This is a genomic window from uncultured Tateyamaria sp. (assembly GCF_947503385.1).
GTDB lineage: Bacteria > Pseudomonadota > Alphaproteobacteria > Rhodobacterales > Rhodobacteraceae > Tateyamaria.
Genome location: NZ_CANNDO010000004.1, coordinates 55,733 through 109,608, shown reverse-complemented (window position 1 = coordinate 109,608; position 53,876 = coordinate 55,733). Strand labels below are relative to the sequence as shown.

Genomic DNA, 53,876 nt, shown 5'->3' with positions numbered 1-53,876 from the left:
CCGCCTTCGATATCCATCACCAGCACGTCAGGACGAAACGCATCCACAACGTCGTCATAGGATTTTGTGGGCACATCGACCCCGGTCGTGCGCCGTTTGTCCTGATCAATCAGGGATGAGCCCAAAAACGAGGTGCGCAGGTGGAACGTCACATGGTCTGGCGGTTCCGGGGCCGCCATGACCACCTGATGCCGGACCTCGATCCGGTCCTGCAAGCCGTTCAGTTCGTACAAGGCGTTGATATGCGGGATCAGGTTCGGGTTCGCCTCAAAGGACAGGACCGCCTCTGGTTTCGCGTTCTTTGCGATCACCGCGCCAACAACCCCAAGGCCAGAGCCCATCTCAAGCACGCGATCTCCGGGGCGGATCACCTCCAGCGCGCCGCGGATTTCCTCGCCCTCGTATTTGCCCTCGCCCATGCGGCGAATCCGGGTCTCGTTCAGAAAAGGCGAATGGGGCACTTTGACCCCGTGGCACAGGGCGGCGTGTGGTTTTGTCTTTTTTGCCATGATCTGCGCCTCAGGCTTTTGCATTTTTGGACATAATAGGCGGTGCGGTGCTGTGCGGCCAACAAAAACTGGCGATTGCACAGCCTTGCGCGCACATGCGTCACCCGGGCCACTGGACGGCTGGCGCGGAGTTCTCCATATACAAGGACAAGAGCAAGGAGGCGCGGATGGGCATTCTCAATACACTTTTGCGGGCGGTCACATGGTGGAACAGCCAGACCATCGGCACGCAGGTCTTTACCTGGCGCAAGGGCGAGCGTGTGGGCGAAGACAGCCAAGGCAACGTGTTCTACCGCACGCGCGACGATGCCAAGCGCTGGGTGATTTTCAACGGAGAGGCCGAGGCCAGCCGGGTGGATCCCGAATGGCACGGTTGGCTGCACCGCACGTGGGACGAACCGCCCACCGAAAAGCCGCTCAAGCGCAAGGATTGGGAAAAGCCGCACCAGCCGAACCTGACCGGCACCGCCATGGCTTATGCGCCAGCGGGCTCGATCCGGCAGGCCAAGCCCGCCGACCGTTCCGATTACGAAGCGTGGAGCCCCGAGTAGGGGCGGCAGGACATGGCTGAAAACACAACCGAAGTGCTGGTGGGCGGCGCCGTTCTGGCGGCGGCGATTGCTTTTGGCGTCTATGGCGCGCAAATCGCGGGGCTGGGCGACAGGGGCGGCGATGACTATGACCTCACCGCCAGCTTTCGCAGCGTCGAGGGCGTGAACATTGGCACCGACGTCCGCCTTGCCGGGGTCAAGGTCGGCACCGTCACGGATGTTGTTCTGAACCCCGACACGTTCCGCGCCGACACGACCGTATCGCTGAATGCAGCGACACAGGTGCCTGATGACAGTGCCATCGTGATCAGTTCCGAAGGATTGCTTGGCGGGAATTTCGTTGAGATCGTACCGGGGGGATCGCCGTTCTACTTTGCCGAAGGCGATGAAATTACGGATACCCAAGGGTCGGTCAGCCTGATCTCGCTCCTTCTCAAATTCGTGTCGGGCGGGGGCGAGAGCTGATGCGTGCCGTTTTGGCGTGTCTGGTTTTTGTGGCTGGCACGGCAGGCGCGCAGGTGCAGACGGAAAATGCCACCGGTGCGATCCTGCGTGGGCTGGACAAGTTCAGTGGCGAGGTTGTGGACATCGCTCTGCCCGCCGGGCGCACGGTACAATTCGAGCGGTTGAACATCACGCTGACCGAATGCCGCTATCCGGCGGGGAACCCGTCCGGCAATGCCTATGCCGGCCTTCAGATCACCGAGATCGGGCGCGAAGGCGCGTTGTTTTCCGGGTGGATGATTGCCTCGGCTCCTGCGCTCAACCCGATGGAACACGCGCGCTACGACATCTGGGTCATGCGCTGCACCACGTCCTGAAGCGTGGGTGGCGTGGGCAAGAACTGTCCGGGGCGCTCCAAGGCGTCGGCCAGCTGACGGCGATATTCGGCACGTGAGATTTCGATGCCGCCAAGGCTTGCCAGATGAGCGGTCAGAAACTGCGTGTCAAACAGGGCAAAACCGCCGCGGCGCAAATGGTCCACCGCCCCGGCCAGCGCCATTTTCGAGGCGTTCGTGCGGCGCGAAAACATGCTTTCCCCGAAAAACGCCGCCCCCATCGCGACGCCGTACACGCCACCAATCAATGCAGCGCCGTCCCAGATTTCGAAAGAATGGGCATGTCCGCGCAGGTGCAGGGCAAAGTAGAGGCGTCGGATTTCCGGATTGATCCACGTGTCTGTGCGGTCGGCGCAACCGTCTACGACCGCTTCAAAGTCGCGGTCCAGTTGCAGCGTCCATGTGCTGCGCCGCATCGCCCGCGCCAGCGACCGGGACATATGAAATCCGTCCAGCGGCAGTACGCCGCGCCGTTTCGGGTCGACCCAGAACACCTCCGGGTCGTCGCGCGTTTCGGCCATGGGAAAGATGCCGTTGGCATAGCCGCGCAGCAGCATCGCAGGTGTCAGCGCGGGATCGTTCATGTTCTTGGGTCCAGCCTGCTGAATTGCCACGCACATAGCGACAGGGTACTGCGAAGTGCAGGAACGTTAAAGGCGAGGGAACGTGGGCTTTTTTGACTTTCTCGGGGAATTGCCCGGCTACGGCGAGGACGACATGGCCGTGTTGCGCCTGAACAAGCGGCACGCGATGCTCATTTCGCCCTTTGTCGCGCAGCTGAACGGGGCACGGGTTTTGGATCTGGGCGCGCATGATGGGCGGTGGGCCTATGCGCTTGCCGCTGCGGGTGCGGCCGAAGTCGTCGCAGTGGAAGGGCGCCAAGCGGCAGTCGACCAATTTGCGCGCTTTCCAGATACGCCATTCAAGTCGCGGGTCCAGATGCGCTGCGCCGATCTGTGGCAGGCCTTGGAAGCAGAAGTTGCCGCGGGCGCACAATACGATGTCGTCGCGCTGTTCGGGATATTTTACCACGTCATGGACCACGTTCGATTGCTGCAATTGATCAAGCGTCTGGGTGCGCCTCTGGTCCTGATTGACAGTGAATTTGCGTTGGCCAAAGGGTCGAACATCACGCTGGTGATGGAAGACACCGCCAAACCGACCAACGCCACGCCTCAGGTCGCCGGGCAGGCGCGCGCCATTGTCGGCATTCCAAGCTTTTTGGCGATGGAACGCATGGCGCAGGCGCTGGGTTACGACTGTCACTGGTACGACGACAATCAGCTTGCCATCAATGACATGAAGGGTCTGGGCGACTATTTCAGGACTGAGCGCAAGCGCCGGGCATTCTGCCACCTCGTCGCAAGAGACTAGGCCTCCTGCGCCTCCAGCCATTTTTCCAGCCAGTGGATGTTGTAATCACCGGTGTGGATGTCCTTTTCCGCCAACAAGGCGTGGAACAGCGGCACCGTTGTGTCGATCCCGTCAATGATTAGCTCGCCCAAGGCCCGGTTGAGCCGCGACAGGGCTTCGGCGCGGTCGCGACCATGCACGATCAGCTTGCCGATCAGGCTGTCGTAGTAAGGTGGGATGCGGTAGCCGTCATAAAGCGCGGAATCGATCCGAACACCCAAGCCCCCGGGCGCGTGATATTGCGTGATCGTGCCGGGAGAGGGGGAAAAGTTGGGCAGCTTTTCCGCGTTCAGCCGCACCTCGATGGAGTGGCCGTTGATCTCGAGATCGTCCTGATGGAACGACATGTCGAGCCCTGCGGCCACGCGAATCTGCTCACGCACGAGGTCGACACCAAAGATGGCCTCTGTGACCGGGTGTTCGACCTGTAGGCGGGTGTTCATCTCGATGAAGTAGAATTCACCGTTTTCATAGAGGAACTCGATGGTGCCTGCGCCGATATAATTGATCTTGGCCACGGCCTCGGCACAAACGCGACCGATCTCTGCGCGCTCTTCAGGGCTGATGCTGGGGCCGGGGGCCTCCTCGAACACCTTTTGGTGGCGGCGTTGCAGCGAACAATCCCGTTCGCCCAGATGCACGGCGCGTCCTTTGCCGTCACCAAAGACCTGAATTTCGATATGGCGCGGCGTTGTCAGGTACTTTTCGATATAGACTTCGTCATTTCCAAACGCCGCTTTGCCTTCGGCGCGGGCCGTCATGAACGCGCTTTCCATGTCGGCGGCTGTTTGTGCCACTTTCATGCCGCGTCCGCCGCCACCTGCGGTGGCTTTGATGATGACGGGGTAGCCCATCTCCTCGCCAAGCGCCTTGGCTTCTTCGAGGGTTGCGACACCGCCGTCCGATCCGGGCACACAAGGTACGCCAAGCGCCTTCATCGTGTCTTTGGCGGTGATCTTGTCGCCCATGACACGGATATGCTCGGCTGTGGGGCCGATGAATGTCAGGTCGTGATCTTCGACGATTTGAACGAATTGTGCGTTCTCCGACAGAAAGCCGTATCCGGGGTGGATGGCCTCGGCGCCCGTGATTTCGCAGGCGGAAATGATGGCCGGAAAGCTAAGGTAGGATTGCGGCGATGCGGGCGGGCCAATGCAGACGGATTCGTCGGCCATACGCACGTGCATGGCATCCGCATCCGCAGTCGAATGCACCGCTACGGTGGCGATGCCCATCTCGCGGGCGGCACGGATGACGCGCAGGGCAATCTCGCCCCGGTTCGCCACTAGGATTTTGCTGAACATCGTGGCCGCCCCCTTATTCGAGGATCACAAGCGGCGCGCCAAACTCGACCGCGGCGCCGTCGTCAACGAGGATGCGCTTGACGGTGCCCGCGCGCGGTGCGGGGATGTGGTTCATGGTTTTCATCGCCTCGACGATCATCAGCGTGTCGCCTTCGTTCACTTGCGCGCCGACGCTGACAAAAGCGGGCGCACCGGGCTCAGCCTGTAGATAGACCGTGCCCACCATGGGGGAGGTCACCGCACCGGGGTCATTGACCGGATCGGCAGCAGGTTCCGCCGCTGCGGGTGCTGGGGCACCTGCGGGGGCCTCTGCGACAGGGGCCGCGACGGCAACGGGTGCCGGGGCTGCGGCCTGTATCTTTTGGCGGGAGACCCGCACATTCAGGCTGTCATCTTCGCCATACTCACGTTTGACCTGTAGTTCGGTCAGGTCGTTCTCGCGCAGCAGTTCCGCCAGTGCCTGGATAAAGGCGACGTCCGCGTCATGGGTGCTTTTTGTCATTGAAGTCCTCAACCTGTTGGCACTGGGCACTGGATGCCACATCTTGCTCGCCCGTGCTTATAGCGGGCGATGCGGAGGGAGGAAAGCGCCCTGACGGTGTGATGTGGGGCAGGGGCTTTTGGCGGTGGCATCTGTGCCAGATGCGCAAGGTTCAGGTCACGAGCGGAGGGGCAAGGGCGACGATGACCGGCCATCTGAGCCGCCATGGCGTCCTGACCCCTGTGGCCTGTTCCACGCCTCACGCTGACCACGACGCGGCTGCGCCACTGATGATCGCGCCGGTCACGATTGGCACTTTGGCCCCCAAGACGCCCGCCCAACGCACAAAAGACCGTCAGCAGTCCCTGCGCAATGCCAAGGGCCGCAAAAACGCCGCCCATCACCCTGTACACGACGCCCGTCGCAATGACGCCGACGGAGACCATCAGGTGAGGACCATGCTCAATGGCCGGGTAGCGCCGTCCTTTAATGCGGGCCGCGCATGATCGAAAAATCAGATCGCAAGGTATTCGGAGCGCAGTTCCTCATTCTCAAGAACTTCGGCGGCGCTGCCGTCAAAGACGATGCCACCTGTGTCGAGGATGATGGCGCGGTCGGCCAGTTGCAGCGCGCGCACGGCATTCTGTTCCACAAGGATCGTGGTGATCCCCTGTTCCTTGATGATGGTCAGGGTTTTTTCGATCTCATCCACGATCACGGGTGCCAGCCCCTCATAGGGCTCATCCAGCAGCAGCACCTTGATGTCACGGGCCAGCGCGCGAGCAATGGACAGCATCTGCTGTTCACCCCCTGACAATGTCGTGCCTTCTTGGGTGCGGCGTTCGCCAAGACGCGGGAACAGGTCATAAAGCCGTTCGATTGACCACCCGATGGGCGGGGCGATTTGCGCCAGCTTGAGGTTCTCTTCGACGGTGAGGCCGGGGATGATGCGCCGGTCTTCGGGCACAAGGCCAAGCCCGGCCTGACTGGCCTCATGGCTCGACATTTTGTGCAGGGGCTGGTGGTCCAGCCAAATCTCGCCATGGGTCACTTGTGGGTCGCCAATGCGCGCAATGGACCGCAGGGTCGAGGTTTTGCCCGCACCGTTGCGGCCCAGAAGGGCGAGGATTTCGCCCTCGTGGACGTTAAAGCTGATGCCCTGAACGATGTAGCTTTCGCCGTAATAGGCGTGCATGTCCCACACGCTGAGAAAGGCCGGGGCGGTCTGGGCGTGGCTCACGCCCTTGGAGAAATCAGGTTTGACGTTCATGTGTCAGTCCTCGTGATGTGACGCGCGATGGGCAGATTGCCCATGCTACGCGGCGTCCTGCGTTTCGCCCAGATACGCTTCGCGCACTTTGGGGTGACCCTTGATATTGTCGGGCGTGTCTTCGACCAGCGGGGTGCCCTGTGCCAGCACCGTGATCCGTTCGGCCAGCGAAAACACCACATGCATGTCGTGTTCGATGATCGAAATGGTGATGTCACGCTCTTCCTTGATCTGCTTGAGCAGATCGATGGTGTTGTTGGTGTCGGCCCGCGCCATACCGGCGGTGGGTTCGTCCAGCAGCAACAGGCGCGGTTCCTGCGCCAGACACATGCCAATCTCGAGCCGCCGTTTGTTGCCGCGCGACATGGTGGCGGCATTGTCGTTGCGGGCGTCGGCCATGTTCATCTCTTCGAGCATCTGTTCGGCCCGTTCGACGATTTCGCGGTCTTTGAACATATCCATAAAAGCGTTTGGCCTGAATGAACCGTCCCGCTTGGCAAAGCAGGGGATCATCATGTTTTCCATCACGCTCAGATCGCCAAAGATTTCCGGTGTCTGGAACACACGGGAAATGCCCATCTGGTTGATTTCGTAGGGCTTGCGGCCCAGCACCGACTGCCCGTCGAACATGACAGAGCCGGTGTCGGGGATCAGCTTGCCCACCAGACAGTTCAGCAGGGTCGATTTGCCCGCGCCATTTGGCCCGATGATGGCGTGCACCGTGTTCTCGGTTACGCTGAGGTTCACGTCCCCCAGCGCTTGCAGACCACCGAACCGTTTGCCCACGTTTTTGACTTCAAGGATACCCATGAGTTCTCTCCTTATTCCGCAGGCGTGGTTTTGCCGTCAGGCGTGTCAGTCGACTTTTTCTTGCGGCCAAAGAGGCGCGCAATCCGCTGGCCGCCTTCGACAAGGCCGCCGGGCAGGAAGATCACCACAGCCATGAAGATCAGGCCGAGGGTGAGGTGCCAGCCCTTGCCGATAAAGGGGTAGATCAGTGTGACCACGAAGTCTTCGAGCCCGTCAGGCAGAAAGGCAAACCACGTGTGCAGGATGTCGCTGTTGATCTTGGACAGGATGTTTTCCATGTACTTGATCGCACCGGCCCCCAGAACAGGGCCGATCAGCGTGCCGACACCGCCCAGAATGGACATCAGGACAACTTCGCCCGAGGCGGTCCAGAACATACGCTCCGCGCCCACTTGTGTGTCCATGGCGACCATCAGACCGCCAGCCAGACCGGCATACATGCCCGAGATCACGAACGCGGCCAGCGTGTAGGGTTTGGCGTTGAGGCCGGTATAGTTCAGGCGCTGCTGGTTCGATTTGACAGCCCGCAGCATCATGCCAAAGGGCGAGCGGAAGATGCGGATCGACAGATAGAACGCGGCAAGCATCACGATTGCGGCAACGTAGTAGCCTGCGTTGAAAGTGAACAGCCAGTTGCCCACACCCCATTCGATGCTCGACCCCATCTCAAGGCCAAAGAGGTTGGCTTTGGGCGTTCCGCCTTCGGTCAGTGCTCCGTCCAGAATGCGCGGATCATTCACCTTGGGTTGGAGGCCCGTTTCACCGCCCGTGATCGGTGTGAGCACCGAATAGGCCAGCGAATAGGACATCTGAGCAAAGGCCAGTGTCAGGATCGAAAAGTAGATGCCAGACCGCCGGAGCGAGATCCACCCCACCGCGAGTGAAAAGATACCGGCAACGATGACCGACACGATGATCGCAGGGATCACGTTCATGGTCAGCAGCTTCATCATCCAGATCGCGGCATAGGACCCGACACCCAGAAACGCGGCGTGCCCAAAGCTGAGGTAGCCGGTCAGGCCGAAGAGGATGTTGAACCCAATCGCAAAAATCCCAAAGATCACAAAGCGCTGCATCAGGTCGGGGTAGCCCGCGTTGAACTGCGCAAGGCCGGAGCCTTCGGGGAAAGGGTTGAGCAGGAAAGGCGCTGCCATCGTCAGGATCGCGACGAGGATCAGCAGGCGGAAGTCTTTGGCTTCAAGTCCGAGCATGGCTTAGTCCTCCATCACGCCCTTGCGGCCCATAAGGCCCCGAGGACGGGTCAGCAGAATGATGATTGCGACAAGGTAGATGATGATCTGGTTCAGGCCCGGCAGGATCGCCAGCACCTCGCGCATCGACGCAAAGCTTTCCAGAATGCCCAGAACAAACCCCGCCAGAACAGCACCGGGAAGGGACCCCATGCCGCCCACAACCACCACCACAAAGCTCAGCACGAGGAAGTCCATGCCCATGTGGTAGTTGGGTGAGTTGATCGGCGTGTACATCACACCCGCCAGCCCCGCGACCGCAGCCGCGATGCCGAACATGAGCGTGAATCGCTTGTCAATGTTGATGCCCAACAGTTGCACGGTCTCGCGGTCCGCCATGCCAGCGCGGACCACCATCCCGAAGGTGGTGAACTGCAAGAACGCAAAGACGGCACCGATGATGATCGCGGCAAAGGCAAAGTAGATGATACGCCAGTAGGGGTAGATGATCTGGTTGGCTTCAAAGCCCAGCATGGTTCCAAAATCGAACGATCCGACAAATGCCGACGGCGCAGGCGTCGGGATCGGATTGGCGCCATAGTAATACTTGATGATTTCCTGAAGCACGATCGCGAGGCCAAAGGTCACAAGGATTTGGTCCGCGTGGGGGCGCTTGTAAAAATGCTTGATCAGCCCGCGCTCCATCAGCACGCCGATGGCCACCATGACCGGGATGGCGAACAGGATCGATAGCGGGACGGCCCAATCTATGATCACATCGCCCGTGGCCTGTCCGAACCAGTCGTAGACATAAGGCACTTCGACCTTGAGCGGGTTGCCGAGAAAGTCCTTTTGCGTCTCATCCACGATGGTGTGGCTGAGGGTGAGGATGCGGCTGAGGGTGACAGCACAGAACGCACCGATCATGAACAGCGCCCCGTGGGCGAAATTGACGACGCCCAACGTGCCGAAGATCAGGGTCAGGCCCAACGCGATCAGCGCGTAGGCCGAGCCTTTGTCGAGGCCGTTCAAGACTTGCAGGATGATGGCTTCCATCGGTCGGACCTTTGGTTGGAATGAGAGAGAGCAGGCCGGTTGTCACAGCCTGTGGGTAGGGTGGGCAATCTGCCCACCCTGATCTTGTCCAAGAGCCTTAGGCGCCGGGGTTGCAGGTGCCCAGCTCGCCGCCAAAGATGGAGGCGTCGTAGGTGACCTGGCTTGTCGGCGTGACTTCCACGATCTCGAGAAGGTCGAAATCCGAAGTCGGGTTCTCTTTCCCTTTCACGACCAGCACGTCCTTAAAGCACTGGTGGTCTTCGGCGCGGTAGAGGGTCGGGCCATTGCCCATGCCGTCGAATTCGAAGTCCTCAAGGGCTTCGGCCACCGCGCAAGGGTTGAACGACCCGGCGCGTTCCACGGCGTCCGCGTACAGCATCGCCTGAACGTAGCAGGTGTGTGCCGCCTGGCTGGGCGGGAAGCCGTATTTGGTGCCGAAGGATTGCACGAACGCTTTGGAGCCTTCGTCTTGCAGCGACCAGTGCCAGTTGGTGGACCCAAAGATGCCCTTCACGTTGGCACCCGCACCCTTCGCCATCAGGCGCGAGTAGAGCGGAACAACGATTTCGAAGTTCTTGTTGTTCACCAGCTTGTCGCGCAGGCCGAACTGAACCGCGTTGGTCAGCGAGTTCACCATGTTGCCGCCGTAGTGGTTCAGAACCAGCACGTCCGCACCCGATTGCAGAACCGGCGCGATATAGGACGAGAAGTCGGTCTGTGTCAGCGGTGTTTTCACCGCGGCCACGGTTTCCCAGCCAATCGCTTCGGTCGAGGTCCGCACCGCTTCTTCTGTGGTGTAGCCCCAGTTGTAGTCAGCGGTCAGGTGGTACGCCTTGCGGTCGGTGCCGTAGTTTGCACCAAGGATCGGCGCGAGCGCCGCACCGGACATGTAGGAGTTGAAGAAGTGGCGGAAGCCATTGGCCTTCTTGTCCTTGCCCGTGGTGTCGTTGGAGTGGGTCAGACCCGCCATGAAGATAACGCCAGCCTCTTGGCAGAGCGCCTGCACGGCCACAGCCACACCCGAGGACGAACCGCCCGTGATCATCACGGCGCCGTCTTTTTCGATCATCGACCGGGCCGATGCGCGTGCCGCGTCCGATTTGGTCTGTGTATCACCTGTGACGTATTCGACTTTCTTGCCCAGGATGCCGTTGCCTTGCAGGGCTTTGGACGAGAACGTGTTCATCAGGCCGCCGTCGCCACCACCGTTCAGGTGCTCGACCGCCAGTTCATAGGCGCGCAGTTCGTCCGCACCTTCGTCAGCGTAGGGACCGGTCTGGGGTACGTTGAAGCCCAGTGTCACTGTGCTCCCGGTGGGTGCGTTGGTAAATCCTGCGTGGCTTGCCGCCGGCAGATAAGTCGGCAGAGCGAGGCCCGCACCGGCAGCTGCGCCGGTTGTGAGCACGCCGCGACGCGACAGAGTCATTTTGGACATGAAAATCCTCCCGTTTCGTTTGAACGGTGCGGCGCGGGCTCCTCCACCCACGACGCACGGCACACATTGGTGCAAAGACGTTATGGCGCGAAGACAGAAAACTGCGCAATAAACCCCTCGTATGGCATGATTATTTTGTAAACATTTGCACAATGCGATGGTATGCATTGTAAAGTTTCTTACGTTGCAGCGCAGAAAGCCACTGAATTGCAACGCAAATCCTTGGGGCAGCACCGGAGGGGCACATGGCGCGCGAGGCACTGGCAGGCACGCGGATCCGCGAGCGTCGCATCATGACCGGACTCAAACAGGCGGATCTGGCGCGCAATTTGGGCATTTCCGCCTCCTACCTCAACCTGATCGAGCACAACCGGCGCAGAATCGGCGGCAAGCTGCTGCTCGACATCGCATCTGCGTTAAGCGTTGACCCATCCGTATTGACCGAAGGAGCCGAAGCCGCGTTGATCGCCACGTTGCGTGAGGCGGCTGCATCCCAGAACATGGGCACATCCGAGGCCGAACGGGTGGATGAATTTGCAGGCCGCTTTCCCGGCTGGGCCGAAGCGCTGGCCGCAGCACACCGCCGTATTGGCACGCTGGAACGCACGGTCGAGACGTTGAGCGACCGATTGGCCTATGACCCAAACCTTGCCGCATCCGTGCATGAGGTCCTGTCGACCGCCGCGTCGATCCGCGCCACCGCGTCGATTTTGGCCGAGGATCCGGATTTGAGCCTTGAATGGCGCGGCAGATTCCACGCCAACCTCGACACTGACAGCCAGCGACTGGCCGACAGTTCCAAGGCGCTGGTGGGCTTTCTCGATGCTGAAACGGGCGAGGCGGCATCGGGCCTGTCCATTCAGGAAGAGGTGGAGGCCTTTTTGGGGGCCAATGATTACCGGTTCGACGGGCTGGACGCGCAGGCCAGTACCGCATCCGACGTGCTGGCCGCCGCACCCGAATTGACCACCGATGCCGCGCGCCGCGTGGCGCGCACCGTGCTCCGCCGCATTGCGGGCGATCAGGCCGCGCTGTCCGACGCGGTTCTGGGTGACGCGGTGGCGCAACATGGTCTTGACCCGATCCGCATTGCCAATGCGTGCGGCGTGCCGGTGGCGCAGGCCATGCGCCGGCTTGCGTTGTTGCAGGACCAAAGTCTGGGTCTGATCGTGGCTGACCGTTCGGGCAGTCTGATCTTTCGCAAGGCGGTGTCAGGCTTTGCGATCCCCCGCCACGGGGCCACGTGCCCACTTTGGCCGGTGTTCGAGGCGCAGGCGCGCCCGGGGGTCGCCATTTGCACACGAGTCGAGATGCTGGGCCGCGGCACCGCTTTGTTCGACTGCTATGCCATTGCCGATGTGGTGGGGCCCGCAACGGCCAATGTGGCACCGCTGACCGAAGCCACGATGCTGATGGTGCCGGTCAGCGCGGATGACCGGACCACGGCGCCGGATCCGCTTCCGCTTGGCCCGTCCTGTCGTATCTGCCCACGGCGCGACTGCCCCGGCCGCCGCGAGCCGTCGATTCTGAGCGAGGGTTTTTGACAGCAGGCGGAAATACGCACATAGTTTCAAAGCGTCACAAGAGGTCAAAGACCCCACGGCGCCATTCGGGGAGGAGGTGCAGGCATGGGCAAGCATGTTCTGCTGGTTGAGGACGAGACCAACATCATCGAAGCGATCCGCTTCCTGCTCAGCCGTGAAGGCTGGCAGGTGGACACGCATAGTGACGGCGCAACGGCCGTCGAGGCGGTGCGGGCCGTGCAGCCCGACCTGTTGATGCTCGACTATATGCTGCCGGGCAAGAGCGGGATGGAGATCCTCAAGGAACTGCGCGCAGACCCGGCATTCACCAAGATGCCGATCCTGATGCTGACCGCGCGCGGTCAGTCACGCGACCGGGACGAGGCCGAGCGGGCGGGTGTCAGCCGGTTCATGACCAAGCCGTTTTCGAATGTCGAGGTGCTGACGGCTGTGCGCGACCTTGTCCAATTGGCCCGATGAAACGTCCGCTGCCGTCGTCTGTCTTTCTTGAAAGGCGCAGCTACCGCCGTCGGCGGATGATGGATGCGGTGCGGCTGTTGCCGATCTTTGCCGCACTCTTGTTTATGCTCCCGCTGTTCTGGCCCACGGCGCCGGATACGCCGGAGGTTCCGGTGTCCATGTCGACCGCCGTGATCTATGTGTTTCTCGTCTGGCTGATGCTGATCTGCGCGGCCTACGGGTTGTGGAGCATCCTGTGGTCGGCGCGCCCGGTTGATGTTCCTGACCCGGACGACAGCGACGACGGAGAGGTCGCGTGACCTCGGTCAACCAACTGGTTGCGGTCAGCCTCGCCTATGTGGCGTTTCTCTTTGCGATTGCGTTTTTTGCGGAGCGTGCGGCGGCACGGGGCCAGGGCGGTTGGTTGCGGTCCCCTTGGGTCTACACGCTGTCGCTGTCGATCTATTGCACCGCTTGGACGTTCTATGGTGCCGTGGGGTATGCGGCGCGGTCCGGGATGGAATTCGTCACGATCTATTTGGGACCGACATTGGTGATGCTGGGCTGGTGGTGGATTCTGCGCAAACTTGTCCGCATCGGACGGGCGCAGCGCGCGACCTCCATCGCAGACCTGATTTCGGCGCGCTACGGGAAATCGAACCTGCTGGCCATTGTTGTGACGCTGATGGCTGTCGTCGGTGTGACACCCTATATTGCGCTGCAATTGCAGTCGGTCACCCTGTCGCTGGGGGCCTTTGCCGGGCCGTCGGACACCGGCGCGCTGACCAATCCGGCCTCCGCGTTCTGGGTCGCGGGGGGGCTGGCGCTGTTCACCGTCCTGTTCGGCACCCGCAAGCTGGATGCAAACGAACGCCACAGCGGCGTGGTGATGGCCATCGCGGTCGAGGCCGTGGTCAAGCTGGTCGCACTGATTGCTGTCGGCGTCTTTGTGGTGTGGGGGATTGCGGGCGGCGTGCAGCCAATGTTGGCAAAGATCGACGCGTCGCCCATTGGTACGTGGCAGATTGACAAGTCGCGCTGGGTTGCCCTGACAGCACTGTCCGCCGTGGCCTTTTTGTGCCTGCCGCGCATGTTTCAGGTACTTGTGGTCGAGAATGATGACGAACGTCACCTGCAAATCGCGGCGTGGGCGTTTCCGGTCTACCTGATGCTGATGAGCCTCTTTGTCGTGCCGATCGCGGTTGTGGGGCTCGATATTTTGCCCGCAGGGTCCAACCCCGATCTGTTCGTTCTGACCATACCGCTGGCCGAGGGGCGCGCAGGGCTGGCCGGTCTCAGCTTTCTCGGCGGGTTTTCATCGGCCACTTCCATGGTGATCGTGGCCACGCTGGCGCTGGCGACGATGGTGTCCAACCATGTGGTCATGCCGGTCTGGCTGAACGCGCAGGGGCGCGAGGGCGCACTGGTGTCGGGGGACGTGCGGAACGTGGTCCTGCTGGCGCGGCGCGCATCCATTCTGATGATCCTCGGGCTGGGCTATCTTTACTATCGATTTTCCGGCGGCGGTGCCGCACTTGCTGCCATTGGGCTGATTTCGTTCACCGGTGTGGCGCAGTTTTTGCCTGCGCTTCTGGGCGGCATCTTTTGGCGCGGAGCGTCGCGTTGGGGGGCGCTGGCCGGTCTGATCATCGGCTTTGTCGTCTGGATATATGCGTCGCTTTTGCCCAGTTTTGGCCCGGATGCAGCGATGTCCGCGCGGCTGCTGGCCGAAGGCCCTTGGGGCGTTGGCTGGCTGCGCCCGCAGGCGCTCTTTGGGATCGAAGGGCTGGACCCGACCGTGCACGCGGTGGTCTGGTCACTGACCCTGAACACCTTTGCGTTTATCATCGGGTCGCTGGTCACGTTTCCGACACCTCTGGAGCGTCTTCAGGGCGCGCAATTTGTCAACGTGTTCGAATTGTCCGGCCAGCCGCGCGAATGGCACGCGGCCATGGCCACGTCTGAGGATCTGATGATCATGGCGCAGCGCATTCTGGGCGCGGACGAGGCGCGCAAGCTCTTTCGAGAAGAGGCGGACCGTCAGGGCATCGCTGGTCACTTGCCCGAACCAAGCCAAGCGTTTCTTCAGCGTCTTGAACGGGAATTGGCAGGTTCGGTCGGGGCGGCCACGGCCCACGCCATGATCTCGCAGCTGGTGGGGGGCGCTTCGGTGTCGGTCGAGGATCTGATGGCGGTGGCCGACGAATCCGCGCAAATCCTCGAATATTCCAGCCAGCTCGAAGCCAAAAGCGCGGAACTGACCCGCACGGCGGGCCAATTGCGCACCGCAAATGACAAGCTGACGGCTCTGTCGGTGCAAAAAGACGCCTTCCTGAGCCAGATCAGCCATGAATTGCGCACCCCGATGACCTCCATCCGCTCATTCTCCGAAATCCTGCGGGACACCGAAGGGATGGGGCAGGTGGAAAAGACCAAATACGCCTCGATCATCCACGGCGAGGCGATTCGCCTGACGCGGCTGCTGGATGATCTGCTGGACCTCAGCGTTTTGGAGAACGGGCAGGTCAACCTGAACGTCGAAACGGGCCGCCTTGAGGATGTGCTGGAAAAGGCGGTGATCACCGCGCAGGCCAGCGGTTCCGGCGCGTTGGCGATCAAGCGGCGGCGGTTGAACGAAGCGGTGTCGCTTAGCACGGATCTGGACCGGCTGGCCCAGGTGTTCATCAATCTGATGACGAACGCAGACAAATATTGTGATGCCGAACACCCGCAGTTGGACGTGTCGGTGGAAAACCGCGACGGAGCCGTGTGCGTCGTGTTTTTTGATAACGGGACGCCAATTGCGACCTCGGAACGCGACCTGATTTTTGAAAAATTCGCGCGCATCGACGGAACGCCCGGTGCAGGCGCTGGCCTGGGTCTTGCCATCTGCCGCGAGATCATGACGCGTTTGGGCGGCGATATCGTGCTGGACCCGACGCAGGACGGCAACCGCTTTGTCGTGATCCTGCCCGCGCAGGCCGCGTTGGCCGCGCAGTAGGTTGCGCCGCTTTTCCGCGCGCCTAAAGCCCTTGGTAACCAATCGGCATTAATCCTGCTCCCACGGACCGGGCCATTCGTAAGAGAGTGTATGGACGATCAAACGCCATCCAATGCGCTGCAACGGCTTGCAAGCGCAGGGCGCGCGCATCATCAGGCGCGTTCAGTCACCTTGCAAAAGGGGATGCGACTTGCGCTTGGGCGGGTCGCAGATTCCGTTCTGGACTTGCCCATGGCGATGATCGGGGCGGTGGTGCAGAACGTGGACGCAGACGCGCTGGGGGATGTGTTCAACGATGACGCGCTGCTGATGCTGCTGGACGGGCCGGCACGTGCCCGCGGGGCGGCGATGTTTGATCAGGCGCTTGTGGGCGGCATCATTCAGCAACAGACCTTGGGGCAGGTGCGTGCCGATGATGGCACCGCACGCCGGATGACGCGCACCGATGCCGCAATGTGCGCCCCGCTGATCGACAATCTGCTGGATGCCGTGGCCCCCACACTGGACGTTGCAGAAGAGCGGATGTTGATCGAAGGGTTCCGGTTCGGAACGCGGGCCGAGGATACGCGCGGCATGATGCTGGCGCTCGAGGCGACGGAATATTGCGTGCTGCGCCTGACCGTGGATGTGGCGCAGGGCACGCGGCAGGGGGAGATAGTCCTTGTCTTTCCACGGCCCGATGTTGACGCGCATGGCCATGACGATGATCTGCTTGACCCGGATGAGGCGGCTCCGCCTGCGCCGCAGATGGCGGACGCGATCATGGGGGTTGAGACCCGGCTTGAAATGGTGGTGTGCGAGATCGAGATGTCGCTGGAGGCTGTGCGCGGGATGCGACCGGGTGACGTGCTGCCGATGCCGCCGCGTTCTTTCCCGCAGGTGAAAATGACAACGGCAACCGGGCGCGTTGTGGGACGGGGCACCGTGGGGCATGTGGACGGCGTGCGGGCGGTCAAACCAATACGCAAACCGAACTACGCGTCGCAGCCGATGCGACGGGAATCCGACGCCAAGGAATTGGACCTGCCCAAGGTGGAACTGCCTGAACGCTCGGCGGCGCCTGTGCCCGACCTGCCCGCGGTTGTGGGGACGGCCATCCCGGAACCGGATGCGTTGATGGACCTGTCAGATGCACCGGAAGTGTCGGCGTCTTTGGGGGCTGACGCGCAGGTTCTCGACATTGGTGATGCTGCGGCCAGCCCGGCGGGACCCGTGGATATTGACCTGCCGGACCTCGACGACCTGCCCGATCTGGCGGACTTGCCGGACCTTGCCGATTTGCCGGAACTGGCGCCGATCAAGGCAGCGGGGTAGGGGCCTTAGCTGGCCGCGATGGCATCCAGCGTCGGACGGATATTGTCAAGGTTGTAGCCCCCCGCACGCGCGGCGTTCAGAACTGCGTCCACGCCCATTTCCTTGGCATGACCCAGCGTCCAAACCACGGTTGACCGGGTCCCGGACGCACAATAGGCAAGCACCGGACCCGCCGACGCCGCGATCAGCGCGGCTTGCTGCTGGGCGACGTCCGGTGTCATGGTTGCGTGGGTCAGCGGCAACCTGTGAAACGTCAGGCCCGCCGCCAGTGCGGCGGCCTCCAATGCGTCGGCCTGAAAGGCCGGCGGCACCTCGATATCGGGGCGATTGCAGATGACGGTTGTGATTCCCGCGGCAGCGACCTCGGGCAGGTCTGCCGGGTCAAGCTGCGGGGCTACGAAATAGTCGGGTGTGATCTGGCGGATATCCATGGCACCGGGTTTATGTCCCGGCGGCGCGCCTGTCCAGCGCACGGCGCAACGGCGGTGTGGCCCCCATGCCCGCGAGCATCGCAGCCAGAAACACCAGACCGGGCCAGCCCCCATAGCTGAGCGAGGCCAGCGCAGGACCGGGGCAGAGCCCCACTAGCCCCCATCCCACACCAAACAGAACCGATCCCGCAATCAGCGGTCGCGAGATCTCGCTGCTGGGCGGCGGCGGAAAGGCCGGACCGGCCACCGGCGTGCCCCGACGGGCAAAACGCCATGCGACAAACATAGGCAGCATTGCTCCACCCATGACAAAGGCCAGCGTCGGGTCCCACGCCCCTGCAAAATCCAGAAATCCACGCACGCGCGCCGTGTTGGTCATGCCCGACACATGCAGGCCCGCGCCAAACAGCGCACCGCTCAGCACGGCGAATACTGCGCGCATCACAGGCCCAGCCCCACGCGCAGCGCGGTTACAGTCAGCGCGCCTGCGCCGATATAGGCCAGCGTGGCGGCAAAGCCACGCACGGACAGACGCGACATGCCGCACACCCCATGGCCAGAGGTGCAGCCATTTGCAAATCGCGTGCCGATCCCGACCGCCAGACCACCAAGAACCAACAGCCAAAGCTGGGTGGTTGCCTGCGTATAAACCGCCCAGCCCAGACCCGTCAGCATGGCAGGCGTCCCGATCAGACCGATCAAAAAGGCTATCGTTGTGCCACGGTCCTGGCCGGTGCCGTCGATCAGGCCGCCGACGATGCCGCTGGCCCCCATGATCCGACCTGTGCCCAGCAACAGAACCGCCCCGGCGCAGCCAATCATCAGCCCGCCAATCAATCCGTAAACCCAGGACATCTCCATCACGTCACCCCATGAACACGCCAAGCACAACCAGCATAAGCCCCAGCACCGATATGAATAGCGCCCCAAGGTTGCGGGGCAGGACGCTGGCCATGACGGCACGCATCTCTTCGTCGGGCAACTTGGCACGGCGCGCGCGCCACACGGTGCTGATACACCAAATCAGGCCAAGCAGACCCAGAACGGCAAAGCCTGCTCCGGACCAGATCAGGATCTCGAAAACGGGGGCGCGGGTTGTCTGTTCCATGACCCGAGGGCTAGCGCAGCGCAGGACGGGATACAAGCCGCACGCCCCCTTGCACGGGCGCGGCCCCCCCGCTATCCAGCGGTTTCAGTCAGGACACGAGGCCCACATGACCGACACCGCCACCAATGCCGAAAGCTACCGCGTCACCGCAGATGAACTGCGCCAGTTCATCGAACGTCTTGAGCGTCTGGAGGCGGAGAAAAAGGACATCGCTGACCAACAAAAAGAGGTGATGGCCGAGGCCAAGGGGCGGGGCTATGACACCAAAGTCATGCGCAAGGTCATTGCCCTGCGCAAGCGCGACAGCGACGACATCGCCGAAGAAGAAGCCGTGCTGGAAATGTACAAAGAAGCGCTGGGAATGCGCTAGGCACCGGTCAGCCGGTGCGACCTTGCACCGGCCTGTAGCGCAGGCGTCGTAGCGGCAGCGCGGCATCCTCTGGCGTCAGCGCCACGCGCAACGGTGCGCCGGTGCGCCTGTCAGTCAGCGCCAATGCGCTTTCACCGTCTTTCAGATGTGTGTCCCCCCAATGCATCAGGGCAAGGATGACGGGCACCAGCCCGCGCCCCTTGCGCGTCAAAACATAGGCGTGGCGTGTTCGCGCCGTGCCATCCCGGTAGGGCTGCTTGTCCGCGAGGCCTTGATCCACCAGCGCCGCGAGCCGCGCAGACAGGACCGATTTTGGAATGCCGATGTCGTCCTGAATGTCAGCAAACCGCCCAACGCCATACATCAGGTGTCGCAGGATCAACCAAGTCCACCGGTCTGGCACCACATCGAGCGCGCGCGCCGCGCCGCAATCCTCCAGAGCGACCGGCGCTTTGCGCGGCAGATTATCAGGGTTTGACAAATGAACTCAGCCTTGATTATGTGTTGGTACGTTTTCCGAACCTAGATCAAGATGATGTCTGAAACCACCAAGAATCTCGCTGCTGGCGGATGCTATTGCGGTGCCCTGCGCTACACGGCGCAATTGGACGGGCCCGTGGCCGGTCAGTGCCATTGTCGTGCGTGTCAACACATCGCGGGCGGAGGCCCGCAATACTTCCATCTCGTCTCTCCCACAGGGTTCCAATGGCACCGGGGGCAACCGGCGCAGTTCCGGCACCCGTTGCCAGACACGCCGGTGACACGCTCTTTTTGTGGCACATGCGGCACCCATATCCTGACGCAGCGCAGCGATCAGACGGCGTTGGTTCTCAAGGTGGGGACGCTTGACGACCCGTCAGGTTTTGTGCCGCGCGTGGCGATCTGTTTTGACGAAGCGCAGCCCTTTCATACAATCGCAGACGGTCTGCCGACCTTTGACGGGATTCCTAGGGCGAAATGACCGTCACACCCGGGATGCGCGACACCGCCAGTACATCCTCTTCATAGATGTCGGTCATGGTGTCGATCACCTCTTCGGTCCAGCCGGGGGCATTCAATTCTTCCTCGATCTCTTCCTCGATCGCAAATTTGTCGAGGAACGCCGCAATCACGCGCCGTTTTTGCACCTCGCTCATGCCCGCGTGCGATTTGAGGTAGGTGCGGAACCGTTGCATCCCTTCGGCAGTCATGATGTCGGCCAGCAAGTCAAAACCGCCGATGATCTTTTCGCCATGTTCCAGCCCGCCCATTTCGCGGATGATTTGCGCCCAGATCAGCGGCATATCCTCAAAGCACCACGTGGTGATCGGGATGTCGGGGGCTGCGGCGCGGATCTCGGAAAACGTCTCGGACCAGCGAATGCTGTAGGGGTCGCGTGCCCGCAGAAAGGTATGCATGTCCTCCTGCGGCGCCTGAGTGAACAGGGCAGGCAGGAACGTGGCCGGGTTCCGCATGGCAAAGAAGAGCTCAATGTCGTCATGCGGAAACAGCGACGCGATCTGCACCATGCGTTCCGGGGCAAGACAATACATCAACCCATCGCGGACAATGGCGCGGGGCGCGCCAAAGAGAAACATGTGGCTTAGGATCACCCGGTCGGCCGATTCGTCGTCGAGGATCACATCCAGCAGAACATCCCGCGCATCCGCAGAAGGTGGCGCATCAATCATTGCGGCAAGCGTGTCACGCAACAACGCCCGATATTTGCCCGGACCGGGCACCGCGACCCCCCGTTTGGAGAAGTCACCCTTGTTGTTGAGAAGGCACCGCAACAGGCGATCTTCTTCGGTGAAATGGGCGCCTGCGTGTATGACCAGTTGCATCGGGGCGGTTGTGCCTTGCCGTCAAGTGTTGGCCTGAACGTATAGCCGAAAATTCACCGGATAAAACCTCTGAACCGGTGCGAAATCCATCTTGCACCCGGTGACAACTACAATTAAACGTCACCGCCGACGCCCCTATAGCTCAGCTGGTAGAGCAACTGATTTGTAATCAGTAGGTCCGCGGTTCGAGTCCGTGTGGGGGCACCATTTCATCCCATTTGTATCTGGTTTCCAACGAACGCCCAGACCCATGGGACGTTTGTCCGAACTCTGGGTCTGCGCAGACAGCGTGACACAAAGCGCCGGCATGGTCAGTCTCATTTCGGCTCCAAACCGTCCAGACGCGCGTTCCCACTAGGGGTTTGCACCCCTTTGACACCGCGACACTATTCCCGTGTGGAGATTTACTGATCCTCGGATCGCAACCACACGCGCGCACCACTTTGGTTGGGTTGGATCAGTCTCTGCTGGGTTCTCAACGCGTTCTTTTGGGATAGCGCTTGCCTCAGTGCTGAAATTCGTACACATTCGTATATGAGAATTTAAGGGGGCGTGCCATGGACTTCAGCCGACGATCTTTCCTTGCGCGGGGTGGGGCGTTTTCCGCGGCGGCCACGGCACTGGCCCCACGCGTTTTGCAGGCCAGTGTCGGGTCCGGGACACTGACGACGGTCAGCGATGGCAGCCTGTTGCTGCCGGGCAGTTTCATCTTTGAACCCATGCCCGCCGGGGAGCTCCAGCCGATCCTCACCGAATTCGGGTTGTCGTGGGACCGGCTGACACCGGAATGCAATCTCGCGCTTTATCAGGACGGCGACCGGACGGTGCTGTTCGACGTGGGGTCCGGGCCGGATTTCATGCCATCGGCGGGCACAATTGTCGACAGCCTCGCGGCGGTCGGACTGGCACCCGAGGATATCACCCATGTCGTGTTCACCCATGCCCATCCCGATCACATATGGGGTTTGCTGGACGACTTTGACGAGCCGCTGTTTTACGAGGCGACGTATATGATGGGCCGAGCCGAATGGGACTATTGGTGGGACCCGGACACCGTGAATACCATTGGTGAGGCGCGCGCTGCCTTTGCCGTCGGGGCCAAACGCCGGATGGAGGCGATTGCGGACAGCGTTGTGCTGTTTGAGGACGGACAAGAGGTCCTGCCGGGCATTGCAGCGGTTTCCACGCCCGGACACACACCGGGACATATGAGTTTCGAAATCCGCGACGGATCGCAAAGCGCGCTGGTGCTTGGGGACGCCATTGGCAATCATCATGTGGCGTTCCGCAAGCCGGAGTGGATCAGCGGGTCAGATCAGGACGGCGGGATGGCCGCCGATACCCGCAGAATGCTGTTTGACCGGATCACCTCCGAACAGATGCAGATTGTGGGCTTTCACCTGCCGGGCGGGGGCATGGGCCGGGTTGACCGGGCAGCGGAGGGGTTCGTGTTTGTACCGGGTGCGGCATGAGGCGGCTGCTGGCCGTCTTGGCGCTGTGTGCGGCCCCTGCGGGGGCCAGTGAGGACATTGCGGACCAGTATCCGGGTTCGGTGCTCTATTCCAAACCGGTGGAGGTGATCCCGCATGTCTGGTCCGCTATCGGGGCCACAGCACCGCCCACCTATGAAAACAGCGGCCACAACAACAACCTCAGCTTTATCGTCACAGGCGACGGTGTGATCGTCATCAACGGCGGTGCCGCCTACCTGCTGGCCAAGGCGCTGCATGACGAAATCAAGGCCATCACCGACCAGCCCGTCCGGCTCGTGATCGACGAAAACGGGCAGGGGCACGCGATGCTTGGCAATTCCTATTGGGCCGAACAGGGCGTGCCGATCCTTGCCCATGTGGACGCCGCCCATGAGATAGAGGAACGCGGCAACCGCATTCTGGAGAACATGAAGCGCTACAACCGGGACAAGGCAGAAGGCACGTTTGTCGCGCCGCCGACGCGCACCTTCGAAGACAAGGAAATCATCGAGATGGGCGATTTCCGGATAGAGGTGCTGCACCTTGGCCCGGCGCACGGTCCCGGCGACACGCAGGTCTGGCTGCCCGAGCAGGGCATGGTGATTGCGGGCGACATGGCGTTTCACGAACGGATGCTGCCGATATTCGAGGACACGATCGTGTTCGACTGGATCGAGACGTGGGACTGTTGCTTTGAGCCGCTGGGTGCCACTTACGTCATTCCCGGTCACGGTCATCCGACCAACATGGCACAGGTGCGCCGCTACACGCGCGACTACCTGATGCACCTGCGGACAGTGGTGGGCGCGCATCTGGACGCGGGCGGTGATCTGGCGGACGCCTACTATGTCGACCAGAGCGCCTTTGCACATCTCGACACGTTCGAAGAACTGGCCACCCGCAACGCGGGCCGCGTCTACGAACAGATGGAGTTCGAATAACCAATCCCGGTTTGCGCTGGGTCAAGGTTCCGGGCAGCGGAACGGTGCAGAACGTGCCCACATGACCAATCATGCGGGCGCGGACGATGGAAACCCTGATAGATCGCTTTGGTGAACTGGCCTTGATGTGCGCTGTTGGCGTGTTGGTTGGGCTGCTCTTTGGGGGTGCTGCACTGCAATCGCGGTTTTGCTTGCGCGCTGCAACGGTCGAACTGGCCGAAGGCCGACCCGGACCGCGCATCGCGGTTTGGCTCGTTGCGTTTTGCGCGGCGCTGCTGGCGGTGCAGGGCGCGGGCCTGCTGGGGGTGCTGGACACAAGTGGGGCGCGACAGCTTGCTGCCACGGGCAGCCTGTCGGGGGCCATTATCGGCGGGATGATGTTCGGGGTGGGTATGATCCTCGCGCGTGGATGCGTCAGCCGTTTGCTGGTGTTGTCGGCGACGGGCAACCTGCGCGCCATCATCACCGGGTTGGTCGTCACCATCGTGGCTCAAGCGTCGCTGAGCGGCGCGCTGGCTCCGGCGCGCGAGGCGCTGGCGCTGCTGTGGACCGTGCCGGGCGGAGACGGGCGCAGCCTGCTCGCGGTACTGAACATCCGGGCGTCCCTTGTCGCGGGTACCGCCGCTGTTGTGCTGCTCGGGGCACTGGCCTTTGGCATAAAGCAGCGTGTGCCGGTTGCGGATCTCGTGGCTGCGGCGCTGGTCGGCCTTGCGGTCTTTGCCGGGTGGTACGGGACCTTTGCCGTTGCGCAGGCGTCTTTCGAGGTTGTGCCGGTGCAATCCGTCACCTTCACAGGCCCTTCAACCGACACGCTTATGGCGCTGGTCAGTGCACCGAACCTCGTGGCCGGTTTTGGATTGGGCCTTGTTGCCGGTGTCTTTTGCGGTGCGCTGGCTGGGGCGGTGATCCGACGCGAGGCGCGCGTCCAGCGGTTCGATGCGGATACCCCGATGGAACGCTATCTGGTCGGTGGGGTGCTCATGGGGTTTGGCAGTATGCTCGCCGGAGGCTGTGCCGTTGGCGCGGGCATGGCTGGCGGGTCCATCATGGCGCTGACCGCGTGGCTTGCGGTGTTCTGCATGTGGATCGGCGCGATGGTCACGCACCGGCTGATGTCCGGGGCAGGCGCGGTCGGGCTGGCCTGACCGGGCTCTATTGTGCGGCGACGGGCAGGCGCGACAGCTGGCATTGCGTCCACAGCGTTTCAAGCGCGGCAACCAGCCGGTCCACATCCGCCGCCGTATGCACAGGTGAAGGTGTGATGCGCAGCCGTTCGGTGCCTTTGGGCACGGTCGGGTAGTTGATCGGCTGAATATATATCCCGTGGTCGTGCAGCAGCCTGTCCGAGATGAACTTGCATTTGACCGGGTCGCCCACCATCACCGGGATGATGTGGCTCGGATTGTCGATATGCGGAAGGCCAATGGCATCAAGCCGCGCGCGCACATCGGTCACGCGCGCCTGATGCGCGTTGCGTTCTGTGGCGCTTGATTTCAGATGCCGGATTGATGCCGCAGCACCCGCCGCCACCGCCGGGGGCAGTGCGGTGGTAAAGATGAACCCGCTGGCAAATGAGCGCACAAAGTCACACAGTTCGGCGCTGGCCGCGATATAGCCGCCCATGACGCCAAACGCCTTGCCCAGTGTGCCTTCGATCACCGTCAGCCGGTCCATGAGGCCCTCTCGTTCGGCAATGCCGCCGCCGCGCGGGCCGTAAAGACCGACAGCGTGCACCTCGTCGAGATAGGTCATCGCGTTGTAGCGGTCAGCGAGATCGCAAATCGCGGCTATGGGGGCGATGTCGCCGTCCATGGAATAGACGGATTCAAAGGCGATCAGCTTGGGGGCATCAAGGGGCAGGGCGGCCAGTCGCGCCTCAAGATCGGCAAGGTCGTTGTGCTTCCAGATCACCCGCGCGGCTTTGGAATGCCGGATGCCCTCGATCATCGAGGCGTGGTTCAACGCGTCCGACAGGATGGTCAGCCCCGGAATGCGCGCGCCCAGCGTACCAAGGGCGGCCCAGTTGGACACGTATCCAGAGGTGAACAGCAACGCGGCCTCCTTGCCATGCAAGTCGGCCAGTTCCGCCTCCAGCAACACGTGGTCATGGGTTGTGCCCGATATGTTGCGCGTGCCCCCCGCACCTGCGCCGGTGCGGTCCAGCGCGGTGTGCATCGCGCCAAGCACCGCGGGGTGCTGGCCCATCCCGAGGTAGTCATTGGAACACCAGATCGTGACCTCTCCCGGTCCGTTGTGGCAGGTGGCGGAGGGGAACGCGCCGCGGTGCCGCTCAAGTTCGGCAAAGTCGCGGTAATTCCCGTCGTCGCGCAAACGGTCCAGTTCGGACCGGAAGAAGGTCTGGTAGTTCATCAGTTCTCGACAGCCTCAGCGACAATGCTTTGCAACAGGTCCTCGACCTTGGCCATCTCGCCATCGGGGTAGTCGCGGTAGCCAACCATGACCGCGCCGTCGCGTTCTGCAACAAAGATGCCATAGGGGCAGTGCGCGATGTTCATTGGGTCGGCTTCCATCACCTCGCGAGACAGAACCGCAGAGCAGAATATGAAGATGTCCGCTGCTTCAAAGAGTTTCGTTTCACTGCCCACATCGGACCCGGTGCGGTTGAGCATGTCGCCCACGTGGCTGACATAGTCGATGACCAGCCCCCGGTCGACGATGGCGCTTTCGACGGCAAAGGTGGCGTCGTCAAAGCTGCCGTCAAAGGGCACGACAATGGCATCTTCGGCATGGGCGGCACCGGCAGCAAGGCCGAGAGCGATGGCAAGAATGGTGTGTTTCATCTGATCCTCCTGAACGTAGCCCAGTATCGCCCCAATCCGGGGGCGGGGCGTTGAGATCGATCAACGCCCCGCCATTTTCTCAGGCTTTTGCGCCGAACATGTCGGCGGTGATACCTGCGTACCAGCCTTCGGATTCTTCGTAAGTGGCCTTGCGGATATCCGCGGTTTCACCCGTTTGGCTGATGAACCCGTCGACCTTGGCGATCTTTTCCTCTGTCGCCTCGTAGGTCGCGCCCACCTTCACGCCGTCATTGGTGTCGATCAGCGACCAGCACGTGTTCGAGAACTTGGCCGGGAACACTTTGGATCCGGTCAACGCCCCGCGCACCGCGTTGGCGCAGACCTTGGCCTGGCTGTTGGCGGAAAAGCCGGATTTGGGCATGTCGCCCTGCTGGCTCGCATCGCCCAGAACGTAGACATCCGGGTCGGCCTTGGTTGACATGTCGGCGGCGTTCACCGGCGCCCAGTTGCCATCGGTCACACCGGCCAGATCAGCGATGCGCCCGGCCTTCATCGCCGGGATCACATTGGCCACGTCAACTTTGGTCTCCTCGCCGTCGATGGTGACAGTCATGGCCGCTGGATCAACTGACACGCTGCCGCCGCCAAAGTCTTCGCCGATCCAGTCGATCATGCCCGCGTAATGGTTGTTCCAGCCTTCTTGGAACAGCGCCATTTTCGAGAATTTCGGCTTGGGGTCGGCCACGATGATCTTGGCCGTCGGGTTGTTGGTCTTGAGGTAGTGGGCCACCATCGACACCCGTTCGTATGGGCCGGGGGGGCAGCGGTATGGGTTCGGCGGCGCAACCATGGCGAACGTGCCGCCTTCGGGCATCGCGGCCAGTTGCGCCTTGAGCAGTTCGGTTTGCGAACCGGCCTTGTAGGCGTGGGGCATGGCGTTCTGCGCCGAGACGTCCCAGCCGGGCACGGCCATGTCGACAAAGTCGATACCGGGGCTCAGGATCAGCTTGTCATATTTCAGCGACGCGCCGCCCGCCAGTGACACGGTTTTGGCATCGCGGTCCACGCCCACGGCCCAGTCATGCACGACGTTCACACCACCCGCGGCAAGACCGCCGTAGCTGTGGCCGATCTCGTCGATCTCTTTGAACCCGCCCAGATAGAGGTTGGAGAAAAAGCAGGTGTAATAGGTGCGCGTGGGCTCGATCAGGGTGACATCCACCGCGCCTTTGCTGTCCTTGGCAATGTAGCGTGCCGCCGTGGCGCCGCCTGCACCCCCCCCGATCACGACGACACGTGGTTTGCCGTGTCCGTCGGCCAGCACCATTGGCGCGGCAAGACTTGCCGCAGCAACGGCAGAAGTTCCAAGAAATGTCCGTCTGTCAAAAGTCATGGTGGTCTCCTCCCTAGGATCGCCTCAATTCTCGAGGTTTGTGAAATGCGCAGCGAGCGCCGCAATCTCTTCGTCTCCCAACCGCCCGGCGATCATCTGCATCACCGGATGGTTGCGTTGCTTGGTCTTGTAGGCGTGCATGGCCACGACGAATTGATCTTCGGGCCAGAGCGTGATGGACGGAATGCCGTCATCGCCGCCCGTCGCCTGATGGCATGTCGTGCATTCGCCGCTGAGGTATTCGCCATATTCCGGGTCGCCCACGAGCGCGAGGATGGCGGGATCAAGGTCATGGTCGACGCCGGTCGCGGTGGGGTCCGCCTCGGGGATATTGGCCGGATCATCCGAAAACTGGCGCAGGTAGACGATCAGATTGGCCCGATCCTCCGGGTTTTTCAGTCCGCGAAAGCTCATCCGTGTTCCGGTGGCCATGGCGCGTGGGTTTTCGAGAAAGACGTCCAGCGTGTCGGCGTGCCATTCCAGCCCGCCAGCACCGGCGCGCTGAAAGCTCTTGGAATAACGGAAATCGTCAAGCCCCGCCGCCTTGCGTCCGAACAGGCCGTTCAGGTGTGGGCCGCTGCGATGTTTGGCGCCTGCACCAACCTGATGGCAGCCTTTGCACTGTTGAAACACCTGTTCACCGGCGGCAATGTCGCCGGTGTCCGCGCAGACCGATTGGGCCACCAGCCCAAGCAGGGCAAACCCCGCAAGGTGCCTGAGCGGCCCGCGCATCATTCGCCAAAACTTTCCAGATAGGCGGTGATGGCAGCGATGTCCTCGTCCTTCTTCAGACCGGCAAAGGCCATTTTGGTGCCTTTCATGTAGGCTTTGGGTTTGGCGAGAAAGGCGGCCAGTTCCTCGGCGGTCCATGAGCGGCCTTCGGCAGCGGCGGCGATGAACCCGTCCGAGTATTTGAACCCATCGACGCCGCCCATCGCGCGCCCGATGAGGCCGTTCAGTTGTGGGCCGGATTTGTTTCTGGCACCGTCCCCCACCGCATGGCAGGCGGCGCATTTCTTGAACACTTTTTCACCGTGCTTCAGCAGGACGTCATCGGCGCTGGCGACTGTTTCTGTTGGGGCAGGGGCCGGTGCAGCGGCGACTTCGGGCTTTGGCGCCGCCGCAGGGACAAAGGACGGGCCGTCGGCGGAAAAGGTCGGCAGGCCGTCCACGCTCGCCATGTTCGGGACCGAGTTTGAGCCGCCCTTGGGGGGGGTCTCCACCAAAAAGACCGAGCGCATGGTGATCCGCGCCTCGTCCTTGCAGGCTTCCATGCAAGGCTCGGCGCGCCATTCGGCGTATTCGAGGTCGGGCCGGTCATCGACCACAAAGCCATCGGCATTGTGCATCTCGACATCAAGGAACGTGTCGCGGCTTAGCACGAAATCGTCGTCGACCATGTCGTTGGAATAAAGGATATAGGCCACAATGGCATAGGTTTCGTCTGCCGTCAGTGTGCCCGCCCCGCCAAAGGGCATGGAGCGGTGGACATAGTCGAACACGGTGGACAGGTAGGGCCAGTAGCTGCCCACGGTCTTGACCGGATCCTTGTCGCCCAGCGTGTCGAACCCGCCGGCCAGTACCGGCCAGTTGTCCACCCCTTCGGCAAAGTCGCCGTGGCAGGCGGCACAGTAATCGACAAACACCTCTTCGCCCGTCCAGACATCGCCGCTGCCCTCGGGCAGGCCACGCCCGTCAGGCAGAACGTCCACGTCCCACGCAGCGATTTCCTCGGGCAGGGCCGCGCGGCCCAGACCAAACCCGCCATCGCGCGCCGGGGCAGGGGCGGTCAGCGCAGCACTGGCGCGCTGTTCCTGCGCTTTGGCCATGACTTGGGCCACCTGTTCCTGCAATTCTGCGGCACGGGCCGCTTCGGCCTCGGCCTGTGCGGTTGCTTTGGCAGCATTGGCCGCCGCAGCGCTTGCGTTGGTTTCGACCTGCTCGACACGGGTTTCCAACGAGGCGATCTTGTCCGCGCCGTACCCTTTTTGCGATATGCCGTAGGCGGCCCCCAGCACAATGCCGGTGACGCCAAGAGCGGGGAGGAGGATGTTAGGAGACTTCGACATTCTCGGCGATCCCTTCTGCGTTCACGTACCAGGTCTGGATACAGTTGTTGTGATAGACCGAATTCTCGCCCCGCTTTTCGCGCAGCTGTTCCTTGGTGGGCTGGACATATCCCGTCTCGTCCATAGCACGCGATTGCAGCAGCATCGGCGCACCGTCCCAGTCCATGTCGAGGTAGAAGCGCGTGAGCGCCTTGGTGTCGCCCTGCTTGCCCAGCCGCGCGGTTTCCCATGTGATGCCGCCGTCCTTTGACACGTCCACGCGGGTGATCTTGCCATGGCCGGACCACGCCAGCCCCGAGATCACCAGCGGCCCCTTGCCATGGGTGATCGGCATTTGCGGGCTGGGGGCGGTGATGACGGATTTGGCGTCCATCTCCCACGTCCATTTGCGGGCGGTGCCGTCCTCCAGCACATCGGTGTATTTCGAGGTTTCCTCGCGGCTTTCCACGGCCGTGTCGGTCACTTCGATGCGGCGCAGCCACTTGACCCACATGTTGCCTTCCCAGCCCGGTACAACGAGGCGGACGGGGTAGCCATGTTCCATGCGCAGCGCCTCGCCATTGGCCTTGAAGGCGACCAGCACATCATCAAGCGCTTTCTCCATAGGGATCGACCGCCCGTTCGACGATGCATCCGCGCCTTCGACATAGACCCATTTGTCGGCGTCCATGTCCGCGCCGGCCTCTTGCAGCAGGGTGCGCAGAGGCACGCCGGTATACTCCATGTTGTGGATCATGCCGTGGGTGAACTGCACACCGTTCAGCTGCGCACCGGCCCATTCCATGCCCGTGTTGGCCGCGCATTCGCAGAAATAGACGTGGTTTTCGCGGGGGAAGCGTTCCAGATCATCATAGGTAAAGACCAGCGGCCGATCGACCAAGCCGTTGATCATCAGGCGGAAATCCTGCTTGGACAGCTCGATGGCACCCGAATGGTGCCGCTCAAACGCGCAGCCCTGCGGTGTGATCGTGCCGTCCAGCGCGTGGATCGGGGTGAAGTTGATCGACGAGATCGGCGACGCGGTCAGCCATTCGACATTGCGGCGCACCACATGGCTCTCAAAGCTGATCGGCATCCCGTAGGGCGTCTCGTCGACGCCAGCGCCGGTATAGCTGGCCCAGTCCTGCAATTCGGTGATCAGCGGGTCCGGCCCGGCAGCAGAGGCGGCGCTTGCCACGCCCCCGGCGGCCACGGCGGCAGAGCCGCGCAGGAAGGCTCGCCGGGATGGTTTGAACGTGTCATCCATGTCTGAGTTTCCTTGTCCTAGACGCCGGTCACGACGACGCTGTTGTTGTCGGGGTTCACGGTCACTGTGCCCATTTTGGCGATGTGTCTTTCCACCACGTCCCAGATGTGCGGCCCCTCGGTGCCCTCGTTGACCGAGGCCCAGCCCGCGACGACGTAGTTGCGCGCAGGGTCTATGGCTTCGCCAGTGCCAAGCAGGGTCATGTTGCTGATACGGCTGCCTTGCGGCTGGCTGACGTCGATGTGGTAGCCAAGCCCGCCAGTGCGCACCATGTCGCCGCCCTGCTGGTAATAGGGGTCGGGGTTAAAGATGTTGTCGGCCACGTCCTCCAGCACCACTTTCAGGAATTCGCCCGTCATTTCCGTGCGATAGGCCTTGCCGTAGGTCATGGAGGTGACGTTGTAGATATCCTCGCGGGTGATGTCCTGACCGGGGATCATCGACGGCCCCCAGCGCACGCCGGGACTGAGCGCGATTTCTGCGTCCCGCTCGGACAGGAGCGCGTCACAGATCAGGTCGTCCCACGTGCCGTTAAAGTTGCCGCGCCGGTACAGCAGGCTGTCGGTCTGTCCGATCACTTCGGCCATCTCGGCCTCGTAAGGCGCGCGTTGCGCGTCGATCAGGGCGGTCATGTCCGCGTCCGGTGTGATCACGTCCGCAAAGATCGGGATCAGCTTGGATTTGTAGCCCAGAAGCCGTCCGTCGCGGATATCAAGGTCGATGCGGGTGACAAACTTGCCGTTGGAACCGGAGGGGAAGATCAGCGTGTCACCCGACAGGACGGGTTCGGGCAGGGCGTCATGGGTGTGACCCGACAGGATCACGTCGATTCCAGACACAACCGTCGCCATCTTCTTGTCCACGTCAAAGCCGTTGTGGCTAAGCACGACGACGCATTCGGCACCCGCTGCCCGCACCTCGTCCACCATGGCCTGCATGTTCTCGTCCCGGATGCCAAAGGCGTATTCGGGGAACATCCAGCCGGGATTGGCGATGGGCATGTAAGGGAAGGCCTGCCCGATCACCGCGATCTTGGTGCCGCCGCGCTCGAACATTTTGTAGGGCGGGAACAGGTCGGTCGGTTCGTCCCATTCCACGTCAAATATGTTCTGGCCAAGGGCAGCGAAAGGCAGGCTTTCCACCAGTTCGTTGACCCGATCCGACCCCAGCGTGAATTCCCAGTGGAAGGTCATGGCATCCGGTTGCAGCGCGTTCATCACGTTGACCATGTCCTGCCCTTGGGTCTTGAGACAGGTGTAGGAGCCGTGCCAAGTGTCGCCGCCATCCAACAGGATCGCGTCGGGCCGGTCGGCCCGGATCGCATTGACCACTGTGGCCACACGGTCCAGCCCGCCCACGCGCCCATAGCCCCGCGCGAGGGAGGAAAAATCGCCAGAGCTGAGGGCGTAATGCGCGGGCGAGCCATCGTTGATGCCGTACAGCTTGCGGAAATCGGCACCTGTTACGTGCGGCACGGCACCTTTGTTGCCGCCCACGCCGATGTTCACCGACGGCTCCCGGAAGTAGATCGGCTTTAGCTGCGCGTGGATGTCCGTGATGTGGATCAGCGAGACATTTCCGAACGTATCGAACTCCAGCAGTTGGTCCTGCGTCAGCGCCTGTTGCGCGGCCAGCCGCGCCCAGTTGCCAAACCCCGACGCGCCAATGAGCGCCGAGGCTGCCATGCCAACCTGAAGAAAGTCCCGCCGCGAGATCATATGAGCTGTCCTTTGATACATATGCGTATGTTTGAATTTATACGCGACAAAAAAGCCCCGCGCCATAAGACGCGAGGCCATTGGATGGTTTAGTTGCGCACCGAAGGCGTTTCGACCGACAGGCCGGTGCCGCGTGATGCCAGATACAGTTCCAGCGCCTTGAATTCGTCGCCGCCCTCGGCAAAGGGGGTGGCGCGGATGTTCTTCATGCACCCCTTGAAGCGCCCGTGGATCGAGTTCAGCTTGGCATTTTTCAACCGGTAGGTGGGAAAGCCGTTGATCTGGCCCTGGCTCAGGTGGTCGGCCCGGATCATGACGCCATAATTGTCCTCGTGACAGTTCGAGCAGGACATATCCAACTGACCCACACGGGTGTAATACAGCTCTTTGCCCTTCTCCCAGAAGGGGGCCGCATCGCCGTCAATGGCCACGTCCATCGGCATCCCACGCGATTGCAGACCAATCAGCGCTGTCATGGCGGTCATCGGACCCTTGGACCATTTCCATGCCTCGGCCCCCATGCGTTCGGTCCGGCAATCGTTGATCAGATTTTCCATCGTGACCAACTCGCCGTCCTGAACGCGGGGCAGTTGCGTGCGCAGCCCGGCGAAATCCTCGACGTTTTCGTGGCAGGACGAACAGGCTTTGCCCTCGGTGCCATCCACCTTGTCAAAAAGATCAATACCCTGATCCACAAAGACAAAGGCGGGGTTATCGAAATCGTCGGTTTCCAGCGCCTGCGTCTCGGTCGAGCGGAACCGCCAACCCGAATAGATCGTGTCGACATTTTCCATGTGCGCGGGTGCCGCAGTTTCGGTCACCATCGCCTCGCCTTCAATACTCAGCGTGCTGCTGTCCTGGGCAAAGGCCGCGCCGGCAAAGCCCGCGACCGCCAGTGTCATCCATGGTTTCAAGTTCATTGTGGTCCCTCCCTGACTTGATCGCGTCCCTCTTGTCAGGAAACTTCGATCTTCTTGCTTGTGTCGTAGACGTCGCCGTCGTCGTCGTACCATGTGAACTTGAATTCACCGGATTCCGGCACGATGGCCTCGAACTGGAAATAGGGGTTGGTCGAAATCGCCGGTTCCAGCGTCACGTCGATGACGTTCTGGCCGTTAAAGTCGGCGGTGAACCGGTTGATGATCGAACGGGGGATGACGTTGCCGTCATCGTCCTTGCGCTGACCGCTTTCCATCTTGTGGCTGATCAGCGTCTTGATCGTGATCGCCTCGCCTGCTGCGGCGGTCTTTGGGACTTTTACGCGGGGTTTTACGCCGGATGCCATGTGTTATCTCCGATTGTCTGAGCGCCGGTTGAGGGCGCATGTCTTTGGATCAGCCGCCGCAGCCGCCGATGGTCACTTTGACGTTGGCCGATGCCTTCTGGAACGACCCGTCTTCCATCTTGGCGATGGCGACGACGTTCTGGGTGGTGGCCAGACGGATGCGTGTGGACGCGCTGCGCGAGGCGCTGAGCGGGCCAAAAGTAAAGGTGGCCACGTTGGGCACCGGGTTGCCGTCGGCAAACAGGGTGATCGCGACCGCACCGGGGGCGCTGACCTCGATCGGGACGGTGTTGCCGTTTTCCGCGATCTCGGGAGCGGTGAGCGTGATTGCCCCTTCGCCCAGAGCCGCGCCGCCGGTCAGTTCCGCGATGGCGTCGTCGGTCAGCGAGGCGAAAGCGGGCAGGGAGCCCATCGCCGTGGCCGCCACACCGGCAGAGCTGAGGATCAGCAGATTGCGCCGTGTCAGTTTCATGTCATGTCTCCTCGGGTTCGGGGAATTACTGCTCTTTGAGCGTCATCAGATAGGCGACCACATCTTCGACCTGTTGGGCGGTCAGGATGCTTTGCCCTGCAAAGTCGTCCAGCGGGCGGGTATAGCCTGCGTCGACATAGAAGGCGGGCATGATTGTGCCTTCGAACATCATCTTGGAATTCGTCACGATGCCGCGCAATTCTGCTTGGGTCCAGCGGTCGGCAACGCCGTCCATAGGTGGGCCGACCTCGCCGTGAAAGCTTTCTTCGGACAGATCCGCGTTGGTATGGCAGGCCAAGCAATTGCCTTGCTTGCGATTGGCAAAGACCTTGCGCCCTTCGACCGCATCACCCGCTTGCCCGGTCAAGGACTGTTCGACCGTGCCGTCCACGAACGATACAGCGGTTGGTTTCACTTCTTCTGCGACAGCCACGGATGCAGCCAAAGCTGCGGCGACTGTCATTCCAAATGCGTGTTTCATGCACCCTCCCTTGGACGATTCTTATCGGTCCTTGGCAGGTACACTAATGTACACATTCGCGATTACGCAACATCAAATTCAACTAAGTGAATTTTTATATCTGTTCGCAACTGCAGCATTTCACGCAAGGTATTGTTCGCGCGTGCAGAACGTGGCTCAGCCTTTTTGCTCTTCGAACTTGCGGGCGTGGTACTTCTGAAACGGCTCGTCGCCTTCGTAGCCTTTTTCGACCACCCAATTCAGCATGTTGAATGTCGTCCAGCGTCCAAAGGCACCGGGCATGTTCGCAACTGCGGCCTGTGTCGCCATCACGTCGCCGCCCACCTCTTCGGGGAAAAAGTAGATGCTGGGTGTGAACAGGGCACCCCAGCGTTTCACCATGTCTTTCTCGGGCAGGGTGGTGCCGTCGAAATCGGTCACCTCGACGTCACCGAACATGTTGATTTGCACGACAAAGAAGTTGTCCTCGATGAACTGCGCAACCTCGGCGATCATAAAGACCTCTTCGTGCATCTTCTTGCAGTAGATGCAGCCGCGCTGCTCGACCATGATCATCAGGCGCTTGCCCTCTGAATTGGCCTCGTCAAGGTCTTCGGTCAGGTCCTTGAACGTATCGCGCATCCACGGCGCTTTGTGCAGGCCGTCATCGCCAAGCTCGGCGGCGTTCACGTGAACGGCAAAGGTCAGGGCAGTCAAAAGAGCAAAGAGGCGGAACATGGCAGGTCTCCCGAATTAGCCGATGGCGCTGAACCACGGGACGTGCTCCAGCATCCATTGGGCGATGTAGTTGATGGAATTGGTGGCGATCAGAACGCCAAAGAGGATCAAAAGCGCGCCCATGATCTTTTCGACCAGTCCCAGATGGCGGCGGAACCGCGACATGAACCGCATGAACGGACCGATGAACAGGGCGGCGGCGACAAAGGGCAGGGTCATGCCCAGCCCGTAGACAAACAAGAGGCTGGCACCTTGGCCCGCCGTCTCTTGCCCCGCAGCGGTGAACAGGATCGCCGCCAGAACCGGGCCCACGCAGGGCGTCCAGCCAAAGGCAAAGGCGAGGCCGATGACAAATGCGCCGACAAACCCAACGTTGGAGGTGTTGCCCGCATCCGCGCGGAACTGACGATAAAGAAACCCGATGCGGATCAGGCCCAGAAAATGCAGCCCCATGGCGATGATGATCGCCGCCGCCACCCAGCGCAGGATGTCGAAATACTCCCGCACCATCTGGCCAAAGGCCGTGGCGGTCGCGCCCAGCCCCATAAACACCGTGATGACACCCAACGCAAAGCAACAGGCCGCCAGAAAGGCGCGCATCCGCACCTCGCGCGAAATCTCGGCCTCGGCTGAAATCTGGTTCATGCCAACGCCTGCAAGGTAGCTGAGGTAAAACGGCACGATGGGCAGAATGCAGGGCGACAAAAAAGACAGCAAACCCGCCACCAAAGCGCCGAAAAATGTGACATCGAACATGTCTGGGCCGTCCCTTGCCTTGAGATATTCACGAATTAGATTATGATTAATTGTGAAACCGCGTCAATCGGAGCACTTTTGTGAAGCCCTTACGCACCCTTGCCCTTGCGGCACTGACCTGTCTGCCGCTGCCCGGCTGGGCGGACACCTACCTGCTGATGGCGGAGGAGGATGGATGTTACTGGTGTGCCAAGTGGAACGAGGATATCGCGCATATCTATCCCAAGACTGCAGAGGGCAGGACCGCGCCGCTGCAACGCTATGATCTGCATGGCGAAACACCGGATGTCGTCTTTGTCCAGCGGGTTCATTTCACGCCGACCTTCATCCTTGTGGAAGACGGGGCAGAGGTGGGCCGGATCGAAGGATATCCGGGCGAAGACTTTTTCTGGGGGCTGCTCACAATGATGTTTGAGCGGGCCAACATACCCTTGGACAAGACAGGCTAAAACGATATGACGCTTGACGTGACACATGAACCTGACACCTCGATGGACACGCCGTCCCGGTTGCCGGTTTTCGATGCCAATATGTGCGCCGAGGACATGGAAAAGATGATGCGCAATGCGCAGGCCGCGTCCAATTTTCTCAAGGCAATCAGCCATGAAGGGCGGTTGATGATTCTGTGTCATCTGGCCTCAGGCGAAAAATCCGTGACCGAGCTTGAGGATTTGCTGTCTGCCCGTCAGGCGGCGGTGTCGCAACAGCTGTCCCGCCTGCGGCTCGAAGGGCTGGTCAAGCCGCGCCGCGATGGCAAGGCGATCTACTACAGCTTGACAGATGACCGGCCCAAGCAAATCATGGAAGTGGTCTACGACCTGTTCTGCAGGGAAGACTGACCGGTCGCCTCGCCAGTGAACGGTCTTCGGGAGGAAGCCGATATGCTGGAACTGCTGGGTGAAGCAAACACCGTTGCTTTGATTGGACTTTTGGGTGGCATCGCCCTCGGGCTGGCTGCGCGGATCGGTCGGTTTTGCACGTTGGGCGCGATCGAAGACGTCCTGTACGGCTCTGATGACAGACGGATGCGCATGTGGGCCATTGCCATTGGTGTGGCCATTCTGGGCACTCATCTGGCGATGGGCATGGATCTTTTTGACAGCGGTCAATCGGCCTATCTGGACCGGGTTTGGAACCCGGTCGGCACCATCATCGGCGGGCTGATGTTCGGATATGGCATGGCGATGAGCGGCAATTGCGGCTACGGCGCGCTGGCGCGGCTGGGAGGCGGTGATTTGCGGTCCTTTGTCATCGTGATGGTCATGGGACTGTCGGCCTATTTCGTGATGTCGGGCCCGCTTGCACATGCGCGCGTTTGGCTGTTCCCGGTTGAATTGGGGGCCACCGCGCCGCAGGGGCTTGGGCAGCTTTTGCAGGTTCACATGGGCGCTGCACCAGTGGTGACGGGCCTCGTTGTCGGGGCCATCGTGATTGCAGTCGGCCTCGCCAGTGCAGAGATGCGGCGCTCGCCCAAACATATCTTTTGGGGCGCGGTCGTCGGATTGGCCATCGTGTCCGGCTGGATCGGCACCTTTTGGGTGACAACCACCGGGTTTGAGCCGGAGCCAATCGAAACCCACAGCTTTGTCGCGCCCATCGGAGACACGTTGATTTACGTGATGACCGCGTCCGGCAACACGTTGTCGTTCAGCGTGGGCTCTGTCGTGGGGGTGATGATCGGCGCGGCTCTCGGCTCCTATTCCAAAGGTCATTTCCGCTGGGAGGCCTGCGAAGACCCGCGTGAACTGCGCCGCCAGATCGGTGGCGCAGCCCTGATGGGGCCGGGCGCGATCCTCGCTGTGGGGTGCAGCGTGGGGCAGGGGATTTCGGCCTTTTCCACGTTGGCCTTTAGCGCACCGGTGGCATTCGTGGCGATCTTTCTGGGCGCGGGTATCGGTCTGAAACAGCTGATATCGGGTTTTTCTCCAGCCGAGTGACGGTGGCTCTTTGCCGTCCCTTGCACCCGCTGGCGGGGTCGTGTCCTATCGTCGGACAGCACGGGGGAAGATGTGGATGTCCGGGCCACTTGCATCACTGAAAGTCGTTGAATTTTCGGGCCTTGGCCCGGCACCGCTGGCTGGGCAATTGCTGGCCGATCTGGGCGCGCAGGTCCGCGTCATTGACCGCGCCAGCGGGCGCGCCGACGCGACAGATGTGAACCGGCGGGGCAAGCACTCCATCGCGCTCAACCTCAAATCCGACGCGGGCCGCGCCGTGGCCCGCGCGATGCTTGACGACGCGGACATCCTGATCGAAGGCTTCCGCCCCGGCGTGATGGAGCGGTTGGGCCTTGGCCCCACGGATTGCCCTGACAGTCTGATCTATGGGCGGATCACCGGCTGGGGGCAGGACGGCCCGCTGGCACAGCGGGCAGGGCATGACCTGACCTATCTCGCCGTTTCCGGCGCGCTGAGCCTGATGGGTCCCGCCGACAGGCCCCCTGCGCCGCCGCTGAACCTTGTGGCGGATTACGGGGCCGGAACGATGTTCCTGCTGTTCGGGGTCCTGTCGGCGCTGGTCGAACGGGGGATCACGGGCAAGGGGCAGGTGGTGGATGCAGCGATGGTCGACGGAGTGCCCGCCATGATGGGCCTGCTGCACGGAATGATGGCCAAGGGTGCGTGGGGCGCAGCGCGCCACGCCAACTGGCTGGACGGCGGCGCGCCATTCTATCGCTGCTATACCTGTGCCGACGGGCGCCACGTGGCCGTAGGCGCGCTTGAACCGCAGTTCTATGCCGCGCTGCTCGCAGGTCTGGACCTGTCGCCGCAGGACATGCCCGATCAGAACGATCAGGCCCATTGGCCCGCCACCCATGCACGGTTCGAGGCGATTTTCGCCACGCGCACGCGCGATGACTGGGCCGAGCAATTCGAGGGGACAGACGCCTGCGTGGCACCGGTTCTGAGTGTGGCAGAAGCCGCGGCACATCCGCATCTGGCCACGCGCGCGACTTATGTGCGACGGGCGGATGTGCTGCAATCGGGCACCGCCCCACGGTTTTCCCGCACGCCCGCTGGTGTGCCCCATGCACCGCAGGCACCGGGCGGCAGCACTGACGCAATCCTCGCGGAACTGGGCCACGATGCTGCGGCGATTGCCGCGCTCCGCGCGCAGGGGGCCATCACATGAAGGTTACCATCGTCGGTGGCGGAATCGGTGGTCTTGGTGCGGGCATTGCCTGTGCGCTGCGCGGGTGCGCGGTGTCGGTGCTGGAACAGGCCCCGGCGCTGACCGAAGTGGGTGCAGGCCTGCAAATCTCGCCCAATGGCTGGCGCGTTCTGGTCGCGATGGGCGTGGCGCCGCTGCTTGCCGATACGGCCTTTGAACCGGATGCGATTGAAATGCGGATCGGACAGACTGGGCGGCGGGTGTTCCGCCTGCCGATGCGCGGCTATGCACAGAACCGCTGGGGGGCGCCGTATATGCACGTGCACCGCGCCGATCTGGTGACGGCGCTTAACGCCCGGCTTGACCAACTGGCCCCCGGTGCGGTGCGGACCGGCGTGGTGGCCCGCGCCTACACACCTGACGGCACGGTCCATCTGGACAGCGGCGAGATGGTGCGCAGTGATCTGGTGATCGGCGCGGACGGGCTGCATTCGGTTGTGCGGCGGCAGATGCTGGGCCCGGACGCACTGCGCTACACCGGCAACGTCGCGTGGCGGGCGGTTGTGCCTGTGGAAGCCCTTGGAACCGATGCGCCCCCCCCAACGGCTTGCGTCTGGGTTGGGCAGGGACGGCACGCCGTGACCACGCGTCTGCGGGCCGGAAAACTGGCCAACTTCGTCGGTATGGTCGAACAGGCCGCACCGGCAGAGGAAGGCTGGCGCAGCACGGGTACAGCTGCCCAAGCCGCCGCGGATTTTGCCGGGTGGCATCCCACCATCACACGGCTGATCGGACAGGCGGAGGTCCTGCACCGCTGGGCGCTGTTTGACCGCACGAAGCTGCCGCGCTGGCATGACGGGCGTGTCACTCTGCTGGGCGATGCGGCGCACCCGATGTTGCCGTCGATGGCGCAAGGCGCGGTGCAGGCGTTGGAAGACGCCTGGTGCCTTGCCGGTTTGGTAACGACGCGCGGCTCAGTCGAGGCCGCATTGGCGCAATACTATGCCCTGCGCATCGACCGGACGGCGCGCATACAGCGCGGATCGGCTGCGAATGCGCGGATGTTCCATCATGCCTCCCCTTTGGGGCGTCTTGCGTTTTATGGACCGATGGGGATTGGCGCGCGGCTGCTGCCGGACCTGATCCACCGCCGTCAGGATTGGGTCTATCGCCATGACGTCACGGCTGAGGTGCCGCCGCTTTAGGCGACAGGCGCGCGCACTGTGCCGGGCGTCTGACCCGTCCAGCTTTGAAAGGCACGGTAAAATGAATTGGGATCGCGATAGGCCAGCAAAACGCTGATCTCGGCCACGTTGAGGTCGGTCGAGGTCAGGTATTGCCGGGCCAGCGCCTCGCGCATCGCGTTCAGTTCCACCTGAAAGGTCGTGCCTTCGTTCTTGAGGTGGCGTTGCAGGCTGCGCGCGCTCAGATGCAGGCGGCGCGCGGCGTCATTTACGTGCGCCTCTCCGGCAGGCAGCATCTCGGTCAGGGCGGTGCGCAAACGGGCCGTGACGGCCTGTCCTTCGCGTTGCAAATTGATCTGGCGGCGAAAGCTCGGCTCCAGCTGTGCCCATTGATCCGCGTTCGACGACAGCAGGCGGCGGTCCGTGACGGCGCGGGGCAGGGTGATGCTGTTGGTCTGCCCACTGGTGATGGGACAGCCGATAAATGCCTCGATCTCCGCGTGACAGGTCACGGGTTCCGCCAGTGTGGCCGCCTCGGCTGTGGCGGACTGGCCCGTGCAGATGCGGATCGCCTCCATCAGGAACACCAGTTCTGTCGCGGCAAAACTCGCAGGCAGCGGCAGGCCGGGGAGGTTGGAGGATTTTTCAACGCGCAAACCGCCTGTGTCAGTGCGGTGCAGGTCCAAAGAAAGCGGACCGGTGAGCGGCTTGAAGAGCGCCAGACGCTCCAGCCCCACGGCCACGGTCGGACTACAGGTAAAGGCGAAAAAGGCGGAATTGAACGGACCGCGCGCATAGGCCTGCCCCAGTAGCAGCGGGGCGTCGGTGCGGCCCGACACGTCGATCATGGCGGTCCAGCCTTCCAAATACTCGATTGGCGTCACGCCGCGCATGTCGGTTTCAAAAAAATCTGGCGGGCGGCCCATGCGCTGCAACATCTGGCCCACTTCGATGCCGAGAAAACCGCAGAGCTGTTCCACGGTGCGGGCCACTTTGTAGCGGATATGAGGGTCCTTGCGCATCGCGCCAATGTGCAGGCTGGGCCGCGCCGAGACCAGAGGGGTGGCGCGATCCGTTAATCACATGGCGCGTTCTGCAAGTGTCGGTCAGGCAGCGGCAGCTTTCACCACATTGCCAAGCGTGGTCGCAATCTCGTCGATTGACCCCATGGCGCCCACCCGTTGCAATACGTCGTGACCCGCATAATAGCTGATCAGCGGTGCGGTCTGGGCGTGATACGCCTCAAGCCGCGCGGCGACCGCCTCGACCGTGTCATCGGCGCGCCGCGTCATGTCGGTGCCGCCGCATTTGTCGCAGATGCCATCGCTGGTCGGGCGTTTGAAACTGTCGTGATAGCCCTCGCCGCAGGTGCCGCAGGTATAGCGGCCCGCGATACGGTCAACCATGGCCGCGTCGTCCACATCAAGGCTGATCGCGGCATTGATGCGCTGCCCGGTTTCGGCCAGCATCGTATCCAGCGCCTCGGCCTGCGCACCCGTCCGCGGAAAGCCATCAAGGATGACGCCCTTGGTGCAATCCGGCTGCGCCAGCCTGTCGCGCAGGATCGCGATGACGATGTCATCGCTGACCAGCCCGCCCGCTTTCATCACCGCGTCCGCTGCATTGCCCGCCTCGGTGCCCGCGGCGACGGCGGCGCGCAGCAGATCACCGGTGGACAGCTGCACATAGCCAAAGCGCTCTTCGAGCATTCGCGCCTGCGTGCCTTTCCCGGCCCCGGGCGGGCCGAGCAAAATAAAGACCGGGCAACTGGTTGCGGACTGTACACCGTCCATCAGGCGTCCTGCCGGTTCATGCGGTTCTCGATCAGGTCATCGACCACCGACGGATCGGCCAGCGTCGAGGTATCGCCGAGCGCGCCAAAGTCATCCTCGGCGATCTTGCGCAGGATGCGGCGCATGATCTTGCCCGACCGGGTCTTGGGCAGACCCGGGGCCCACTGGATCAGGTCAGGTGACGCGATGGGGCCAATTTCGGTCCGCACCCATGTGCGCAGCTCTTTGCGCAGCTCATCGCTTGGCTCTTCGCCATTCATCAGCGTGACATAGCAATAAATGCCTTGCCCCTTGATGTCGTGGGGATAGCCGACCACAGCGGCCTCTGCCACTTTGCCATGCGCGACCAACGCGCTTTCCACCTCGGCGGTGCCCATGCGGTGCCCGGACACGTTGATGACGTCATCGACGCGGCCCGTAATCCAGTAGTCGCCATCCGCATCCCTGCGGCAGCCGTCGCCGGTAAAGTAGTAACCCTTGTAGTCGGAAAAATATGTCTGTTCGAACCGCTCGTGATCGCCCCAGACCGTGCGCATCTGGCCGGGCCAGCTGTCCGCGATGACCAGCACGCCCTCGACGCCATTGCCTTCGATGATCTCAGCCGTGGTGGGTTCCAGCACAAGAGGCTTGATGCCAAAAAACGGCTTCATCGCGGCACCCGGTTTGGTGGCGTGGGCACCGGGCAGGGGGGTCATCAGGTGGCCACCGGTCTCGGTTTGCCACCAGGTATCCACGATCGGGCAGCGCCCGCCGCCCACCACATCGTTGTACCAGTTCCACGCTTCCGGATTGATCGGCTCACCCACGGTGCCCAGCAATTTCAGAGATGACAGATCGGCCTGCGCCACAGGGTCATTGCCATGCGCCATCAATGCGCGGATCGCGGTCGGCGCAGTGTAGAACTGTGCCACTTTGTGTTTTTCGCAGACCTGCCAGAAACGAGAGGCGTCGGGATAGGTCGGCACACCTTCGAACATCAACGTGGTCGCGCCATTGGCGAGCGGGCCGTAGACGATATAGCTGTGACCGGTGACCCAGCCCACGTCCGCCGTGCACCAATAGATGTCCCCGTCGTGATAATCGAAGGTGATCTCGTGCGTGAGCGCCGCATAGACTAGGTAGCCGCCAGTGGTGTGCACCACACCTTTGGGCTGCCCCGTTGAGCCCGAGGTATAGAGAATAAACAGCGGGTCTTCGGCGTTCATCTCTTCGGGCGGGCAATCGGCAGAGACGTTGGCCGCCTCTTCGTGCAGCCAGAAATCCTGCCCGGCGCGCCATGCGATCTGTTGGCCCGTGCGCCGCACAACGAGGCATTTGGTGGGATCAATCACGTTGATCAACGCTTGGTTCACGTTGTCCTTGAGGTTGGTCACACGGCCCCCGCGCGGCGCACCGTCGGCAGTGATCACCACCTTGGCATCGCAGCCCGAAACGCGCGCGGCCAGCGCATCCGGTGAAAATCCGGCAAACACGATGGAGTGAATGGCGCCAATGCGCGCGCAGGCCAGCATGGCATAGGCGGCTTCGGGGATCATCGGCAGGTAAATCACGACGCGGTCGCCCTTGCGCACGCCCATGCCTTTGAGAACATTTGCCATTTTGCACGTCTTGGCGTGCAGTTGGCGGTAGGTGATGTGTTGGGCGTCATCGGCCGGATCATCGGGTTCCCAGATGATCGCGGTTTGATCGCCGCGCGTGTCCAGATGCCGGTCAATGCAGTTGGCGGCCACGTTCAATGTCCCGTCGGCATACCAGTTGATCGACACATTGCCGAACTCGTAAGACACGTCACGCACTTGGGTGAACGGCGTCATCCAGTCCACACGCTTGCCATGCTCGGCCCAAAACGCATCCGGGTCCGCAATCGACGCGGCGTACATTTCATCATATGTGGCGGCGTTCACATGTGAGCCGTCTGCAAAGGCCGCGCTGGGCGCATAGGTTTTTGTGTCGGACATGAGGTTCCTCCGCTTGTCGATCTGCGCATGTTGTCTTGGAGGCGATGCGCGGCTGGACGCACCTCCTGCGCCCGGGCCCTGATCGGTCCTCCTCCCGATGCGGGGATCATACGCAATGCGAGAGAGAAAGAAATAAGGCGTTGGTCTGACAGGGGTTCGCAATAAACCCGGTGCGATACGGTCCAGTACGCCACGATCTGCACCGCTCTTTTGCGGAATTGCCAATGAAATACAATTGGTTGCGGCTCTCTCCGAAGCGATTTTTCTACGTTTCGCACCACGCAGCAAATGGAAAGGCCGCCTCATGCGATGCGACATTTTGTTTAAGCGGGCGGTCTATCGGGCCCGCGTCCCAGAATCACAACAGGCCGCGCTCGGTCAGCACTTTGCGCGCGGCGCGAAAGCACTCCAGCCCTTGCGGCACGCCGCAATAGATCGCGACCATATGGACCGCCGCGCGGATTTCCTCGACCGAACAGCCATTGTTGATCGCACCGTTGCAGTGCAGTTCCCACTCTTGCATTTTGCCCAATGCGCCGATCATGGCGAGGTTCATCAGGCTGCGCGTCTTGGCGTCAATCGCCGTGTCGCCCCAGCCAAAGCCCCAGCACCAAGCGGTCATCGCCTCTTGGAAAGGGCGGTTGAAATCATCTGACGCGTCGAGGTTTTTCTGCACATAGGCATCGCCCAGTGTGCCTTTGCGCTGGGTCAGGCCCTGTTGGAACAGGTCTTCGTCAAAGAGGCTCATGTCAGTGTCCTTTGGCTGGGGGCCGGGTTGGCCGTGTCCACGGCCTCGCGCATCCAGCGCTGCAAATGCAAGATCGAATGTTCGGAGTTTACGCCGCAGCCTGGGTCCACCACCAGCGGGCCGGGCACATACCCGCGCGAGCGCAGACCGCGTTGGACACTCTCGACGAGGTGGATGTCTTCCTCCACAGTGGTGGCGCGGTCTTGTTGCGCCAGCCGCCGCACCGCTGCGTCATCCGCGCCGCCCACGCTGTACCAGCCGCGCCACACCACCACCTCCGACGCACTGACCGCGCGCCAGTGGTAGGTGTTCAGCATGTTTCCCGGATAGACCTGAAACGAGAACATCGGCCACAGGAACCAACTGGAATATTCATCGCTGTGGGCATAGCCGCTGTCGATGTCATAAGTCATCGCATCCAGATTCTGACATTCGGTCGTGTGGCGCAGGCAATAGCCTTGCGGCTGGATGTCGTAGGTTTCGGGCTTGACCACGCCAGTGGCAAAAGTGGGGTGGTTCAGGCTGCAATGGTAGCATTCGGAGTAGTTTTCGACCGAGACTTTCCAGTTGCAGCGTTCCGGGATCTCTACCCACTCCAGCGGTTTGAACTGAGCGTGATGCGGCACCCATTCCGACAGTTCCGAACGCGCGTTTGGGAACCAGTCCTCCATCGGTGCGGCGTCGGGGTCGAGGTTGACGAAGACAAAGCCAAGGAAATCTTCGGTGCTGACTTGCGTCAGGCAGATGTCGGATGTGTCGAACCCTTCGACGGCGGCAATGTTTGGCCCGGCGCGCAGCTGTCCCGTCAACTCATAGGTCCAAGCGTGGTAGGGGCAGACGACGACGCGCGTGGTGCCCGAGCCTTGGACCAACTGATGTGCGCGGTGTTGGCAAACATTGTAGAACGTGCGGATGATGCCGTCGCGGCCCCGGATGCAAAACAGGCCCTCACCCGCCATGTCAAAGGTTGTGTAATCGCCCGGGTTCGGGATGTCACTGGCGTGGCAGGCAAATTGCCAGGTGCGGGCCAGAAGGCCTGCCTTTTCCACTTCGAACACCGCAGGATCGGTGTAGTAGCGCGCAGCCAGCGAACGGGTGGTCACGATTGCGGCTCCTCGTAGATGCCCAAGCGATGACGGCGGGCATGGAACGTCTCGACACGTTCCACGATCTCGGGCGAGGCCACCGCGATGACAAAGCTGAGCAGGGTTTCGAGCAGGGCGATGGTGCTGACGCTGCTGGGGAAAAACTGCGGCGTGTCGGCAGCCAGAACAAAGCCGTGGTCACTGGCCCGGATGATGGGCGAGGCGGGACTGTCGGACAGTGCGATGATGGTCATGCCCTGTTCGCGGGCCAGATGCACCGCCTCGACCACTTCGGTGCGGTACGGCTTGCAGGTGATGGCGATGAGCACGTCGCGCCCGTCGGCCCAGGCCAGATCGTCAATCGGCGAAGAGCCGGGGCGCGGGATGGCGTGGAAATCGACCATGCCCGTGGAGGCGAGGTAGGTGAAGTTGCGGGCGTTGGAGTTGTTCACACCGACGCCAAGGGTAAACACCCGCCGCGCGGCCCAGATCGCCTTGGCTGCGGCGGTCAATTGCGGTTCAGTGATGTTTGCAAAGGTCTCTTCGATATTTTGCAAAGCGCTCGTGATCATGTCGGCGTATAGCCCACCCAAAGCACCGGCACCCGCCACGTCCTGTAACCACCGCGCGCGGTCTGGAAAGCTGGCGGCACCGCTGCGGATCGCCGCGCGGAACGGCGCGCGGAAATCGTCATAGCCGTCAAAGCCCGCAGCGCGGGCCATGCGCATCACCGTGTTGGGCGTGACCTGCGCGGCTTGGGCAATTTCGCGCACGGTGCTGACGCCCACGTCAGCGGGATTTTCCAGCACGTAAGTGGCGGCCTTGCGCGCCTGTGGCGACAGCGCGTCCAAAGCGCCGGAGAGACGGTCGAGCACGGTCGATGGCATGTTTGTGTCATTCATGATTGACGACGGTACATTTGTGTCACTAGCCTGCCAAGTCAAAATCGTCTGCTCCCGGAAGGATTCGCATCATGGCTTTGCCCTCTCAGGCCCGTGTCGTCATCGTGGGTGGTGGGATTATGGGGGTGGGGCTGGCCTATCACCTCGCGCATGAGGGGTGGACGGATGTGGTGCTGCTGGAAAAGGCGGAACTGACATCCGGTTCCACATGGCACGCGGCGGGGCAGATCACCCATTCCACGTCCAGCTTTGGTTTGGGCAAATGTGTGGACTACAACATCGGTCTCTATTCCGGCGCGCTTGAGGCGGAGACGGGGCAGGCGGTCACATGGCACGGCTGCGGGTCGTTCCGGCTGGCGTATACGGAAGACGAGATGGACTGGCTGCGCCATACGCTGTCGGTGGGTCGCGCGCTGGGGTTCAACATCGCGCTCGTCGACCCGTCCCGGGTCTCCTCGCTGCATCCATTCTACAATCTCGACGGCGTTTTGGGCGCGCTGCACACGCCGGATGATGGCCATGTGGACCCCACGAATGTCACCATGGCGATGGCGGCGGGGGCGCGGGCGCTGGGGGTCAGGATCGTGCGGCGGTGCTGCGCCACAAACATCACGCGCGTGGGCGACGATTGGGCGGTTGAGACAGAACGGGGAACAATCACTTGCGAGCATGTGGTGAATGCGGGCGGAACCTATGCCCGGCAGATGGGCGAATGGTCAGGGCTGCAACTGCCGATGACGTCAATGACGCACCATTACTTTGTGACCGAACCGGTGCCGGAATTTGCCACGCTCGACCGCGAACTGCCGGTGATCCGCGATGACAAGAAGGTGTCAGGCTACATCCGGATGGAGCAAACGCGCGGCCTGATCGGTATCTACGAGAAAGAAAACTCCAACACGGTCTGGGAAGATCATTGCCCATGGGACGCGGAGAACGAGTTGTTCGATGCCGACTACGACCGTGTCATGCCGTGGCTGGAGGAATCGTTGAACCGGATGCCGGTGCTGGCGGATCGCGGCATCACGCGGGCGGTGCACGGGGCCATTTCGCACCCGCCTGACGGCAATCCACTGATTGGCCCGGCACCCGGCGTGCGCAACTACTGGTGTTGTTGCGGCACGCAGATCGGGATTGGCTGGGGGCCGGGTCTGACGCGCGAACTGGCGCGCTGGATGGTGCATGGTGCTGCGGACATTTCCATGCGCGAATACGATCCGCGCCGGTTTGGGGCCTATGCCACCAAGGATTGGCAGGTGGTGAAGGCGCGCGAGGATTACTGTCTGCGCCACGAGATCCCGTTTCCGCATTTCAACCGGCTGGCGGGGCGACCGATAAAACCGTCACCGCTTTATGATCGGCTCAAGGCGAAAGGTGCGGTGTTCGAAGAGGTCTATGGTTTTGAGCGCCCCCGCTGGTTTGCGCCAGGTGCCGTGGTGCCCGTCGATCAATATGGCTTTGGCCGGACCGGGGTGCATGACATCGTGGCGGAGGAAGTGAAGACCGTACGGCAAGCTGTTGGAATCATGGATATCTCTGCCTTTACCAAGGTTCTGCTGTCCGGGCCGGGTGCCGCACCTTTGCTCGACCGGCTTTGCGCCAACCGCCTGCCGCAACAGGTCGGTGGCATCGCGTTGACACATATGCTGAACCGTCGCGGTCGGATCGAGTTGGAGGCAACGGTCGTCAAGCTGGCGGATGACAGCTTTTACCTCGTTTGCGCTGCGTTTTTCGAACAGCGCCTGTTGGACCATCTCAACATGCATAACGCGGGAGAAGATATTGAGATCGAATGCCTTTCCATGGATTGGGCGGCGCTGACCCTAAATGGACCACGGGCACGGGACGTGCTGGCAGCCTGCACGAATGCGCGGCTCGACAACGCAGCGTTTCGCTGGCTGTCTGCTCAGCAGATCACCGTGGCGGGGGCGCCCGTCTGGGTCATGCGCCTGTCCTACGCGGGCGAATTGGGTTGGGAACTGCACATGCCTGCCGACCACGCCTTGCAGGTCTATGACGCGCTTTGGGACGCCGGCACAGCGCACGGGATTGCCGACTATGGGTCATTCGCTATGAACGCGATGCGCATGGAAAAGGGGTTCAAAGGTGCGAGCGAGCTGACCAACGAGGTTACGCTGGCCGAAGCCGACGTTCTGCGATTTGCCAGCAAGGACAAGGACTTCCTCGGCAAAGATAAGACATTCAACAGCGCCGACATGTCGTGGGTCTGCGCCTATATCGGAATTGAGCCGGACGGCGTCCATGACGGACACGGTGGTGAGGCGGTGCTGCACAACGGTGCTGTGGTCGGCTCCACCGCGTCGGTGGCCTATGGCCCGACGGTGGGCAAGATCTTGGCTTTTGCCTACCTCAAACCCGCCGCCGCTGTCCCCGGAACGTCGCTTGACGTTGTCATCGCGGGCAGCCCACGGTCCGCGCGGGTGCTGGGCGCACCGGCCTATGATCCGGACAGCGCCTTGCCCCGCACCGACGCCATCAAGGAGCCTGCGAAATGACCCTGCCCACCACCATGAATGCCTTTGTCCTGCACGAACACGGGGGTATGGACGCCATCCGCTTTCATGAGGACTGGCCCATGCCCAAGATGGGCGCAGACGATGTGCTGATCCGGGTGGGCGCGTGCGGGCTGAACAACACGGACGTGAACACCCGCTCGGGCTGGTATTCCAAGGCGGTGACGGATGCGACCACCGGCGGCGGCTATGACGAGGTGGACGGAGAGGACCCGTCGTGGGGCGGCGCGCCCATCCGCTTTCCGCGCATTCAGGGTGCGGATGCGGTGGGCACGGTGGTGGGCTTGGGGTCAAATGCCGACCCGGGCCTGATGGGCAAGCGCGTGATGCTGGATTGCTGGCAACGCGACTGGTCCGACCCCGACAACCATGACAAGACTGGCTATTTCGGCAGCGAAAGGGACGGCGGCTTTGCGCAATTTGCCACGGCGGACCGGCACAACGTCATGGCCGTGAACAGCGACCTCAGCGATGCAGAACTGGCCACGTTCTCATGCTCTTACACAACGGCCGAGGGGATGCTGAACCGCGCCCAAGTGGGCGCGGAGGACGTCGTTCTGGTCACGGGTGCGTCGGGCGGCGTCGGCTCGGCCCTGATCCAGTTGGCAAAACGGCGCGGTGCGACCGTCGTTGGCCTCGCGTCCGAGGCCAAGCACGCACAGATGTCCGACCTCGGCGCGGACGCGCTGCTCCCACGCGCGCCAGAGCAGTTGGCCAAAGCGTTGAAGGCCGCCATTGGTCGCGACACGGTCACGGTTGTCGCCGACATTGTCGGCGGGCCTTACTTTGGCGCAGTGGTCGACGTGCTTGCGCGTGGCGGGCGGTACACCTGTTCGGGTGCCATTGCAGGCCCGCTGGTCGAACTGGACCTGCGCACGTTCTATCTGCGGGACCTGACCTTCACCGGCTCGACCGTTGTGCCGCCACAGGTGTTCCGCGACCTTGTGGGCTACATCGAGGCAGGCGAGATCAAACCGCTTCTGGCCGCCACATACCCGTTGTCGGACCTGCGCGCCGCGCAGCAAGCCTTTATTGACAAGGCGCATGTGGGCAACATCGCGGTCATCCCGTGATGTCTGTGGGATGACGTGCGATGGTGTATGTATGCAACAGTATACCGTTTAGTCCTGTGATGCCGATGCATTTAGCCGCGACACACCCCATCTTTGTGAACACAAACCACCTCAGAAGGAATGCCGGTGATCCAAACCCTGTTATATCTTGCCGTCGTTATGGGCGCATTTGCGCTTGGGCGGATGAGCATGATGGGGCGGTACCGGTTGCGATCCTCGGATGGCGGTCTGATGCCGCCTCGCCCGGATCCGGGCGACATGCACGACGCCACCCGGCGCCCGATGACGTGGCAACGGTTCATCGCGCTGATATTTCTGATCATCTGGCTGGTCGCTTGGAGCGTTGCGTGTCTCGCCGTTCTGAAACTCACGATGACCGGTACGGCGACCCTGTTTTTGACCTTTTGGCTGATTGTGTCGGTGGCGTTTTGGATGTCGACAGTGCACACGATTTTCCGGCTGGCCACCGGCAAACCCGTGGAATGGCGCACCGGTCGCGTGATGTGACAGTCGGCCCCTCTCGCAGGGCCGCGCCATGAAAATCACCGGCCTCACCGTCTATCAATGCGATCTGCCGTCGGAACATCCCTACTGGCTTTCCGGCGGGCGGCTCAAATTCGACTGTCTTGATGCAACGCTGGTCAAGGTCGAAACGGATGCCGGGATCACCGGTTGGGGTGAGGGGACGCCATGGGGGCACACCTATGTGCCAGCCCACGGGCCGGGTATTCGCGCCGGGATCGAGACAATGGCGCCGTTCGTGCTCGGCCTCGATCCACGCCGGGTGCTGGAGGTCGAGCGTGTCATGGACCTCGCCTTGCCGGGCCACCTCTACGCCAAATCCCCGATCGACATGGCGTGCTGGGATATCGCGGGGCAGACGGCGGGCCTGCCCATTGCGGACCTCATGGGCGGAGGGTCACGCACGCCTGCGCGCATCGCGTCGTCGGTGGGGGCCAAGACGGCTGAAGAGACGCGCAGCGTCATGGCACGCTACCGCGACCGCGGCTACGTGGCGCATTCGGTCAAGATCGGCGGCGATGTCGACCACGACATTGCCCGCATCCGCGATGTGGAGGCGACAAAACTGCCGGGCGAGATAATCCTCTATGACGTCAATCGCGGCTGGACACGGCAACAGGCGCTGCGGGTGATGCGCGCCACAGACGATCTCGGCGTGATGTTCGAACAACCCTGCGAGTCGCTCGATGACATCGCCGCGATACGGCTCCTGCACAGCGTACCTGTCAGTGTTGACGAAACGCTTGTCACCCTGCGGGACGCCTGCCGCATTGCCCGCGACGGGTTGGCCGAGGTGTTCGGGATCAAGCTCAACCGGGTGGGCGGGCTGACAAAAGCGGCGCGGATACGGGACGTGGCGCTGGCGCATGGGATCGACATGTTCGTGATGGCCACCGGTGGATCGGTGCTGGCCGACGCTGAGGCGCTGCATCTGGCGGCAACGATACCCGACCCGCACCGTTTGGCCGTCTGGGCCTGTCAGGACATGATCACCGCTGAGATCGCCGGAGGGCGGGGGCCCCACAACACAGATGGCCACCTACACCTGCCAGAAACTCCGGGCCTCGGCGTGCACCCGGATCAAGGTGCGCTGGGTGACCCGGTGGCGATCTACCCATGAGGATCACGGGCCTCACCCTCTGGCTGGTGCCGCTGACCAGCCACGCAACGTACTATATGGCGGACGGCAAAACCTGCGACACGGTGGAAACGGCTGTGTTGCGGATCGACACGGACAGTGGCCTCAGCGGCTGGGGCGAGGTTTGCCCGATCCCGCATTACCTGCCAGCCTATGCGCGCGGCGTGGCGCCTGCGATGGAGGAACTGGCCCCGGTGCTGATCGGTGCCGACCTGCACGGACCTGAGCAACTGATGGCACAGGCCGATACGTGGCTGGTCGATCACCGCTACGCCAAATCTGCGCTGGATATCGCGCTGTGGGACCTGATGGGGCAGGCGGCGGGCCTGCCGGTTCATGCGCTGCTGGGCGGGCGGCGGCAGGATTGCCTGCCGCTCTATCACTCCATCACCTGCATCGCCCCGGACGAGATGGCGCGCATCGCCCGCGCGGCGCAGGCACAGGGCATCACACAGTTTCAGGCCAAACTGGGCGCAGATGCGGATTGGCAGGCGGATGTGGAACGGCTGCGCGCCGTCCGGGCGGCGGTGGGGCCGGGTCCGCTGGTCTACGGCGACTGGAACTGCGGGGCCGATGTGCTCACCGCCACCCGCGTGGGCCGTGCCGTGGCAGACCTCGACGTGATGCTGGAGCAACCCTGCGCCACGATTGACGGCTGTGCCCGCGTGCGTCACGCCACAGGTCTGCCCATGAAACTGGACGAACTGGTGCACGACACCGGCACCCTGCTGGAGGCACATCAAAAAGGCGCGCTTGATGCCGCAGCCCTGAAACTTTCGAAATTCGGCGGCCTCACTGCCACCCGCCGCGCGCGCGACCTGTGCACCTATTTGGGCACACGCATGTGCGTTGAATGCACGTGGGGCTCGGACATCGTCACCGCCGCTGCGCTGCATCTTGCAGCCAGCACCGACCCCAAACTGCTGCTGAACACCTGCGATCTGTCGGGCTATGTCGGCCCGCGCCTTGCGACGGACGCGCCGAGGCGCACAGATGGCACCATCACGCCGCCCAACGGACCCGGCCTTGGCATCACCGTCGACGCGGACATTCTCGGCCCTCCGATCGTGACCCTGACCTGACCCTTCTTCTCTTTGAAAATACTCCCGCCGGAGGCATCCTCCGCCCAGTCCAAGGACCACCGCGATGAACATCACGCACAGCCAGTCCGACTGGATCGCCCGCGCCAAGGCCGTCTTGCCTGCGGGTGGTTTCGGTAATTTTGACCCCGGTATCATCATCGCCAAAGGTGTCGGCAGCCGCGTCTGGGACGAGGATGGCACCGAATATGTGGACTACCTCATCGGCTCGGGGCCGATGCTCTTGGGCCACGGCCACCCGGAGGTGCTGGAGGCGGTGCTGGAACAGCTCCCCCGCGGCATGACCTTTTTTGCCAACAACGCCCCGGGCATCGCGCTGGCCGAGGCGATTGTGGAGGCGGTGCCCTGCGCCGAACAAGTCCGCTTTGTCTCCTCGGGCGGAGAGGCGGACATGTACGCCATGCGGCTGGCGCGCGCCTATACAGCCAAAACCAAGATCATCAAATGCGAAGGCGGCTATCACGGGATGAGCGCCGAGGCACAGATGAGCCTTGCGCCCAGCCAGCGCGCAAACTTCCCGCAGGCGCAA

Annotated in this window: 60 protein-coding genes and 1 tRNA gene (2 of these 61 running past the window's edge); 27 read left to right on the top strand and 34 right to left on the bottom strand. The window is 62.2% G+C overall.

All coding sequences use genetic code 11. From position 1 onward, the window contains the following. Nucleotides 1-509, bottom strand: partial view of an FkbM family methyltransferase gene (locus Q1A85_RS14375; RefSeq protein ID WP_299690654.1) — the start only. It extends 1,261 nt beyond the left edge of the window; 509 of the gene's 1,770 nt are visible here — the first part of the coding sequence; the start codon lies at nucleotides 507-509; the stop codon falls past the left edge of the window. A gap of 167 nt (nucleotides 510-676) precedes the next feature. Between Q1A85_RS14375 and Q1A85_RS14370 the strand changes: the two genes are divergently transcribed. From Q1A85_RS14370 to Q1A85_RS14360, 3 genes are read left to right on the top strand one after another with little or no spacing between them, the layout of a single operon-like run. Beyond that, nucleotides 677-1,060, top strand: a complete 384-nt coding sequence (locus tag Q1A85_RS14370; RefSeq protein WP_299690651.1) for an NADH:ubiquinone oxidoreductase subunit NDUFA12 — start codon at nucleotides 677-679, stop codon at nucleotides 1,058-1,060. A 12-nt stretch (nucleotides 1,061-1,072) separates the two neighbouring features. Continuing rightward, the gene (gene mlaD, locus Q1A85_RS14365; RefSeq protein ID WP_299690648.1) at nucleotides 1,073-1,525 is read left to right on the top strand and encodes an outer membrane lipid asymmetry maintenance protein MlaD; all 453 of its coding nucleotides are present in this window, start codon (nucleotides 1,073-1,075) and stop codon (nucleotides 1,523-1,525) included. Then, nucleotides 1,525-1,881: a DUF2155 domain-containing protein gene (locus Q1A85_RS14360; RefSeq protein ID WP_299690645.1), complete on the top strand. Its 357-nt coding sequence runs from the start codon at nucleotides 1,525-1,527 to the stop codon at nucleotides 1,879-1,881. Before mlaD ends, Q1A85_RS14360 begins: the two co-directional genes overlap by 1 nt. Here Q1A85_RS14360 and aat read toward each other — a convergent pair. Then, a complete protein-coding gene (gene aat, locus Q1A85_RS14355; protein ID WP_299690641.1) occupies nucleotides 1,845-2,483 on the bottom strand; it encodes a leucyl/phenylalanyl-tRNA--protein transferase in 639 nt (212 codons plus the stop codon). The genes Q1A85_RS14360 and aat overlap by 37 nt on opposite strands. An 82-nt stretch (nucleotides 2,484-2,565) precedes the next feature. Between aat and Q1A85_RS14350 the strand changes: the two genes are divergently transcribed. After that, the gene (locus Q1A85_RS14350) at nucleotides 2,566-3,273 is read left to right on the top strand and encodes a methyltransferase domain-containing protein (RefSeq protein WP_299690638.1); all 708 of its coding nucleotides are present in this window, start codon (nucleotides 2,566-2,568) and stop codon (nucleotides 3,271-3,273) included. Here the strand turns inward: Q1A85_RS14350 and accC are convergent. Continuing rightward, complete coding sequence (gene accC, locus Q1A85_RS14345) at nucleotides 3,270-4,616, bottom strand: acetyl-CoA carboxylase biotin carboxylase subunit (protein WP_299690634.1); 1,347 nt, start codon at nucleotides 4,614-4,616, stop codon at nucleotides 3,270-3,272. The genes Q1A85_RS14350 and accC overlap by 4 nt on opposite strands. A gap of 13 nt (nucleotides 4,617-4,629) precedes the next feature. After that, nucleotides 4,630-5,118, bottom strand: coding sequence for an acetyl-CoA carboxylase biotin carboxyl carrier protein (gene accB / locus Q1A85_RS14340; protein ID WP_299690631.1), 489 nt, complete (start codon nucleotides 5,116-5,118; stop codon nucleotides 4,630-4,632). Between the two features lie 182 nt (nucleotides 5,119-5,300). Between accB and Q1A85_RS14335 the strand changes: the two genes are divergently transcribed. After that, complete coding sequence (locus tag Q1A85_RS14335; protein WP_299690627.1) at nucleotides 5,301-5,603, top strand: hypothetical protein; 303 nt, start codon at nucleotides 5,301-5,303, stop codon at nucleotides 5,601-5,603. 8 nt (nucleotides 5,604-5,611) lie between these two features. Here Q1A85_RS14335 and Q1A85_RS14330 read toward each other — a convergent pair whose 3' ends face one another. The 5 genes from Q1A85_RS14330 to Q1A85_RS14310 all read right to left on the bottom strand — a co-directional run bounded on the left by Q1A85_RS14330 (nucleotide 5,612) and on the right by Q1A85_RS14310 (nucleotide 10,858). Further along, complete coding sequence (locus tag Q1A85_RS14330; RefSeq protein WP_299690624.1) at nucleotides 5,612-6,367, bottom strand: ABC transporter ATP-binding protein; 756 nt, start codon at nucleotides 6,365-6,367, stop codon at nucleotides 5,612-5,614. Nucleotides 6,368-6,412: 45 nt separating this feature from the next. Beyond that, nucleotides 6,413-7,177: an ABC transporter ATP-binding protein gene (locus Q1A85_RS14325; protein ID WP_299690621.1), complete on the bottom strand. Its 765-nt coding sequence runs from the start codon at nucleotides 7,175-7,177 to the stop codon at nucleotides 6,413-6,415. A gap of 11 nt (nucleotides 7,178-7,188) precedes the next feature. Then, complete coding sequence (locus tag Q1A85_RS14320) at nucleotides 7,189-8,388, bottom strand: branched-chain amino acid ABC transporter permease (RefSeq protein WP_299690618.1); 1,200 nt, start codon at nucleotides 8,386-8,388, stop codon at nucleotides 7,189-7,191. A gap of 3 nt (nucleotides 8,389-8,391) precedes the next feature. Further along, on the bottom strand, nucleotides 8,392-9,423 hold the full coding sequence (locus Q1A85_RS14315) for a branched-chain amino acid ABC transporter permease (RefSeq protein WP_299690615.1): 1,032 nt from the start codon (nucleotides 9,421-9,423) through the stop codon (nucleotides 8,392-8,394). Between the two features lie 97 nt (nucleotides 9,424-9,520). Beyond that, nucleotides 9,521-10,858, bottom strand: coding sequence for a substrate-binding protein (locus Q1A85_RS14310; protein WP_299690613.1), 1,338 nt, complete (start codon nucleotides 10,856-10,858; stop codon nucleotides 9,521-9,523). Nucleotides 10,859-11,103: 245 nt separating this feature from the next. On the opposite strand from Q1A85_RS14310, the gene Q1A85_RS14305 reads away from it, so the two are divergent. The 5 genes from Q1A85_RS14305 (at nucleotide 11,104) to Q1A85_RS14285 (ending at nucleotide 17,155) form a co-directional block, all read left to right on the top strand. After that, nucleotides 11,104-12,402, top strand: a complete 1,299-nt coding sequence (locus Q1A85_RS14305) for a helix-turn-helix domain-containing protein (protein ID WP_299690610.1) — start codon at nucleotides 11,104-11,106, stop codon at nucleotides 12,400-12,402. 84 nt (nucleotides 12,403-12,486) lie between these two features. Beyond that, entirely contained in the window at nucleotides 12,487-12,861 is a 375-nt protein-coding gene (locus tag Q1A85_RS14300; RefSeq protein WP_299690607.1) for a response regulator, read from the top strand. Next, entirely contained in the window at nucleotides 12,858-13,160 is a 303-nt protein-coding gene (locus Q1A85_RS14295) for a hypothetical protein (protein WP_299690604.1), read from the top strand. The genes Q1A85_RS14300 and Q1A85_RS14295 overlap by 4 nt, the downstream gene beginning before the upstream one ends. Continuing rightward, complete coding sequence (locus tag Q1A85_RS14290; protein WP_299690600.1) at nucleotides 13,157-15,841, top strand: sensor histidine kinase; 2,685 nt, start codon at nucleotides 13,157-13,159, stop codon at nucleotides 15,839-15,841. The genes Q1A85_RS14295 and Q1A85_RS14290 overlap by 4 nt, the downstream gene beginning before the upstream one ends. Nucleotides 15,842-15,931: 90 nt before the next feature. Further along, nucleotides 15,932-17,155, top strand: a complete 1,224-nt coding sequence (locus Q1A85_RS14285; RefSeq protein WP_299690597.1) for a FliM/FliN family flagellar motor C-terminal domain-containing protein — start codon at nucleotides 15,932-15,934, stop codon at nucleotides 17,153-17,155. 5 nt (nucleotides 17,156-17,160) lie between these two features. On the opposite strand, the gene Q1A85_RS14280 is transcribed toward Q1A85_RS14285, so the two are convergent. The 4 genes from Q1A85_RS14280 to Q1A85_RS14265 are packed head-to-tail and all read right to left on the bottom strand — an operon-like array spanning nucleotide 17,161 to nucleotide 18,694. Further along, nucleotides 17,161-17,586, bottom strand: a complete 426-nt coding sequence (locus Q1A85_RS14280; protein ID WP_299690594.1) for a TIGR01244 family sulfur transferase — start codon at nucleotides 17,584-17,586, stop codon at nucleotides 17,161-17,163. A 10-nt stretch (nucleotides 17,587-17,596) separates the two neighbouring features. Continuing rightward, complete coding sequence (locus Q1A85_RS14275; protein WP_299690591.1) at nucleotides 17,597-18,028, bottom strand: DUF6691 family protein; 432 nt, start codon at nucleotides 18,026-18,028, stop codon at nucleotides 17,597-17,599. Next, nucleotides 18,028-18,447: a YeeE/YedE thiosulfate transporter family protein gene (locus Q1A85_RS14270; RefSeq protein WP_299690588.1), complete on the bottom strand. Its 420-nt coding sequence runs from the start codon at nucleotides 18,445-18,447 to the stop codon at nucleotides 18,028-18,030. Before Q1A85_RS14270 ends, Q1A85_RS14275 begins: the two co-directional genes overlap by 1 nt. A 4-nt stretch (nucleotides 18,448-18,451) precedes the next feature. After that, nucleotides 18,452-18,694: a hypothetical protein gene (locus Q1A85_RS14265; RefSeq protein ID WP_299690585.1), complete on the bottom strand. Its 243-nt coding sequence runs from the start codon at nucleotides 18,692-18,694 to the stop codon at nucleotides 18,452-18,454. A 106-nt stretch (nucleotides 18,695-18,800) separates the two neighbouring features. Here Q1A85_RS14265 and Q1A85_RS14260 point away from each other — a divergent pair, with 106 nt between their 5' ends. Continuing rightward, nucleotides 18,801-19,064 carry a DUF2312 domain-containing protein gene (locus Q1A85_RS14260; protein ID WP_299690582.1) on the top strand — a complete coding sequence of 88 codons (264 nt, stop codon included), beginning with the start codon at nucleotides 18,801-18,803 and terminating at the stop codon, nucleotides 19,062-19,064. Nucleotides 19,065-19,071: 7 nt separating this feature from the next. Here the strand turns inward: Q1A85_RS14260 and Q1A85_RS14255 are convergent, their stop codons facing one another. Then, a complete protein-coding gene (locus Q1A85_RS14255; protein WP_299690579.1) occupies nucleotides 19,072-19,545 on the bottom strand; it encodes a helix-turn-helix domain-containing protein in 474 nt (157 codons plus the stop codon). Between the two features lie 51 nt (nucleotides 19,546-19,596). Here Q1A85_RS14255 and Q1A85_RS14250 point away from each other — a divergent pair, with 51 nt between their 5' ends. Next, on the top strand, nucleotides 19,597-20,025 hold the full coding sequence (locus tag Q1A85_RS14250) for a GFA family protein (protein ID WP_366140592.1): 429 nt from the start codon (nucleotides 19,597-19,599) through the stop codon (nucleotides 20,023-20,025). Here Q1A85_RS14250 and Q1A85_RS14245 read toward each other — a convergent pair. Beyond that, nucleotides 20,012-20,887 carry a hypothetical protein gene (locus Q1A85_RS14245; RefSeq protein WP_299690573.1) on the bottom strand — a complete coding sequence of 292 codons (876 nt, stop codon included), beginning with the start codon at nucleotides 20,885-20,887 and terminating at the stop codon, nucleotides 20,012-20,014. The genes Q1A85_RS14250 and Q1A85_RS14245 overlap by 14 nt on opposite strands. Before the next feature lie 131 nt (nucleotides 20,888-21,018). On the opposite strand from Q1A85_RS14245, the gene Q1A85_RS14240 reads away from it, so the two are divergent. From Q1A85_RS14240 to Q1A85_RS14225, 4 genes are all read left to right on the top strand, one after another. Further along, nucleotides 21,019-21,094 (top strand) — tRNA-Thr (locus tag Q1A85_RS14240). 350 nt (nucleotides 21,095-21,444) lie between these two features. Beyond that, entirely contained in the window at nucleotides 21,445-22,359 is a 915-nt protein-coding gene (locus Q1A85_RS14235) for an MBL fold metallo-hydrolase (RefSeq protein WP_299690566.1), read from the top strand. After that, a complete protein-coding gene (locus tag Q1A85_RS14230; RefSeq protein ID WP_299690561.1) occupies nucleotides 22,356-23,300 on the top strand; it encodes an MBL fold metallo-hydrolase in 945 nt (314 codons plus the stop codon). Before Q1A85_RS14235 ends, Q1A85_RS14230 begins: the two co-directional genes overlap by 4 nt. 86 nt (nucleotides 23,301-23,386) lie before the next feature. Next, on the top strand, nucleotides 23,387-24,445 hold the full coding sequence (locus Q1A85_RS14225; RefSeq protein WP_299690559.1) for a YeeE/YedE family protein: 1,059 nt from the start codon (nucleotides 23,387-23,389) through the stop codon (nucleotides 24,443-24,445). A gap of 7 nt (nucleotides 24,446-24,452) precedes the next feature. Here Q1A85_RS14225 and hemA read toward each other — a convergent pair whose 3' ends face one another. From hemA to Q1A85_RS14160, 13 genes are all read right to left on the bottom strand, one after another. After that, nucleotides 24,453-25,670 carry a 5-aminolevulinate synthase gene (gene hemA / locus Q1A85_RS14220; RefSeq protein ID WP_299690553.1) on the bottom strand — a complete coding sequence of 406 codons (1,218 nt, stop codon included), beginning with the start codon at nucleotides 25,668-25,670 and terminating at the stop codon, nucleotides 24,453-24,455. Further along, nucleotides 25,670-26,101 (bottom strand): DUF302 domain-containing protein, encoded by a 432-nt coding sequence (locus tag Q1A85_RS14215; protein WP_299690550.1) that lies wholly within the window; start codon nucleotides 26,099-26,101, stop codon nucleotides 25,670-25,672. The genes hemA and Q1A85_RS14215 overlap by 1 nt, the downstream gene beginning before the upstream one ends. A 79-nt stretch (nucleotides 26,102-26,180) precedes the next feature. Continuing rightward, the gene (locus tag Q1A85_RS14210) at nucleotides 26,181-27,455 is read right to left on the bottom strand and encodes an NAD(P)/FAD-dependent oxidoreductase (protein ID WP_299690545.1); all 1,275 of its coding nucleotides are present in this window, start codon (nucleotides 27,453-27,455) and stop codon (nucleotides 26,181-26,183) included. 24 nt (nucleotides 27,456-27,479) lie between these two features. Then, the gene (locus Q1A85_RS14205; protein ID WP_299691441.1) at nucleotides 27,480-28,187 is read right to left on the bottom strand and encodes a c-type cytochrome; all 708 of its coding nucleotides are present in this window, start codon (nucleotides 28,185-28,187) and stop codon (nucleotides 27,480-27,482) included. Next, a complete protein-coding gene (locus Q1A85_RS14200; RefSeq protein ID WP_299690542.1) occupies nucleotides 28,187-29,524 on the bottom strand; it encodes a c-type cytochrome in 1,338 nt (445 codons plus the stop codon). The genes Q1A85_RS14205 and Q1A85_RS14200 overlap by 1 nt, the downstream gene beginning before the upstream one ends. Beyond that, nucleotides 29,508-30,770: a sulfite dehydrogenase gene (gene soxC, locus Q1A85_RS14195; RefSeq protein ID WP_299690539.1), complete on the bottom strand. Its 1,263-nt coding sequence runs from the start codon at nucleotides 30,768-30,770 to the stop codon at nucleotides 29,508-29,510. Before soxC ends, Q1A85_RS14200 begins: the two co-directional genes overlap by 17 nt. A 17-nt stretch (nucleotides 30,771-30,787) precedes the next feature. Then, the gene (soxB, locus tag Q1A85_RS14190) at nucleotides 30,788-32,488 is read right to left on the bottom strand and encodes a thiosulfohydrolase SoxB (protein ID WP_299690536.1); all 1,701 of its coding nucleotides are present in this window, start codon (nucleotides 32,486-32,488) and stop codon (nucleotides 30,788-30,790) included. A gap of 89 nt (nucleotides 32,489-32,577) precedes the next feature. Beyond that, nucleotides 32,578-33,408, bottom strand: a complete 831-nt coding sequence (gene soxA, locus Q1A85_RS14185) for a sulfur oxidation c-type cytochrome SoxA (RefSeq protein ID WP_299690533.1) — start codon at nucleotides 33,406-33,408, stop codon at nucleotides 32,578-32,580. A 35-nt stretch (nucleotides 33,409-33,443) separates the two neighbouring features. Next, on the bottom strand, nucleotides 33,444-33,773 hold the full coding sequence (gene soxZ, locus Q1A85_RS14180; protein ID WP_299690530.1) for a thiosulfate oxidation carrier complex protein SoxZ: 330 nt from the start codon (nucleotides 33,771-33,773) through the stop codon (nucleotides 33,444-33,446). A 49-nt stretch (nucleotides 33,774-33,822) separates the two neighbouring features. Then, nucleotides 33,823-34,245, bottom strand: coding sequence for a thiosulfate oxidation carrier protein SoxY (gene soxY, locus Q1A85_RS14175; RefSeq protein ID WP_299690527.1), 423 nt, complete (start codon nucleotides 34,243-34,245; stop codon nucleotides 33,823-33,825). Nucleotides 34,246-34,270: 25 nt separating this feature from the next. Then, a complete protein-coding gene (soxX, locus tag Q1A85_RS14170; protein ID WP_299690524.1) occupies nucleotides 34,271-34,726 on the bottom strand; it encodes a sulfur oxidation c-type cytochrome SoxX in 456 nt (151 codons plus the stop codon). Between the two features lie 156 nt (nucleotides 34,727-34,882). Next, complete coding sequence (locus Q1A85_RS14165; RefSeq protein WP_299690521.1) at nucleotides 34,883-35,443, bottom strand: thioredoxin family protein; 561 nt, start codon at nucleotides 35,441-35,443, stop codon at nucleotides 34,883-34,885. A 15-nt stretch (nucleotides 35,444-35,458) separates the two neighbouring features. Then, nucleotides 35,459-36,199 carry a cytochrome c biogenesis CcdA family protein gene (locus tag Q1A85_RS14160; RefSeq protein ID WP_299690518.1) on the bottom strand — a complete coding sequence of 247 codons (741 nt, stop codon included), beginning with the start codon at nucleotides 36,197-36,199 and terminating at the stop codon, nucleotides 35,459-35,461. 158 nt (nucleotides 36,200-36,357) lie between these two features. Here Q1A85_RS14160 and Q1A85_RS14155 point away from each other — a divergent pair, with 158 nt between their 5' ends. The 5 genes from Q1A85_RS14155 to Q1A85_RS14135 all read left to right on the top strand — a co-directional run bounded on the left by Q1A85_RS14155 (nucleotide 36,358) and on the right by Q1A85_RS14135 (nucleotide 40,515). After that, nucleotides 36,358-36,648, top strand: a complete 291-nt coding sequence (locus tag Q1A85_RS14155) for a hypothetical protein (protein WP_299691438.1) — start codon at nucleotides 36,358-36,360, stop codon at nucleotides 36,646-36,648. 6 nt (nucleotides 36,649-36,654) lie between these two features. Next, nucleotides 36,655-37,038, top strand: coding sequence for a metalloregulator ArsR/SmtB family transcription factor (locus Q1A85_RS14150; protein WP_299690514.1), 384 nt, complete (start codon nucleotides 36,655-36,657; stop codon nucleotides 37,036-37,038). A gap of 42 nt (nucleotides 37,039-37,080) precedes the next feature. After that, nucleotides 37,081-38,136: a YeeE/YedE family protein gene (locus Q1A85_RS14145; protein ID WP_299690512.1), complete on the top strand. Its 1,056-nt coding sequence runs from the start codon at nucleotides 37,081-37,083 to the stop codon at nucleotides 38,134-38,136. Nucleotides 38,137-38,212: 76 nt separating this feature from the next. Next, nucleotides 38,213-39,331: a CaiB/BaiF CoA-transferase family protein gene (locus Q1A85_RS14140; protein WP_299690509.1), complete on the top strand. Its 1,119-nt coding sequence runs from the start codon at nucleotides 38,213-38,215 to the stop codon at nucleotides 39,329-39,331. Next, complete coding sequence (locus Q1A85_RS14135; RefSeq protein ID WP_299690507.1) at nucleotides 39,328-40,515, top strand: FAD-dependent monooxygenase; 1,188 nt, start codon at nucleotides 39,328-39,330, stop codon at nucleotides 40,513-40,515. Before Q1A85_RS14140 ends, Q1A85_RS14135 begins: the two co-directional genes overlap by 4 nt. Here the strand turns inward: Q1A85_RS14135 and Q1A85_RS14130 are convergent. The 6 genes from Q1A85_RS14130 to Q1A85_RS14105 all read right to left on the bottom strand — a co-directional run bounded on the left by Q1A85_RS14130 (nucleotide 40,512) and on the right by Q1A85_RS14105 (nucleotide 46,980). After that, on the bottom strand, nucleotides 40,512-41,516 hold the full coding sequence (locus Q1A85_RS14130) for an AraC family transcriptional regulator (protein ID WP_299690505.1): 1,005 nt from the start codon (nucleotides 41,514-41,516) through the stop codon (nucleotides 40,512-40,514). The two genes, Q1A85_RS14135 and Q1A85_RS14130, sit on opposite strands and share 4 nt — an antisense overlap. Nucleotides 41,517-41,600: 84 nt before the next feature. After that, entirely contained in the window at nucleotides 41,601-42,287 is a 687-nt protein-coding gene (locus Q1A85_RS14125; RefSeq protein WP_299690502.1) for an adenylate kinase, read from the bottom strand. Further along, nucleotides 42,287-44,245: an acetate--CoA ligase gene (gene acs / locus Q1A85_RS14120; protein ID WP_299690500.1), complete on the bottom strand. Its 1,959-nt coding sequence runs from the start codon at nucleotides 44,243-44,245 to the stop codon at nucleotides 42,287-42,289. Before acs ends, Q1A85_RS14125 begins: the two co-directional genes overlap by 1 nt. A gap of 358 nt (nucleotides 44,246-44,603) precedes the next feature. Next, nucleotides 44,604-44,993, bottom strand: a complete 390-nt coding sequence (locus Q1A85_RS14115; protein WP_299690498.1) for a carboxymuconolactone decarboxylase family protein — start codon at nucleotides 44,991-44,993, stop codon at nucleotides 44,604-44,606. Further along, entirely contained in the window at nucleotides 44,990-46,096 is a 1,107-nt protein-coding gene (locus Q1A85_RS14110; protein ID WP_299690495.1) for an aromatic ring-hydroxylating dioxygenase subunit alpha, read from the bottom strand. Before Q1A85_RS14110 ends, Q1A85_RS14115 begins: the two co-directional genes overlap by 4 nt. Then, nucleotides 46,093-46,980 (bottom strand): MurR/RpiR family transcriptional regulator, encoded by an 888-nt coding sequence (locus Q1A85_RS14105; RefSeq protein WP_299690493.1) that lies wholly within the window; start codon nucleotides 46,978-46,980, stop codon nucleotides 46,093-46,095. Before Q1A85_RS14105 ends, Q1A85_RS14110 begins: the two co-directional genes overlap by 4 nt. 71 nt (nucleotides 46,981-47,051) lie before the next feature. Here Q1A85_RS14105 and Q1A85_RS14100 point away from each other — a divergent pair, with 71 nt between their 5' ends. From Q1A85_RS14100 to Q1A85_RS14075, 6 genes are all read left to right on the top strand, one after another. After that, on the top strand, nucleotides 47,052-49,496 hold the full coding sequence (locus Q1A85_RS14100; protein ID WP_299690491.1) for an FAD-dependent oxidoreductase: 2,445 nt from the start codon (nucleotides 47,052-47,054) through the stop codon (nucleotides 49,494-49,496). Further along, entirely contained in the window at nucleotides 49,493-50,587 is a 1,095-nt protein-coding gene (locus Q1A85_RS14095; protein ID WP_299690489.1) for an alcohol dehydrogenase family protein, read from the top strand. The genes Q1A85_RS14100 and Q1A85_RS14095 overlap by 4 nt, the downstream gene beginning before the upstream one ends. A gap of 126 nt (nucleotides 50,588-50,713) precedes the next feature. Further along, a complete protein-coding gene (locus Q1A85_RS14090) occupies nucleotides 50,714-51,094 on the top strand; it encodes a hypothetical protein (protein WP_299690486.1) in 381 nt (126 codons plus the stop codon). A gap of 28 nt (nucleotides 51,095-51,122) precedes the next feature. Beyond that, a complete protein-coding gene (locus Q1A85_RS14085) occupies nucleotides 51,123-52,229 on the top strand; it encodes an enolase C-terminal domain-like protein (RefSeq protein WP_299690482.1) in 1,107 nt (368 codons plus the stop codon). Beyond that, nucleotides 52,226-53,329 (top strand): mandelate racemase/muconate lactonizing enzyme family protein, encoded by a 1,104-nt coding sequence (locus tag Q1A85_RS14080; RefSeq protein WP_299690480.1) that lies wholly within the window; start codon nucleotides 52,226-52,228, stop codon nucleotides 53,327-53,329. The genes Q1A85_RS14085 and Q1A85_RS14080 overlap by 4 nt, the downstream gene beginning before the upstream one ends. A 64-nt stretch (nucleotides 53,330-53,393) precedes the next feature. After that, nucleotides 53,394-53,876: the beginning of an aminotransferase class III-fold pyridoxal phosphate-dependent enzyme gene (locus Q1A85_RS14075; protein ID WP_299690477.1), read on the top strand. It continues 789 nt past the right edge of the window; the window shows 483 of its 1,272 coding nt (coding positions 1-483); it begins with the start codon at nucleotides 53,394-53,396; its stop codon lies beyond the right edge, outside the window.

What these genes read in the sequence shown, in the direction of transcription:
- mlaD (WP_299690648.1), top strand. Translation starts at nt 1,073, where the DNA reads ATGGCTGAAAACACAACCGAAGTGCTGGTGGGCGGCGCCGTTCTGGCG.
- hemA (WP_299690553.1), bottom strand. Translation starts at nt 25,670, where the DNA reads ATGAACTACCAGACCTTCTTCCGGTCCGAACTGGACCGTTTGCGCGAC.
- Q1A85_RS14215 (WP_299690550.1), bottom strand. Translation starts at nt 26,101, where the DNA reads ATGAAACACACCATTCTTGCCATCGCTCTCGGCCTTGCTGCCGGTGCC.
- aat (WP_299690641.1), bottom strand. Translation starts at nt 2,483, where the DNA reads ATGAACGATCCCGCGCTGACACCTGCGATGCTGCTGCGCGGCTATGCC.
- Q1A85_RS14145 (WP_299690512.1), top strand. Translation starts at nt 37,081, where the DNA reads ATGCTGGAACTGCTGGGTGAAGCAAACACCGTTGCTTTGATTGGACTT.
- soxY (WP_299690527.1), bottom strand. Translation starts at nt 34,245, where the DNA reads ATGAAACTGACACGGCGCAATCTGCTGATCCTCAGCTCTGCCGGTGTG.
- Q1A85_RS14270 (WP_299690588.1), bottom strand. Translation starts at nt 18,447, where the DNA reads ATGGAGATGTCCTGGGTTTACGGATTGATTGGCGGGCTGATGATTGGC.
- Q1A85_RS14100 (WP_299690491.1), top strand. Translation starts at nt 47,052, where the DNA reads ATGGCTTTGCCCTCTCAGGCCCGTGTCGTCATCGTGGGTGGTGGGATT.
- Q1A85_RS14260 (WP_299690582.1), top strand. Translation starts at nt 18,801, where the DNA reads ATGACCGACACCGCCACCAATGCCGAAAGCTACCGCGTCACCGCAGAT.
- Q1A85_RS14080 (WP_299690480.1), top strand. Translation starts at nt 52,226, where the DNA reads ATGAGGATCACGGGCCTCACCCTCTGGCTGGTGCCGCTGACCAGCCAC.
- Q1A85_RS14230 (WP_299690561.1), top strand. Translation starts at nt 22,356, where the DNA reads ATGAGGCGGCTGCTGGCCGTCTTGGCGCTGTGTGCGGCCCCTGCGGGG.
- Q1A85_RS14275 (WP_299690591.1), bottom strand. Translation starts at nt 18,028, where the DNA reads ATGCGCGCAGTATTCGCCGTGCTGAGCGGTGCGCTGTTTGGCGCGGGC.
- Q1A85_RS14245 (WP_299690573.1), bottom strand. Translation starts at nt 20,887, where the DNA reads ATGCAACTGGTCATACACGCAGGCGCCCATTTCACCGAAGAAGATCGC.
- Q1A85_RS14210 (WP_299690545.1), bottom strand. Translation starts at nt 27,455, where the DNA reads ATGACTTTTGACAGACGGACATTTCTTGGAACTTCTGCCGTTGCTGCG.
- Q1A85_RS14320 (WP_299690618.1), bottom strand. Translation starts at nt 8,388, where the DNA reads ATGCTCGGACTTGAAGCCAAAGACTTCCGCCTGCTGATCCTCGTCGCG.
- Q1A85_RS14125 (WP_299690502.1), bottom strand. Translation starts at nt 42,287, where the DNA reads ATGGACGGTGTACAGTCCGCAACCAGTTGCCCGGTCTTTATTTTGCTC.
- soxC (WP_299690539.1), bottom strand. Translation starts at nt 30,770, where the DNA reads ATGGATGACACGTTCAAACCATCCCGGCGAGCCTTCCTGCGCGGCTCT.
- Q1A85_RS14370 (WP_299690651.1), top strand. Translation starts at nt 677, where the DNA reads ATGGGCATTCTCAATACACTTTTGCGGGCGGTCACATGGTGGAACAGC.
- Q1A85_RS14310 (WP_299690613.1), bottom strand. Translation starts at nt 10,858, where the DNA reads ATGTCCAAAATGACTCTGTCGCGTCGCGGCGTGCTCACAACCGGCGCA.
- Q1A85_RS14295 (WP_299690604.1), top strand. Translation starts at nt 12,858, where the DNA reads ATGAAACGTCCGCTGCCGTCGTCTGTCTTTCTTGAAAGGCGCAGCTAC.
- Q1A85_RS14135 (WP_299690507.1), top strand. Translation starts at nt 39,328, where the DNA reads ATGAAGGTTACCATCGTCGGTGGCGGAATCGGTGGTCTTGGTGCGGGC.
- accC (WP_299690634.1), bottom strand. Translation starts at nt 4,616, where the DNA reads ATGTTCAGCAAAATCCTAGTGGCGAACCGGGGCGAGATTGCCCTGCGC.
- Q1A85_RS14155 (WP_299691438.1), top strand. Translation starts at nt 36,358, where the DNA reads ATGGCGGAGGAGGATGGATGTTACTGGTGTGCCAAGTGGAACGAGGAT.
- soxX (WP_299690524.1), bottom strand. Translation starts at nt 34,726, where the DNA reads ATGAAACACGCATTTGGAATGACAGTCGCCGCAGCTTTGGCTGCATCC.
- Q1A85_RS14205 (WP_299691441.1), bottom strand. Translation starts at nt 28,187, where the DNA reads ATGCGCGGGCCGCTCAGGCACCTTGCGGGGTTTGCCCTGCTTGGGCTG.
- Q1A85_RS14325 (WP_299690621.1), bottom strand. Translation starts at nt 7,177, where the DNA reads ATGGGTATCCTTGAAGTCAAAAACGTGGGCAAACGGTTCGGTGGTCTG.
- Q1A85_RS14150 (WP_299690514.1), top strand. Translation starts at nt 36,655, where the DNA reads ATGACGCTTGACGTGACACATGAACCTGACACCTCGATGGACACGCCG.
- Q1A85_RS14330 (WP_299690624.1), bottom strand. Translation starts at nt 6,367, where the DNA reads ATGAACGTCAAACCTGATTTCTCCAAGGGCGTGAGCCACGCCCAGACC.
- soxZ (WP_299690530.1), bottom strand. Translation starts at nt 33,773, where the DNA reads ATGGCATCCGGCGTAAAACCCCGCGTAAAAGTCCCAAAGACCGCCGCA.
- Q1A85_RS14300 (WP_299690607.1), top strand. Translation starts at nt 12,487, where the DNA reads ATGGGCAAGCATGTTCTGCTGGTTGAGGACGAGACCAACATCATCGAA.
- Q1A85_RS14285 (WP_299690597.1), top strand. Translation starts at nt 15,932, where the DNA reads ATGGACGATCAAACGCCATCCAATGCGCTGCAACGGCTTGCAAGCGCA.
- Q1A85_RS14130 (WP_299690505.1), bottom strand. Translation starts at nt 41,516, where the DNA reads ATGCGCAAGGACCCTCATATCCGCTACAAAGTGGCCCGCACCGTGGAA.
- Q1A85_RS14360 (WP_299690645.1), top strand. Translation starts at nt 1,525, where the DNA reads ATGCGTGCCGTTTTGGCGTGTCTGGTTTTTGTGGCTGGCACGGCAGGC.
- Q1A85_RS14105 (WP_299690493.1), bottom strand. Translation starts at nt 46,980, where the DNA reads ATGAATGACACAAACATGCCATCGACCGTGCTCGACCGTCTCTCCGGC.
- soxB (WP_299690536.1), bottom strand. Translation starts at nt 32,488, where the DNA reads ATGATCTCGCGGCGGGACTTTCTTCAGGTTGGCATGGCAGCCTCGGCG.
- Q1A85_RS14265 (WP_299690585.1), bottom strand. Translation starts at nt 18,694, where the DNA reads ATGGAACAGACAACCCGCGCCCCCGTTTTCGAGATCCTGATCTGGTCC.
- Q1A85_RS14160 (WP_299690518.1), bottom strand. Translation starts at nt 36,199, where the DNA reads ATGTTCGATGTCACATTTTTCGGCGCTTTGGTGGCGGGTTTGCTGTCT.
- Q1A85_RS14315 (WP_299690615.1), bottom strand. Translation starts at nt 9,423, where the DNA reads ATGGAAGCCATCATCCTGCAAGTCTTGAACGGCCTCGACAAAGGCTCG.
- Q1A85_RS14250 (WP_366140592.1), top strand. Translation starts at nt 19,597, where the DNA reads ATGATGTCTGAAACCACCAAGAATCTCGCTGCTGGCGGATGCTATTGC.
- soxA (WP_299690533.1), bottom strand. Translation starts at nt 33,408, where the DNA reads ATGAACTTGAAACCATGGATGACACTGGCGGTCGCGGGCTTTGCCGGC.
- Q1A85_RS14305 (WP_299690610.1), top strand. Translation starts at nt 11,104, where the DNA reads ATGGCGCGCGAGGCACTGGCAGGCACGCGGATCCGCGAGCGTCGCATC.
- accB (WP_299690631.1), bottom strand. Translation starts at nt 5,118, where the DNA reads ATGACAAAAAGCACCCATGACGCGGACGTCGCCTTTATCCAGGCACTG.
- Q1A85_RS14085 (WP_299690482.1), top strand. Translation starts at nt 51,123, where the DNA reads ATGAAAATCACCGGCCTCACCGTCTATCAATGCGATCTGCCGTCGGAA.
- Q1A85_RS14225 (WP_299690559.1), top strand. Translation starts at nt 23,387, where the DNA reads ATGGAAACCCTGATAGATCGCTTTGGTGAACTGGCCTTGATGTGCGCT.
- Q1A85_RS14280 (WP_299690594.1), bottom strand. Translation starts at nt 17,586, where the DNA reads ATGGATATCCGCCAGATCACACCCGACTATTTCGTAGCCCCGCAGCTT.
- Q1A85_RS14335 (WP_299690627.1), top strand. Translation starts at nt 5,301, where the DNA reads ATGACCGGCCATCTGAGCCGCCATGGCGTCCTGACCCCTGTGGCCTGT.
- Q1A85_RS14115 (WP_299690498.1), bottom strand. Translation starts at nt 44,993, where the DNA reads ATGAGCCTCTTTGACGAAGACCTGTTCCAACAGGGCCTGACCCAGCGC.
- acs (WP_299690500.1), bottom strand. Translation starts at nt 44,245, where the DNA reads ATGTCCGACACAAAAACCTATGCGCCCAGCGCGGCCTTTGCAGACGGC.
- Q1A85_RS14235 (WP_299690566.1), top strand. Translation starts at nt 21,445, where the DNA reads ATGGACTTCAGCCGACGATCTTTCCTTGCGCGGGGTGGGGCGTTTTCC.
- Q1A85_RS14165 (WP_299690521.1), bottom strand. Translation starts at nt 35,443, where the DNA reads ATGTTCCGCCTCTTTGCTCTTTTGACTGCCCTGACCTTTGCCGTTCAC.
- Q1A85_RS14200 (WP_299690542.1), bottom strand. Translation starts at nt 29,524, where the DNA reads ATGTCGAAGTCTCCTAACATCCTCCTCCCCGCTCTTGGCGTCACCGGC.
- Q1A85_RS14095 (WP_299690489.1), top strand. Translation starts at nt 49,493, where the DNA reads ATGACCCTGCCCACCACCATGAATGCCTTTGTCCTGCACGAACACGGG.
- Q1A85_RS14140 (WP_299690509.1), top strand. Translation starts at nt 38,213, where the DNA reads ATGTCCGGGCCACTTGCATCACTGAAAGTCGTTGAATTTTCGGGCCTT.